Source organism: Colwellia sp. MEBiC06753 (assembly GCF_053470325.1).
In genome coordinates, this window is record NZ_JBQMTM010000001.1 from 346,028 (window position 1) to 403,698 (window position 57,671).

At 41.2% G+C, this 57,671-nt stretch carries 49 protein-coding genes and 1 riboswitch (2 of these 50 running past the window's edge); of the genes, 27 read left to right on the plus strand and 22 right to left on the minus strand.

Annotated features, from left to right (window positions below):
* From ACOB82_RS01585 to pabB, 3 genes are all read right to left on the minus strand, one after another.
* A protein-coding gene (locus tag ACOB82_RS01585) for an L-serine ammonia-lyase (RefSeq protein ID WP_448211156.1) crosses the window boundary here: on the minus strand, nt 1-1,082 show its 5' portion. 295 nt of this gene lie to the left of the window's left edge; only the first 1,082 of its 1,377 coding nucleotides appear in the window; it begins with the start codon at nt 1,080-1,082; its stop codon lies off the left edge, out of view.
* A gap of 145 nt (nt 1,083-1,227) precedes the next feature.
* Nucleotides 1,228-1,797 (minus strand): CoA pyrophosphatase, encoded by a 570-nt coding sequence (locus tag ACOB82_RS01590; RefSeq protein ID WP_448211158.1) that lies wholly within the window; start codon nt 1,795-1,797, stop codon nt 1,228-1,230.
* 3 nt (nt 1,798-1,800) lie between these two features.
* Complete coding sequence (gene pabB / locus ACOB82_RS01595; protein ID WP_448211243.1) at nt 1,801-3,174, minus strand: aminodeoxychorismate synthase component I; 1,374 nt, start codon at nt 3,172-3,174, stop codon at nt 1,801-1,803.
* A gap of 220 nt (nt 3,175-3,394) precedes the next feature.
* Here pabB and ACOB82_RS01600 point away from each other — a divergent pair, with 220 nt between their 5' ends.
* Entirely contained in the window at nt 3,395-4,918 is a 1,524-nt protein-coding gene (locus tag ACOB82_RS01600) for a fumarate hydratase (protein ID WP_448211159.1), read from the plus strand.
* 106 nt (nt 4,919-5,024) lie between these two features.
* A complete protein-coding gene (locus ACOB82_RS01605; protein WP_448211160.1) occupies nt 5,025-6,395 on the plus strand; it encodes a DNA recombination protein RmuC in 1,371 nt (456 codons plus the stop codon).
* A 65-nt stretch (nt 6,396-6,460) separates the two neighbouring features.
* On the opposite strand, the gene ACOB82_RS01610 is transcribed toward ACOB82_RS01605, so the two are convergent.
* Nucleotides 6,461-7,549, minus strand: a complete 1,089-nt coding sequence (locus ACOB82_RS01610; RefSeq protein ID WP_448211161.1) for a GGDEF domain-containing protein — start codon at nt 7,547-7,549, stop codon at nt 6,461-6,463.
* 238 nt (nt 7,550-7,787) lie between these two features.
* Between ACOB82_RS01610 and ACOB82_RS01615 the strand changes: the two genes are divergently transcribed.
* Complete coding sequence (locus ACOB82_RS01615) at nt 7,788-8,462, plus strand: substrate-binding periplasmic protein (RefSeq protein ID WP_448211162.1); 675 nt, start codon at nt 7,788-7,790, stop codon at nt 8,460-8,462.
* Here ACOB82_RS01615 and ACOB82_RS01620 read toward each other — a convergent pair.
* On the minus strand, nt 8,430-9,755 hold the full coding sequence (locus tag ACOB82_RS01620; RefSeq protein ID WP_448211163.1) for a sodium-dependent transporter: 1,326 nt from the start codon (nt 9,753-9,755) through the stop codon (nt 8,430-8,432). The two genes, ACOB82_RS01615 and ACOB82_RS01620, sit on opposite strands and share 33 nt — an antisense overlap.
* A 227-nt stretch (nt 9,756-9,982) precedes the next feature.
* On the opposite strand from ACOB82_RS01620, the gene ACOB82_RS01625 reads away from it, so the two are divergent.
* Together ACOB82_RS01625 and ACOB82_RS01630 are read left to right on the plus strand one after the other, a co-directional pair.
* Nucleotides 9,983-10,624, plus strand: a complete 642-nt coding sequence (locus ACOB82_RS01625; RefSeq protein WP_448211244.1) for an MBL fold metallo-hydrolase — start codon at nt 9,983-9,985, stop codon at nt 10,622-10,624.
* Between the two features lie 5 nt (nt 10,625-10,629).
* A complete protein-coding gene (locus ACOB82_RS01630; protein WP_448211164.1) occupies nt 10,630-11,469 on the plus strand; it encodes an ion transporter in 840 nt (279 codons plus the stop codon).
* A gap of 84 nt (nt 11,470-11,553) precedes the next feature.
* Here the strand turns inward: ACOB82_RS01630 and ACOB82_RS01635 are convergent, their stop codons facing one another.
* From ACOB82_RS01635 to ACOB82_RS01645, 3 genes are all read right to left on the minus strand, one after another.
* The gene (locus ACOB82_RS01635) at nt 11,554-12,174 is read right to left on the minus strand and encodes a uracil-DNA glycosylase family protein (RefSeq protein WP_448211165.1); all 621 of its coding nucleotides are present in this window, start codon (nt 12,172-12,174) and stop codon (nt 11,554-11,556) included.
* Between the two features lie 196 nt (nt 12,175-12,370).
* Entirely contained in the window at nt 12,371-12,919 is a 549-nt protein-coding gene (locus tag ACOB82_RS01640) for a PEP-CTERM sorting domain-containing protein (RefSeq protein ID WP_448211167.1), read from the minus strand.
* Between the two features lie 70 nt (nt 12,920-12,989).
* Nucleotides 12,990-16,079 carry a S8 family serine peptidase gene (locus tag ACOB82_RS01645; RefSeq protein ID WP_448211168.1) on the minus strand — a complete coding sequence of 1,030 codons (3,090 nt, stop codon included), beginning with the start codon at nt 16,077-16,079 and terminating at the stop codon, nt 12,990-12,992.
* 418 nt (nt 16,080-16,497) lie between these two features.
* On the opposite strand from ACOB82_RS01645, the gene rsuA reads away from it, so the two are divergent.
* The 4 genes from rsuA to lepB all read left to right on the plus strand — a co-directional run bounded on the left by rsuA (nt 16,498) and on the right by lepB (nt 19,064).
* Nucleotides 16,498-17,187: a 16S rRNA pseudouridine(516) synthase RsuA gene (gene rsuA, locus ACOB82_RS01650; protein WP_448211169.1), complete on the plus strand. Its 690-nt coding sequence runs from the start codon at nt 16,498-16,500 to the stop codon at nt 17,185-17,187.
* A 106-nt stretch (nt 17,188-17,293) separates the two neighbouring features.
* Nucleotides 17,294-17,872: a DUF6265 family protein gene (locus tag ACOB82_RS01655; RefSeq protein ID WP_448211170.1), complete on the plus strand. Its 579-nt coding sequence runs from the start codon at nt 17,294-17,296 to the stop codon at nt 17,870-17,872.
* Between the two features lie 50 nt (nt 17,873-17,922).
* Nucleotides 17,923-18,264, plus strand: a complete 342-nt coding sequence (locus ACOB82_RS01660; protein ID WP_448211171.1) for a 5-carboxymethyl-2-hydroxymuconate Delta-isomerase — start codon at nt 17,923-17,925, stop codon at nt 18,262-18,264.
* Nucleotides 18,265-18,389: 125 nt separating this feature from the next.
* The gene (gene lepB / locus ACOB82_RS01665; RefSeq protein ID WP_448211245.1) at nt 18,390-19,064 is read left to right on the plus strand and encodes a signal peptidase I; all 675 of its coding nucleotides are present in this window, start codon (nt 18,390-18,392) and stop codon (nt 19,062-19,064) included.
* Between the two features lie 590 nt (nt 19,065-19,654).
* Here the strand turns inward: lepB and ACOB82_RS01670 are convergent.
* From ACOB82_RS01670 to mfd, 3 genes are read right to left on the minus strand one after another with little or no spacing between them, the layout of a single operon-like run.
* The gene (locus tag ACOB82_RS01670; protein WP_448211173.1) at nt 19,655-19,942 is read right to left on the minus strand and encodes a DUF1244 domain-containing protein; all 288 of its coding nucleotides are present in this window, start codon (nt 19,940-19,942) and stop codon (nt 19,655-19,657) included.
* A 45-nt stretch (nt 19,943-19,987) separates the two neighbouring features.
* A complete protein-coding gene (locus ACOB82_RS01675; RefSeq protein WP_448211174.1) occupies nt 19,988-21,751 on the minus strand; it encodes a CsiV family protein in 1,764 nt (587 codons plus the stop codon).
* A 16-nt stretch (nt 21,752-21,767) separates the two neighbouring features.
* Entirely contained in the window at nt 21,768-25,280 is a 3,513-nt protein-coding gene (gene mfd / locus ACOB82_RS01680; RefSeq protein WP_448211176.1) for a transcription-repair coupling factor, read from the minus strand.
* Nucleotides 25,281-25,580: 300 nt separating this feature from the next.
* Here mfd and ACOB82_RS01685 point away from each other — a divergent pair, with 300 nt between their 5' ends.
* Together ACOB82_RS01685 and ACOB82_RS01690 are read left to right on the plus strand one after the other, a co-directional pair.
* Nucleotides 25,581-27,089: a DUF4397 domain-containing protein gene (locus tag ACOB82_RS01685; RefSeq protein ID WP_448211177.1), complete on the plus strand. Its 1,509-nt coding sequence runs from the start codon at nt 25,581-25,583 to the stop codon at nt 27,087-27,089.
* Nucleotides 27,090-27,243: 154 nt separating this feature from the next.
* The gene (locus ACOB82_RS01690) at nt 27,244-27,705 is read left to right on the plus strand and encodes a DUF4124 domain-containing protein (RefSeq protein ID WP_448211179.1); all 462 of its coding nucleotides are present in this window, start codon (nt 27,244-27,246) and stop codon (nt 27,703-27,705) included.
* Between the two features lie 87 nt (nt 27,706-27,792).
* On the opposite strand, the gene trpA is transcribed toward ACOB82_RS01690, so the two are convergent.
* The 7 genes from trpA to aroF are packed head-to-tail and all read right to left on the minus strand — an operon-like array spanning nt 27,793 to nt 35,506.
* Nucleotides 27,793-28,611 carry a tryptophan synthase subunit alpha gene (gene trpA / locus ACOB82_RS01695; protein ID WP_448211180.1) on the minus strand — a complete coding sequence of 273 codons (819 nt, stop codon included), beginning with the start codon at nt 28,609-28,611 and terminating at the stop codon, nt 27,793-27,795.
* Nucleotides 28,611-29,816: a tryptophan synthase subunit beta gene (gene trpB / locus ACOB82_RS01700; protein WP_448211181.1), complete on the minus strand. Its 1,206-nt coding sequence runs from the start codon at nt 29,814-29,816 to the stop codon at nt 28,611-28,613. Before trpB ends, trpA begins: the two co-directional genes overlap by 1 nt.
* A 1-nt stretch (nt 29,817) precedes the next feature.
* Nucleotides 29,818-31,194: a bifunctional indole-3-glycerol-phosphate synthase TrpC/phosphoribosylanthranilate isomerase TrpF gene (gene trpCF, locus ACOB82_RS01705; protein ID WP_448211183.1), complete on the minus strand. Its 1,377-nt coding sequence runs from the start codon at nt 31,192-31,194 to the stop codon at nt 29,818-29,820.
* Entirely contained in the window at nt 31,194-32,210 is a 1,017-nt protein-coding gene (gene trpD, locus ACOB82_RS01710; protein WP_448211185.1) for an anthranilate phosphoribosyltransferase, read from the minus strand. The genes trpCF and trpD overlap by 1 nt, the downstream gene beginning before the upstream one ends.
* Nucleotides 32,210-32,863: an aminodeoxychorismate/anthranilate synthase component II gene (locus ACOB82_RS01715; protein ID WP_448211186.1), complete on the minus strand. Its 654-nt coding sequence runs from the start codon at nt 32,861-32,863 to the stop codon at nt 32,210-32,212. The genes trpD and ACOB82_RS01715 overlap by 1 nt, the downstream gene beginning before the upstream one ends.
* Complete coding sequence (locus tag ACOB82_RS01720) at nt 32,853-34,469, minus strand: anthranilate synthase component 1 (protein WP_448211187.1); 1,617 nt, start codon at nt 34,467-34,469, stop codon at nt 32,853-32,855. The genes ACOB82_RS01715 and ACOB82_RS01720 overlap by 11 nt, the downstream gene beginning before the upstream one ends.
* A 20-nt stretch (nt 34,470-34,489) precedes the next feature.
* Nucleotides 34,490-35,506, minus strand: coding sequence for a 3-deoxy-7-phosphoheptulonate synthase (aroF, locus tag ACOB82_RS01725; RefSeq protein ID WP_448211189.1), 1,017 nt, complete (start codon nt 35,504-35,506; stop codon nt 34,490-34,492).
* 414 nt (nt 35,507-35,920) lie between these two features.
* Here aroF and rnm point away from each other — a divergent pair, with 414 nt between their 5' ends.
* The 10 genes from rnm to ACOB82_RS01775 all read left to right on the plus strand — a co-directional run bounded on the left by rnm (nt 35,921) and on the right by ACOB82_RS01775 (nt 44,560).
* Nucleotides 35,921-36,799, plus strand: a complete 879-nt coding sequence (rnm, locus tag ACOB82_RS01730; protein WP_448211190.1) for an RNase RNM — start codon at nt 35,921-35,923, stop codon at nt 36,797-36,799.
* Between the two features lie 124 nt (nt 36,800-36,923).
* On the plus strand, nt 36,924-37,544 hold the full coding sequence (locus ACOB82_RS01735; RefSeq protein WP_448211192.1) for an L-threonylcarbamoyladenylate synthase: 621 nt from the start codon (nt 36,924-36,926) through the stop codon (nt 37,542-37,544).
* 30 nt (nt 37,545-37,574) lie between these two features.
* Nucleotides 37,575-38,345, plus strand: coding sequence for a segregation and condensation protein A (locus ACOB82_RS01740; protein ID WP_448211194.1), 771 nt, complete (start codon nt 37,575-37,577; stop codon nt 38,343-38,345).
* Entirely contained in the window at nt 38,342-38,917 is a 576-nt protein-coding gene (scpB, locus tag ACOB82_RS01745; protein WP_448211196.1) for an SMC-Scp complex subunit ScpB, read from the plus strand. Before ACOB82_RS01740 ends, scpB begins: the two co-directional genes overlap by 4 nt.
* Before the next feature lie 66 nt (nt 38,918-38,983).
* The gene (gene rluB, locus ACOB82_RS01750; protein ID WP_448211198.1) at nt 38,984-39,847 is read left to right on the plus strand and encodes a 23S rRNA pseudouridine(2605) synthase RluB; all 864 of its coding nucleotides are present in this window, start codon (nt 38,984-38,986) and stop codon (nt 39,845-39,847) included.
* 143 nt (nt 39,848-39,990) lie between these two features.
* On the plus strand, nt 39,991-41,136 hold the full coding sequence (gene rnd / locus ACOB82_RS01755; RefSeq protein WP_448211199.1) for a ribonuclease D: 1,146 nt from the start codon (nt 39,991-39,993) through the stop codon (nt 41,134-41,136).
* A gap of 800 nt (nt 41,137-41,936) precedes the next feature.
* Complete coding sequence (locus tag ACOB82_RS01760; protein WP_448211201.1) at nt 41,937-42,224, plus strand: YcgL domain-containing protein; 288 nt, start codon at nt 41,937-41,939, stop codon at nt 42,222-42,224.
* A gap of 3 nt (nt 42,225-42,227) precedes the next feature.
* On the plus strand, nt 42,228-43,301 hold the full coding sequence (locus tag ACOB82_RS01765) for a lytic murein transglycosylase (protein WP_448211203.1): 1,074 nt from the start codon (nt 42,228-42,230) through the stop codon (nt 43,299-43,301).
* 46 nt (nt 43,302-43,347) lie between these two features.
* Nucleotides 43,348-44,010 (plus strand): fumarylacetoacetate hydrolase family protein, encoded by a 663-nt coding sequence (locus tag ACOB82_RS01770; RefSeq protein ID WP_448211205.1) that lies wholly within the window; start codon nt 43,348-43,350, stop codon nt 44,008-44,010.
* Nucleotides 44,003-44,560 (plus strand): YcgN family cysteine cluster protein, encoded by a 558-nt coding sequence (locus ACOB82_RS01775; RefSeq protein ID WP_448211207.1) that lies wholly within the window; start codon nt 44,003-44,005, stop codon nt 44,558-44,560. Before ACOB82_RS01770 ends, ACOB82_RS01775 begins: the two co-directional genes overlap by 8 nt.
* Nucleotides 44,561-44,629: 69 nt before the next feature.
* On the opposite strand, the gene ACOB82_RS01780 is transcribed toward ACOB82_RS01775, so the two are convergent.
* Nucleotides 44,630-45,157, minus strand: a complete 528-nt coding sequence (locus tag ACOB82_RS01780) for a gamma carbonic anhydrase family protein (protein ID WP_448211209.1) — start codon at nt 45,155-45,157, stop codon at nt 44,630-44,632.
* A gap of 439 nt (nt 45,158-45,596) precedes the next feature.
* Here ACOB82_RS01780 and ACOB82_RS01785 point away from each other — a divergent pair, with 439 nt between their 5' ends.
* The 5 genes from ACOB82_RS01785 (at nt 45,597) to ACOB82_RS01805 (ending at nt 52,370) form a co-directional block, all read left to right on the plus strand.
* Nucleotides 45,597-47,150: a Re/Si-specific NAD(P)(+) transhydrogenase subunit alpha gene (locus tag ACOB82_RS01785; RefSeq protein WP_448211211.1), complete on the plus strand. Its 1,554-nt coding sequence runs from the start codon at nt 45,597-45,599 to the stop codon at nt 47,148-47,150.
* Nucleotides 47,151-47,158: 8 nt separating this feature from the next.
* Nucleotides 47,159-48,562, plus strand: coding sequence for a Re/Si-specific NAD(P)(+) transhydrogenase subunit beta (pntB, locus tag ACOB82_RS01790; protein ID WP_448211213.1), 1,404 nt, complete (start codon nt 47,159-47,161; stop codon nt 48,560-48,562).
* Between the two features lie 245 nt (nt 48,563-48,807).
* Complete coding sequence (locus ACOB82_RS01795; protein WP_448211214.1) at nt 48,808-50,214, plus strand: alanine/glycine:cation symporter family protein; 1,407 nt, start codon at nt 48,808-48,810, stop codon at nt 50,212-50,214.
* 145 nt (nt 50,215-50,359) lie between these two features.
* Nucleotides 50,360-51,655: a DEAD/DEAH box helicase gene (locus tag ACOB82_RS01800; RefSeq protein ID WP_448211215.1), complete on the plus strand. Its 1,296-nt coding sequence runs from the start codon at nt 50,360-50,362 to the stop codon at nt 51,653-51,655.
* 61 nt (nt 51,656-51,716) lie between these two features.
* Entirely contained in the window at nt 51,717-52,370 is a 654-nt protein-coding gene (locus ACOB82_RS01805; protein ID WP_448211216.1) for a hypothetical protein, read from the plus strand.
* A gap of 132 nt (nt 52,371-52,502) precedes the next feature.
* Here ACOB82_RS01805 and ACOB82_RS01810 read toward each other — a convergent pair whose 3' ends face one another.
* Nucleotides 52,503-53,393, minus strand: a complete 891-nt coding sequence (locus tag ACOB82_RS01810) for a GGDEF domain-containing protein (protein WP_448211217.1) — start codon at nt 53,391-53,393, stop codon at nt 52,503-52,505.
* A gap of 309 nt (nt 53,394-53,702) precedes the next feature.
* On the opposite strand from ACOB82_RS01810, the gene ACOB82_RS01815 reads away from it, so the two are divergent.
* Complete coding sequence (locus ACOB82_RS01815; protein WP_448211218.1) at nt 53,703-55,673, plus strand: cation:proton antiporter domain-containing protein; 1,971 nt, start codon at nt 53,703-53,705, stop codon at nt 55,671-55,673.
* A 197-nt stretch (nt 55,674-55,870) separates the two neighbouring features.
* Here ACOB82_RS01815 and ACOB82_RS01820 read toward each other — a convergent pair whose 3' ends face one another.
* Nucleotides 55,871-57,022, minus strand: a complete 1,152-nt coding sequence (locus tag ACOB82_RS01820; protein ID WP_448211219.1) for a patatin-like phospholipase family protein — start codon at nt 57,020-57,022, stop codon at nt 55,871-55,873.
* A gap of 175 nt (nt 57,023-57,197) precedes the next feature.
* On the minus strand, nt 57,198-57,557 hold the full coding sequence (locus ACOB82_RS01825) for a DUF3718 domain-containing protein (protein ID WP_448211220.1): 360 nt from the start codon (nt 57,555-57,557) through the stop codon (nt 57,198-57,200).
* A gap of 69 nt (nt 57,558-57,626) precedes the next feature.
* Nucleotides 57,627-57,671: riboswitch (cyclic di-GMP riboswitch) on the minus strand; it runs 48 nt beyond the window's last position.

A 57,671-nucleotide genomic window follows, 5' to 3' on the forward strand; every position in this document is an offset into this window, starting at 1 on the left:
ATTTCTGTTAACGCGCCGGCCGCCATAGAACAAGCAACACCAACTTCGGCCTGACAACCACCTTCAGCACCTGAAATTGTTGCATTGGTTTTATATAAAATACCAATTGCCGCTGCTGTTAATAAATAGCGAATACAGTCATCATCAGTAACCGGTTTGATAAATTTATCATAGTAGCAAAGCACTGCCGGTAAAATGCCGGCAGCGCCATTGGTAGGTGCGGTAACAACACGGCTACCTGCAGCATTTTCTTCATTAACCGCTAATGCGAATAAATTTACCCAGTCCATAGCGCTTAGCGGGTCATTGTTACTTTCTACTGACAATGAACGGTGAAGGGCAGGTGCACGGCGATTTACTTTTAAACCACCCGGCAAAATTCCTTCAGTGCGCATCCCTCGCTCAACACTGGCTTTCATTGCTTGCCAAATATTTACTAGGCCTTGACGAATAGATTGTTCGTCAGCCAAGCATTTTTCGTTATCCATCATGATAGTGCTGATGCTTAGCCCTTTATCATAGGCTTCTTGGATCAGTTCATCAGCGCTTGAAAAGACATGTGGACGTTTAATATTGCTATGTAAGGATAAGGCTTTGTCTTTTTCTTTCTCAAAATCACAATCTTGAACAATAAAGCCGCCGCCAATACTGTAGTAAGTTTCTTGAAAAATCATCGTATCATGCTGATAGGCATAAAGGGTCATGGCATTGGCATGCGCAGGCAGAGTTTTACGGCGATGGTAGATGATAGCGTTTGCTTTGGGAAACGCGACCAGCTTTTTACCAGCTAAATTAATTTGCTGCGATTCAACGGTTGCCTGCAAAATTGATTCAATCGAATCAACGGCAATTTCTTCTGGCGACTCGCCAGTAAAGCCTAAAATAACCGCTTTACCTGTGCCGTGACCAATACCAGTTTGCCCGAGTGAGCCGAACAGTTCACAGCTCACTCGAGTGGTGTCGTCAAATAATCCTTGTTCGGTTAGATGTTCAACAAAGAGTTTTGCCGCACGCATTGGGCCAACCGTATGAGAACTGGACGGACCAATACCAATAGAAAACATATCAAATACACTTATCATGTGATAAACCTGAATAAATAATTGAATAATTGTTTATATGTAAAATTATATTCGGTGATTCTAACCTAAGTTGATAAATTAAAAAATCAGATTAATTCAATTATAGGTGAATATTTTAGCTTGTACTTTAAGGTAACTTTTTAGGTTAACGAAGGTGGGCGACTAAATCTGCCAACATTGCCGCGGTGGCTCCCCAAATATTGTATTTTTGGTACGGAAAAAAGTGAACCTTGTGCTTTTTTCCTTTGTGATACATGGCAACATGAGTATGGCTGTTACCTTGAATAAAATGCTGTAGCGGTACGGTAAACACTTCGGCTACTTCATTTTGATCGATGGCAAAATGCGGCTCAGTATTCAGTAAACCAATAATAGGCGTTATATTAAATCCGGTAATCGTTTGATATGGCTTTAACTGACCGATAATGTCAATGTCTTGGCCTAGTAAGCCAATTTCTTCATTTGATTCACGTAAGGCCGTGTCGATCAGTGACTTATCATTTGGTTCAACTTTTCCGCCTGGAAAACTAATTTGACCACCATGATGTTTTAAGTGAGACGCTCTTCGGGTGAAAATTACTGCAAGCTCACCTTGTTGTTCAATGAGTGGTACCAGCACTGCTGCCTCTTTAAGCTTATCGTGATAGCGAAAGCTGTGCAGTGAGCCGGCTAATTGATTAAGGTTAAACTTTTGCAGAAAAGCACTTTTGTCCATTGGTTACTTATTGGCTAAAATTGGCAGAATCTTATTTACTTTATCAAAAGTTTCCTGATATTCGCTATCAACTTTTGAATCGGCCACTAATCCGCCGCCAGCCCAACAATACATTTGTTGATTTTGGCAAATAAGCGTGCGAATAGTGATACTGGTGTCCATATTGCCACACGCTGATAGATAACCAATTGATCCACAATATAAGTTACGGCGATGTGGCTCAAGCTCTTCAATAATATCCATGGCTCTTATTTTAGGAGCGCCAGTAATAGAGCCACCAGGAAACGACGCTCTAAGTAAGTCAGTACCATCAAATTCCGTTTTTAATTGACCTTCTACTGTGCTGACTAAATGATGCACGGCAGGGAAGCTTTCAATATCAAATAGCTTTGGCACTTTCACTGTTCCTGCTTTACAAACCTTGCTTAGGTCATTGCGAAGCAGATCAACAATCATTAAATTTTCTGCTCGGTCTTTAGTTGAATTTTTGAGGGCGGTGGCATTTTCAATGTCAATAAGCGCATCGTCATGTCGAGGCTTAGTACCTTTGATCGGCTTTGTTTGAACATTACCATTAACCACTTGTAAAAAGCGCTCTGGTGAAATACTTACAATAGCGAATTGGGCAAAACGCATAAATGCTGAAAACGGCGCTTGATTAGCTGCCCTTAAGGTTAAATAAGCACTAAACTCATCTCCTTGATAGGTTGCTTGAAAACGTTGAGCCAAGTTAATTTGGTAGCAGTCACCTTCCAGTAGATAGTGCTGCACTTGGTTAAACTTTTGCTGATATTGCGATTTAGTCATATTTGACTGCCAACTTGAAGTCAGACAAAATTTTTCTTGTGGTGATTTAACGTTTGAACACAAAAGTTCAGCACTGTCTTGCCATTCTAATTCTGGCGCAATTAACGTGTAGCTTTTGGTTTTGCGATCAAAAATTAGCGCCTGAAGGTAAATACCTACCGCCATTAACGGCAAGGAAATATCATCTTGCGCTTGCGCTGGTAGTTTTTCAAAACAACGACCTAAATCATAGCTAAAGTAGCCGATAGCGCCGCTTTTAAAAGGCAGTTCACAATCGGGTAAGGCAAAAGCGCCAAATACTTGTTGTTCAATTGATTTAAGCAGCGCTAAAGGATCTGAGTTAAATTTTCCGGTGAGATGTTCAAATTCTGGTTTAATCGCCGTCACCAGTGAGTGGTGCTCGGTTGTTTCAATCGTAATTGCAGGTTGCCACACCATAATGTCATAACGGCTGTCAACATGGCTGCTTTCATTTGAGTCAAGCCAAAAGCTCCATGGAATATCGGCAAATTGAGAAAAAATATCGCTATGAAGCGTGTTATCACCAAAACTAATGGGTTTGGCAATCAGTTGGTTTTTAACCGGTGATGTTGGCAAATGACACCTACTTAACAATTATATTGATTAGGGGATATTTAGTTTTTTGGAATGTGCTAATCATTATATTGGACTAGCAGCATGGATTTAAGCAGGGTATCATATCGGCAAATTTTTAACTTTCAATACTCAAATAAATTTTAAGTATTGGTGGTTATTTAATAAGTGCTCTCGGGGGTTAAAGAGAAGTTATATGGCTATCATCAAACAACAAGATTTTATCGATAGTATTGCCGATGCATTGCAATACATTTCGTACTACCATCCACTTGATTTTGTTCAGGCATTAGAAAAAGCCTATCACAAAGAAGAAAGTCAGGCGGCTAAAGATGCAATTGCACAAATCCTAATTAATTCTCGTATGTCAGCAACTGGCAAACGTCCTATCTGTCAAGATACGGGGATTGTGACTTGCTTCGTGAAAGTTGGTATGGACGTTAAGTGGGATGATACCAGCATGACTGTTCAGCAAATGGTGGATGAAGGTACACGCCGCGCGTATTTAAACCCAGATAACCCACTACGTGCATCAATTGTTGCCGACCCTGCTGGCACCCGTAAAAACACGAAAGATAATACTCCTTCAGTGGTTCACCTTGACTTAGTCGCCGGTGGTGAAGTTGAAGTAATGATTGCTGCCAAAGGTGGCGGTAGTGAAAACAAAACTAAAATGGTGATGTTAAATCCATCTGATTCTGTAGCAGACTGGGTTGTTGAAACGCTACCTAAAATGGGGGCGGGCTGGTGTCCACCGGGCATGTTAGGTATAGGCATTGGTGGCACTGCTGAAAAAGCGGGGGTGCTTGCAAAAGAAAGCTTAATGGATCCTGTCGATATTCAAGAGTTGATAGAGCGTGGCCCACAAAATGCTGAAGAAGAATTACGTTTAGAAATATACGAGCGTGTCAACAAGCTAGGTATCGGCGCACAAGGCCTTGGCGGTTTAACCACTGTCGTTGATGTGAAAATTAATACCGCTCCAACCCATGCGGCTTCAAAACCTGTAGTGATGATCCCGAACTGTGCAGCAACACGTCATGTTCATTTCCATTTAGATGGTTCAGGCCCAGCCAATTTACAGCCACCTAAATTAGAAGATTGGCCGGAAATTACTTGGGAAGTAGGTGAAAACGTTCGTCGCGTTAACGTTAATGACTTGAAAAAAGCCGACGTTGCCGAGTGGAAAACAGGCGAGACTGTTTTATTAAGCGGCAAAATTTTAACCGGTCGTGATGCTGCTCATAAGCGTATTCAGGAAATGATGGCTAATGGTGAAACCTTACCAGTAGACTTTACTGATAAGTTTATTTACTACGTTGGCCCTGTTGATGCTATTGGTGATGAAGCTGTTGGCCCTGCAGGCCCAACAACGGCAACGCGTATGGACAAATTTACTGATCTGATGTTATCGCAAACAGGTTTGTTAGGTTCAATTGGTAAAGCAGAGCGTGGTCCGGCAACAGTTGAAAGCATTAAGCAGCACAAGTCTGTTTACCTAATGGCCGTAGGTGGCGCAGCATATCTTGTATCAAAAGCGATTAAACATGCGAAAGTGGTGGCGTTTGAAGATTTAGGTATGGAAGCAATTTACGAGTTTGATGTTGAAGATATGCCAGTTACGGTTGCTGTTGATAGTAACGGTGAGTCTGCTCACGTAACAGGTCCGGCAATTTGGCAGGCGAAAATTGAAGAGCTAGATACTAAATTAAAAGCTTAAAGCGCATTGGCAACCAGCCAATAGCTTAGTTTTTGTTAACGTATTGATTAAAAAGGTGCCAGTAGGCACCTTTTTTTATGTGCGATATTTTCATCTAACGATATTCGTGTTACAAATAACTGGTAATTTTTACAGTGGTGTTTTAGGTGTAGGTGTCGATGTGATTAATATTCCAAACAATTTATCGTTAGAGGCGTTGTTAACTATCGGCGTATTATTGTTGGTTGTGATCAATTTATTTGCCGTTTTAGCCTATATGGCGAGGCAAAATAAAACGCTGACTCGCCAAGATGATCAACAAGCAACGCTTGCACGTGTTGAGCTAACTCTCAATCAAATAGCTGGTTTAGTGCAGCAAAACCAGCTAACGCAACAGCATCAAGTTAAGCAACTGTTCAGTGAATTTAGACTTGAACTGCTGCAACAACAACAAACGAGTGATGCTAAATCGCAACGTTTATTGTTTGAAAAATTTCAGTCGCTTAATCAGTTGCTCAATAGCAACCACCAACAAACCGCTGAACAATTAACCTTAATGGCAAAAGTCAGTCGTGACGAACAAGCCGCTAGTATAGAAAAGTTAACCCAATCAACCGATAAGCGCTTAATGGAGATCAGTGGTCAGGTGGATAAACGACTGGCTGATGGCTTTGAAAAAACCACTCAAACTTTTAATGATATTTTAAAACGTTTAGCGTTAATTGATGATGCTCAGAAGAAAATTACCGAACTTTCAACCAATGTCGTTAGTTTACAAGAGGTGCTAGCAGATAAGCGCTCGCGCGGTGCTTTTGGTGAAGTGCAGTTAAATTCACTGGTACGTAATGTGCTGCCAGAAAACCAGTTTGCCTTACAACACCCGTTATCAAATGGCAAAGTCGCAGACTGTGTGTTGTTTCTGCCAAAACCAACTGGCAATGTGGTTGTTGATGCTAAATTTCCACTTGAAAGCTACAAAACCATGTCGAATCCTGCTGCAGAGGTAGTTGTTCGAAAAGCCGCGGAAAAACAGTTTAAACAAGACATTAAAAAGCATATTAATGATATTGCTGGTAAATATTTGATTGAGAATGAAACTGCCGATGGTGCCGTAATGTTTATTCCTGCAGAAGCGGTCTTTGCCGAAATTCATGCCCATCATGCTGACTTGGTGGAATATGCCAATAAACAACGAGTATGGCTGGCGTCACCAACCACTTTAATGGCAATTTTAACTACCGCACGTGCGGTGATAAAAGATGAAGCTACTAAGCAACAGGTCCACTTAATACAAGAGCATTTAGCCTGTTTATCGGTAGACTTTGATCGCTTTAAAGGGCGCTTTAGTAACTTAGCTCGCCATATTGATCAGGCGGCAAATGATGTCAAACAGATTAATACCTCGGCTGATAAAATTAGCCGACGCTTTGAGAAAATAGAGCAAGTTGAGCTGCAGGAAGACAAAGTGGGTGCAAAGTTAGATAAAGCGTTAAATTAAAGCGCTCTGCATCGCATGTGCTGAAATCTCATATTGAGATATTGGTACATTATCTGAAGCGCTGATTAAGCACTGATCTGATAACGTTGCACTCTATTTCTACCAAGTGATTTTGCTTGATACAGCGCTTTATCGGCATGAACTAGTATGGCTTTCATTTCATCGCTTTCATCTTGTTTACTAGCGATACCGATACTTACTGTACAATTGAGCGGTTGTTTACCAATAACAGGAATGGTGTGTTGCTCAATGGTAATACGCATTTGTTCGGCAAGGTTATTTGCTTCAGATATTGTTGTATCAGGCAGAGCAATAGCAAATTCTTCACCGCCAATGCGGGCAAAAATATCTTGCTCACGACAATGGCTCCTTATTAGTTTGGTAATTTCTGTTAAGCATAAGTCGCCAATAAAGTGACCATAAAGATCATTGATCCGTTTAAAATAGTCAAAATCCAACAGTATTAAGCTAAATGGCCGTTGGTTGGTTTTTGCTAAATTAAAAGCTGATTCCCCTTGTTCAAAAAATGCATGACGATTAGCGATTCCGGTTAAGGCATCGGTTTTCGCTTGTTTGGTGAGTTTTAATTCATTAGCTTCTATTTCATTAGCAAATAAGGTCAAAACTAATATGACTTCTAGCATATTAATTAAAATAACTGACTGATAGATTAACTGGTTCATACTGTCAGTTAACACGATTAGCGGAGCTGGGTTGACGGTATTTTCACAATAAAGATATAGCATTACGGCGAGTAGACTCAGACTCACTTTTTCAACTTTTTCAGTTAATTCAAACAATAAAAATGCACCTGTTGGCACAAGAAAGTAGTAAAGATGAAACCCTGATTCTTTAGTAACGTATAAATTAGTACATACCAATAGATGTACCATTAACACACTAAAAAACCATATTTTACCGCCACGAAATGCCTGATAACGGCTAAATAGCAAAGTAATCGTATAAGCTAGTGTAAACACCGCATTGATTAGGGCAACGGTATAGTGGTTTAAAATCAGCAGGTAGGTAAGCGTATATAAGCCAGAAATTATCGTAGTAATTAGTGCGATAATATTGATTAATTTAGCTTTATTGGCTTTTGAAAAGGGCTGATTATCTAACCCTAAATAAATTAATTGGCTTAAAAACTTCATTTAACTGACATAATAACAACTTACCTTGCACAGTAGTTTAGCTTAATGAATTTAGGATGTATGTCTCTATCTTGATGTCGGTCAAAAATTCGATTCTGCTTTATCAATATAATTAGGGCTTTACGGATACATTTAACTTGTTAAATGTGAGCTAAACTAGTAGTTATGTATTTATACTTACTCCCTATCTTACTTTTTTTATTGGCACCGATTTGGCAATGCTACCACTCAACTGTCTTTGGCCGTAGAAGACAGCTGGCCGCCTTATGCCGATAAACAGGGTAATGGCATTTCTAAACAGCGTATTTTGGCAGCATTAAGTGGTAGTGGTATTAGTGTATCCTTTGTTGTTGTACCTTATGCCAGAGCTTTAAAAATGGCAGAAACAGGTAAAGTTGATGGCTGTTTTAATGTTACACGTCAACATGACACCGAAGTAAAGTACCGATTTGGTCAACAGCCGTTATTACAGGCACAGGCATCACATTTTTATCCGGAACATTCAAGTGTAAAATATCGCAATATTGCTGATATTCCAAACGGTACCAGAATTGGTTTAATTTTAGGTTATGAGTATGGCGAGGAATATGAAGCACATCGTCATCGATTCAAAGAGATCAGAGTGTCAGAGCAATCACAAATCGTTAAGCTTTTACAAAAACACCGAATAGATTTGGCGATTATGTTCGATGAAGTGGCGAAGTTTACTTTACATTCAATGTCACTCCCACCGAATGCCATTAGCAAAGGTGCGATAAACCATATCAGTGATATTTACGTCGCTTTTAATAAAGACGCCCCAAGCTTAGATAAAGTTATTGAGGCGCTCGATGAAGGGTTACGTAGATTGAATCAAGTAAAACCACCAATAGCCACGCCATTAGAAAGCGACGTTAATAAAAACAATAGTTAATAGCATTGGGCAAACATAGGCTAAATATTTCCCCCAAATCTCTAACCATTTATTTTGAGCTATTTTGGCCTTGTCTTTTAATTTATTACCACGATTCCACAACCAACCAACAACAATAAAGTAGAACAAACAGCTTAATGGTTGCATGATGGTGGTTAATACTTGGATAACTAAACCAAATAACACATCAAAAAACGCAATTAGTGTCATACTTGCCGCAAGTACAACACCAGAAACTAACCAGGTTGCTTTACGACGTGACATCGACTTTTCCTCGACTAAATAAGATACAGGCACTTCGGTCGACGAAATAGTCGAGGTTAGCGCAGCTATCGACAGTAATGAGAAAAAGCCGGTGGCAACAATCAAACCTACCGTGCCCATAGATTCAAAAAGCGTTGGTAGAATTTGAAAAATTAATTTTCCTTCGCCGATTAATTGCTCGTCAGCGAATACTTGTTGGCCTGCGTGCTGAGCAACAAATAGTGCAGGAATAATCAATAAGCCAGCAAGGAATGCAATAAAGGTATCTAGCACACCAATGGATAAAACCAACTTGCCTAAATCTTTATCTTTTTGCATGTAAGATCCATAAACCATCATGCCGCCAACACCAATCGATAATGAGAAAAATGCTTGCCCCATCGCCGAAATCACCAAGGTAGGGTTGGTTACTTGACTAAAGTCTGGGATCAAATACTGTTTAAGACCTGCCATCGCGCCTTCTTGCTGCAAAATATACGCAATTAAGCCAAATAGCATGAGTAGTAAAATAGGCATTAAACGTGCCGACCATTTTTCAATGCCTGCATGCACGCCTTGGTGAATAATGGCAGCACCGAGCAATATAAAAATTGGTGTGAAAATAATGTTACGTAAAGTGCTATCAGCAGACAGCCAGTGAGAAAGCTCGGTTATGCCCAATAAGCCGGTAAGTGCTGATAAGGCATGAGACAACATCCAACCAGCAACTATAGTGTAAAAACTTAGCATCATAATGGCGCCACATAGGCCAATTTTACCTACGGTACGACCAATTGTAGGCATGCGTTCGCTACAGGCTTCACCCAATGCGCTCACCGGATTTTTCTGAGCTTGATTACCAATATAAATTTCAGCATAAAGCGCCGGTAAGGCAAGTAATAATGTCACGATTAAATAAACGAACAAGAATGCGCCACCGCCATTATTGGCTGCATTTGTAGGAAAACCCCAAATATTGCCTAAACCAATTGCTGAGCCTGCTGCTGCTAATACAAAACCGATGCGGGAATGGAAGGAATCTCTAATCAAAGTCTACTCGTGGCATATTATTATTGTTTTTGCCGAGCTTACCGACTTCAAAAGCGTTAGTGAAGCAGTTTTTCAATTATAACTGGTTATTGTGACAAATTTTACTGGCTTTACTATTGGTTTTACCTGACTTTGACCCTATGATCTTTTATCTTGTGCGCCCGACATTTTGCCAGCGTAACGTTTACCACTGTTTTTATAAGTTATTACCCAAAGAGAGAGCTATGTTGCAGTATAAAATTATTCCAGTAACACCATTTCAGCAAAATTGCACAGTATTTTGGTGTGACGAGACCAAACAAGCGGCGGTGGTTGATCCTGGTGGCGATGTCGAATTAATTACTGCATTTATCGATAGCCAAGGTCTTACACTCGACAAGGTGCTATTGACCCATGCTCATATTGATCATGCCGGCGCGACCAAAGCATTATCTAGCCATTACGGTGTTAAAGTGGAAGGCCCTCAAAAGGAAGACCAATTCTGGATTGACTTAATTCCTATGCAAAAAGAGCGTTTTGGCTTTAGTCATGCTGAAGCCTTTAGCACTGATCGTTGGTTAGAGCAGGGTGATACAGTGCACTTTGGTAATGTTGAATTGGAAGTGTATTTTTGCCCCGGTCACACCCCAGGCCATGTGGTGTTCTTTCATCGCGAGTCTAAGCTTGCGCAAGTGGGTGATGTGCTATTTAAAGGCTCTATTGGTCGTACTGATTTTCCACGTGGCGATCACGCTACATTGATTGACTCAATTCGTAATAATCTATTTCCTTTAGGGGATGACGTGCGCTTTATTCCAGGACATGGCCCTATGGGAACATTCGGTGAAGAGCGCCGGACCAATCCGTTTGTAGGGGAAGGAGTGCGTTAATATTTATGGCTGGAACTTTTGTTTATAAAGCGCAACGTCGCCTGAAAAAAATTGACTCAAGTAACCTTTTTCAAGGTATTGTCATTGCGGTAATTATTTTATCTGCGTTATTAGTTGGTGCTAAAACTCATCAGTTACCTGACAATGCCATCATTGTTCTTGCGGTACTTGATGTCGCGGTTACTATATTTTTCGTGGTAGAAATTACCATTCGCTTTTTGGCTTTTCGCCATAAACGTGAATTTTTTAAAAATGGCTGGAATATTTTTGACACCTTAATTGTTATCGGATCATTGATTCCAGCTGGTGGCTCAGGGGTGTTGATCGCGCGATTGCTGCGAGTGTTCCGCGTGTTGCGTTTAGTTTCTATGGTGCCGGAGCTTAGGTTATTGATTAATGCGTTAATCACAGCTCTACCACGCATGGGATACATTGCCTTGCTGATGTTTGTCATTTTTTATATTTATGCAGCAGTCGGAAGCATTATGTTCCATGAAATAAATCGCGTGTTATGGGGCGATGTTTCCATTTCAATGCTGACCTTATTTCGTGTTGCAACTTTTGAAGACTGGACCGATGTTATGTATGAAACCATGGCGGTTTACCCACTAAGTTGGATTTATTACCTGACCTTTATTTTCCTTACTGCCTTTATCTTCTTAAATATGATGGTAGGTACGGTATTGGAAGTGATGAGTGATGAACATGCTAAGTTTCGCGCTGAGTCTCATGGTGAAACCGAAGAAGGTGGCGAGCCAGCCAGTCGCGCGCAAATTGAAACGCTGCAGCAAGAAATTGCTGAGCTTAAAGCGCTAATTCAAAACAACACCAACCAAGATACATAACTAACAACTCGTTATAGTCCTTTATCGAAAAACCAAGCATCTAACGCTAAAAGCCAAGTGCTTGGTTTTTTATTGGTGGCTACTTTACCTCAGTTTATTAATGCTCAGGTTATTTAGGCTCAGCGCTTGTTGAAGCTTGGCCTGTAACAGCGGGAGCACTTGTTGTTCAAACCATGGATGTTTCTTTAACCACAAGTTATTTCTTGGGCTTGGGTGTGGCAGTACAAAAATATTATAGTTTGCCAAGCGTTGATAGTCGGCGACCGACTCGGTTAGTGAGCTAAACGTTAACCCCAAGCGTTTTAAATGCCACTGAGCTGCATACTGGCCAACAACAATCGTCAACGAAAGTTGTGTTAACTCGGCAAGCAATTGATTGCGCCATAATTCGGCACAGGCTTTTAATGGTGGTAAGTCGCCACTTTTCCCTTTGCCCGGATAACAAAAGCCCATCGGCACTATGGCAAAATGCTCAGGTTTATAAAAACTGGCGTTATCAACATTGAGCCATTGCCGCAAGCGCTCACCACTTTTATCGTCAAAAGGGCGGCCTTTCTCATGGGTGATCTTGCCGGGCGCTTGGCCGGCAATTAGCACTTTGCTGTGTTGACTGTATTGTAAAATGGGCCGAGGTGCTAATGGCAGCTGGCTAACACAATGCTGGCACCGATGAATTTGGTCAAGTAAGCGTTGAAAGTTAGTCATTAATTATTTTTATGTACTCGTAATTAGGCTTGTAGCGGTTAATAGCAGGTTTGAACTAAAAACTTATTACGATTTAAGTGCTGCAGCTTGGTTTAACAGAGACTTGTATTATTAAACTTATCATAAAAAAAAGGAGCCTATGGCTCCTTTTACACATTTTTAGTCACTATTAGTTAGGTATAAACTAGATATAAGGCTAGCTACGTTGTTTGCGCGTACGTAACAACACAAAAGCCGCTAAGAATAACGCAGCCATTGAAGGCTCTGGTACGGCGGTGCCAAAACGAATGTCACCTTCAACCAGATTGCCAAACATATCTTCTGCAGCAAAAAAGCTAAAACCAAAGCTAGCATCAGCAAAAATTTCAAACAGGTTATCACCGTCAGTTAAGTAGGCATCTAATGCCGAAACACCAGAAAATTTCTGATCAGGATTAACCAAGTGTGCTAATGGGAAGAATGGGAAATCTTCATCATCAAATAAATTTAATGTAACAGAACCTAAGGTAATTTCGAAAAAGAAGTCTTCGTCGCTTTCATAAGTAATATTACCAAAGGCATCAACATTTTCAGGGTTATAGCTAATAGTGCCGACAACGCCAGAAAAGCCATCGCTGATGCCAAATTCATTACCTGGATCAGCAATAACATTTTCTAAAATGATGTCTTGCATAATAGCGGCATTTGCAACGCTAGTCGTCAACATTAAAACGGTAGCTGCAAAAATTTGCATAAGTTTTTTCATTATATACTCCTAAAAATGCGCCACTTATCAACTGTTGACTCAACAGCAATACAATAAGTGGCGCTAATTATTATTGTTGACCGGTTAATTCCACTAAGGTAAAGCCAATGGTTTCACCTAAGTCATCGGTCATGGTCACACCACCTAAATAGTTCTCGCCAACAAGTAAGTCTTTGAAGTCTAGATACATGTTGGAAGTTCTACCGGTTTTCGCTGAGCGACGGGTGTGAACGCTCATATTATCCATTTGGTTTTCAACCACATGAACGTTTAAGTGGTATGGCATACTTTCAGCACCGGCCAGTGACCAACCATGAACAAATGCTAGATAGAAATCGCTGGCACCGTTTAGTGGTTTAGGGTCGATAAGGGTAACAGATTCATCTGAGCTACCTTGGGCTGATACACCAATGTTGCTACACTCTGTTTCTTCTGTTTCAGGATTAAACTCACAAGCGTAAACGAATAAGTCTAAATCAGCATCGGCAATTGGTAATTCACTGGTTTTAAGGCTAAAGCGTAGCGCTTTTGTGCCTTCATATACATCAACGTAGTGCCAGCCTAAACCATCTTCTTCATACGAAAATGAGCTATCGGGATCTTGCTCGACAACGTTATGTTGCTTGATAGCTGCTGCCATACCGTGAGCTTGAGCATAAAACTTACCGTCATAGTTAAATGTCACTGGTAAAATAATGCGGTGTCTGTCATCTGATTGTGTGGCAATGACTGACTTAACATAATCGATTTTTGGTGGCTTAACCGGCTCAATTGCAATTGGGCTACGCACGGTATGTGTGCCATTTGTCCAAGTAATTGAACCAAATACCCATTCATTCCATACTGCACTTTCTGTTTGATCAACTTCTAACAAGTAAGCGCCAATGCCGTTGGCAGGTACAAACATAGCGTTACCCGCAACAAAACCTTCGCCATTAAATACTTTCAATGAACCGCTAATGCCTGCTGGTAGTTCAAGTGTTGCGGTGTAAGTAGAATCAAGGCCTGAAACATCAGTTGCTACACGAATGATGCTTTCAGCATGACCTAAGCCACTTACGGCAATAGAAGGGTGGTTGAAATTAGTACCAGATAAGTAACCCGCATCAGCTAATGCTCCGCAAATGCCAGAGCCAAAGATGCTTTCGACTACTGCAACTTCATCTTCTTTACCACAGATAAAACCAACATAATCAGCAAGGCCTGCGTCATAGACAAAACCAGGATTTACTGCAGCATTTGGCACAACATGACCGGCGCCAAAATCAAATGGATCAGCTGGTGTTACCCCATCTTCTTTCACCACATTTTGGCGAGCTGTGGTCATAATGGCAGAACGGATAGCTGCAGGAGACCAATCAGGGTGTTGTTCTTTAATTAATGCGGCAATACCTGCAATGTGCGGACTTGCCATTGACGTACCTTGCAAATACGCATAGTCAGCGCCAGTAGGTGCTGCAGCTAAAATTTGTAAGCCCGGCGCAGTAATATCTGGCACCATTAAATCAGCCACAGCAAGGCTTGGACCACGTGAGCTAAAGTCACCCATAATATTACCGGTAACCGTTGCTTGTGCGGTAATTGATGAAGACATGGTAATGTTAACGTCTACTTCGCTATCAACCTCAGCGGCTAGTGCTAAGCCGTTGCTGTTGCCTACCATCATTGCAGGAATAGTGATTGGCGTTTCAGCCGTACCACCCATAACAAATGGACCTGAATCAACTTGATTGTTATATACCACCGTAGCGGCAGCACCAGCAGCTTGTGCATTCTCCACTTTAATCGTAAATGCACAACCGCCACGGCTGATCAGTGCTATTTTACCGGCAACCTCTTCAGCATTGGTAAGAGGCTTACAAGCATCAATGGGAGTCGTCGTAGCAAGACTACCGGTGATATCGCCAGATTCAGCTAACGGCAATGAAAAAGCCGCTTCATTGGCTAATACAATTTGTTCAGCTAGGCTGCCTGAGTTCACTTCAATACCTTGTGAAGGCACAACGCCGTCATAAGTTGAAGCGGCAACATTAGTTACCCAAGGCACAGGCATCCCAACAGTTCCAGCACCTGGACCACTGTTACCCGCAGAAGTAGCAACAAATACACCAGCGTCTGTTGCATTTAAAAATGCAAATGAAGGACCGGTTAATAAGCTGGTTAAGCTACCACCAATTGAATAGTTAATCACATCAACACCATCGACAACCGCTTGCTCGATAGCAGCCATGGTATCTGTGCCAAAACAGCCCGGGTCTCGATCTGAGAAATCCCAACAAGCTTTATACGCTGCAATACGAGCACGAGGGGCCATACCGCGAACATCGCCAGCAAGTTGGCCGTTAATCATGGCATCTTCCACAACATTACCTGCAGCGGTGCCAGCAACGTGAGAGCCGTGACCGTCAACATCACGTGGTGATTCATATTCATACTCTGCTAATGTGCCAGCGGCTTTAGCGCCAGCATTAAAGTAGCGAGCACCAATGATTTTATTATTACAGTTAAACTCAACGTCTGTATCAACAGCACACTCACCATTCCAGCCTTCAGCTTCAGTGAACGGAGCAAAATCATCCCCGGAAAAGCTTGGATGGTTAGGGTTAATACCGGTATCAACTACACCAACCACAACACCTTCACCTAAGGTATTGTTTGTGTGTAAACCACTTGGTGCGGTTAATTCCATAAATTGCGGAGTATTAGCCGTTTCTAACGGCATAAATTCATCTTGCCATACATGTAAAACATCAGGGTGACTTCTTAATAATGCCGCTTGTTTATCAGAAATTTTAACGGTAAATCCATTAAACGTATGGCCGTAGAAGTAAAGCGGCTCAGGCAAACCAGTTGCTGCAACTACCTTACGTTGATTAGCTTTCAAGCCAGCAACGTAACTTACATTTTCTTGGCTTTTAGGGTTGTACTTTTTGGCTGCTTTAGCAGCTTTTTTCTCAGTAATATTGTTCAAATTAAGCGACTGCTGAACGCCAGAAGCACCTTTTAATTGAACAATGTATACACCCTTATTAATGTGTGACTCTGCAGAGTTTTTGGCTAGCGTTACATTTCTTTCTGGTTGCGGCATTGCGCTTACATTTGTAGCGGCTAAACCGGCGGCCATTAGAAAACTGGCGCAAGTAAATTTGCTATATCTCATCTTGTTTCCTTTATTATTTTAATGGGGCAAAAATAAAGTTTTGGTCAAACAAAGGGGGACTGTTAGACCTACTTCATTTTGCTGATTGGCTAAATGCAAGAATTAATCCAAATGTTAAATAATTGTAAATAGAATGTAATTATTGTGTGGTTTTGCAGGTGAGGCCAAAAAATCGTATAAAAAATGAATAACTTACTAATGTAAAACTGGCGAGTTGTAATAGAATGTAAATTTAATTGACGTATACAAGTTGTTGCTTAATTGGCTGATTTGATAGTTGTTATTCCAATTAAATTTAACATAAACAATATGTTGCTTCCTGTTTGTGTTAATTGAAATTTATAGAGTCAAAAGTAAAGTTTGTAAAATAAATGTTAATTTAATGTAAATAAAATTGACAGTTAACTGAGTTTAAACCATGCGGTTAGATAAATATATTTGTAAAAGTACTGAGCTTACGCGAAATGAAGCAAAAACCTTGCTAAAGCGAGGTTTAATTACTGTGGACGATGAAGTCGTTAAAAATGGCGCGTTTAAGGTACCAGAAGGCGCTATGGTCTGCAATGGTGAGCAACCGCTGCAGTTATTAGGTAAGCGCTATATTATGATGAACAAGCCACAAGATATGATTTGTTCAAATGTCGATGAGGTGCATCCTTCACTTTTACATTTGTTAGATATAGATAGAGCATTTGAACTTCATATTGCTGGTCGATTAGATGCTGATACTACAGGTCTTGTACTCATTACTGATGATGGTGCTTGGTCACACAATATTATTTCACCAAAAAAACAATGCCAAAAAACTTACCGCGTATGGCTACGTGATCCGATAAACGATGAGGTAATTCAGCAATTTGCCGAAGGCGTGCAGCTGCATGGTGAAAAACACTTAACCTTGCCGGCAATCGTTGAAATTATTGAAGATGATGAAGTGTTATTAACTATAACTGAAGGTAAGTATCATCAAGTAAAACGGATGTTTGCGGCGGTTGGCAATTTTGTTGAAGCACTTCACCGTGAAAGTATTGGTGCAATAATATTAGATGATGAACTAATGCTAGGTGAATGGCGTTATTTAACCGATGAGGAAATCTCAGCCTTTTAATTAGCTCGTCAGCTTACTCGTCAGTTTACCAAGAAAAAACGTTATTTCGAAAGCCTATTAAGAACTATATACAGGGCTATACAGGGCGTTACATAAGGAATTTGCTATGTACACAAACATGACTAGTCGCTATTTAGCGCTTTCCATTATTTGCCTGACATTTGTATTGCCAACCACTGTAAACGCGAACGAAGTTTCAGCGCCAGCGCTAACTCCCCAAGCGTTAGCTTCTCATGTGTTAAGTCACCATGCCTGTAATGATTTAACGCAATTGTCTTGGTTAGTTGGGGCTTGGCAACATCAAGCAAATAATCAACGGGTAACCGAACATTGGCAGCAAACGGCTAATGGTGAATATCAAGGTGTTGGGCAATTTATTAATCTCAAAAGCGCAAATGCCAGCGATACAATTGATATTGAGCAGCTGCGAATTGTGCTAATGGATAATCAAATTTTTTACTTGGCTAAGCCAGCAAGCAGCGAACTGCCTGTGCCGTTTAAACTGGTAAATTGTACTGACAACCATTGGGAATTTATCAACGCAAACCATGACTTTCCACAACGCCTGCACTACCAGTTAGTGAGCGATAACCAGTTAACGGTTGAGGTAACGGATTTATCAGGTAAAGGCTTTACCTTGCAATTTTTTAAACAACCATTATCAACACGACATGAATTTCGCTAAAGCTTAACCAAAAGACTTAACCAACACTTCTGATTATCAAAGGTAAGTAAATGCCACATATTACTATTGAATATTCCTCAGACATAACTCAGCAAATCTCGCCACAAACGATGCTCGAGAGTGTTAAAGCCGGCGCAATTGCCTCTGATCTTTTTGATGTTGATACCATTAAACTTAGGGCTATTGCTTTTGATCACGCCATTGTCGGCAACAGTGATAAATGCTTTATCCATATTACTACCAGAATTTTATCCGGTCGCACACTTGAACAGCGGCAAATGCTCAGTGATAAAATCATTGCTATGTTTCAAAATATGTCATTGCAGGAACTTTCAATTACCGTAGAAGTCGTAGAAATGGAGCGGGAAAGTTACGGTAAATATGTTTGTTAGCATGGTAGAGGCTAATTAATGCCTAGCCAACTTGCTCTCTAAAAACATTTCATAGAGCTTTTAATCGAAGGAATTGGGAGAGTAATGTGACGCACAATAAGATAAATAGTCAGGTAAAAACTCAAATAAATAACCAGGCAAATAGAACGCTAAGTAAGTTATTAACGTTATTACAAGAAAATCGCAGCTTTATCTTATTTATTTTATTGATGAGTGTGTTTAGAAGTGCGGTCGCCGATTGGAATGATGTGCCAACCGGTTCGATGAAACCAACAATTGTTGAAGGCGATCGTATTTTCATTAATAAAATGGCTTACGATCTGCGTGTGCCATTTACCCATATTTCTTTAATGCAAACAGGTGAACCGGCTTATGGTGATGTTGTTATCTTTGACTCGAAAGCTGCAGATAAGCGTTTAGTTAAGCGTGTTATTGGTGTACCAGGTTATACGGTAGCGATGGCAAATAATGTCTTAACCATTAATGGCAAGGCACTAGCCTATCAGCAACAAACTAATAGCGATAATGTTAACCTTGATTATATTGAAGTGAACGGTGAGCATCAGCACTTTATTCGGATAAATGACAACCAAGCTGCCAGCAGCTTTCAACCGGTCATTGTGCCAGCAGGTCATTATTTAGTGCTTGGTGATAACCGCAATAACAGCGCAGATTCTCGTTATATCGGTTTTGTACCGCGCACTGAAATTGTTGGTAAAAGTGAAAGTGTCGCGTTTTCATTAAATTACGATAATTACTTTTTGCCAAGAGTAGAGCGGTTTTTTAGTTCATTAGATTGATGAAAATAACATTGTGGTGGTTGCCGCAGCACCTAAGAGAATGGTTATAAAATACATCCCTGTATTTTACCTTTCAGGCCATCTTCGATGTTCAAATTCGCTCCTGACGAATTTGAGCGCCGCTACCCCCACATGAAACCTCATGGCGCTGCAGCAATTTGTTTCTCCGGATTTTAATAAATTTTTCGAGCTAAGCGTTTAGATAGCATCTTCATGTGCTAACTAACGTTGCTGGCTTTCCCTGCCAGCACTTGCTGAAAATTATTTATCATTCAGACATTTTACTAAGCAGATTAATGCTTCGTTCGAGTTTCGTGATGAATATCGTCATTCCAGCGAAGGCTGGAATCTTTATGAGTTTTTAAAGTAAATTGAAACGAAGTAGATTCCGCATCAAGTGCGGAATGACGGTAATCTTGAAGGAGCCTGGAATTCCGCGTCGCTGTGTGCATAGAGATGAAAGAGGGCAGCAAAGGTTTTCCCTCTTTTGTGCTGTCGCCACCGCGACAATATAACTTAAACAATGATCAACACTCGAAAGTATTTATTGTTTTAAAAAGATAATATGCGCTGAGCGATGAAAGTGTTAACTACTTCTTATTCAACTCATTAAACTTCGCCAATTGCTCTTCCGTTGCAGGCAATTGATACTTATCTTTCCACTCTTCATACGGCATACCGTAAACACTTTCGCGCGCGGTATCGATATCAACCGTTACCCCAAGCTTCTCTGCTTCTGCAACTGTCCATTTAGAAAAGCAGTTACGGCAAAAACCTGCGAGGTTCATTAGCTCAATATTTTGCACATCTTTGCGGCTGTCTAAGTGCGCTAATAAGCGACGAAATACTGCGGCTTGAATTTCAATTTCTTTATCCATGTTCTTTCCTAACTTTTTCAATAACTTAACCTGTTGTTCGAATGGCTATTCTTGGTTTTCTGCTTGTTCTGGCTCTGGTTTTTCATAACGCCTAATTTGCACAATCATGCCGATATACGGGTGATCAAAATAATGAATTTCAGTGCTAATCACCCGCTTGTTTTGGCTAAATGGGACCAGTTTAAACTGAAACTGTTCAGCAGTTTGCTGGGCTGTAGAAACAGGCTTACCATTATTTTTCTCTAACTGCTTATCGGCTGAATAAGGCACAGCCACATTAAAATCTGCAGTAATAAATAAGTAATGGCTTAAATGTAAACGAAATAAGCCTTCAACAAACCAGTTTTGGTTAGGCGCTTGTGGCGCAATTAGCACAGTATCACCGTGTGTCACTGCCTGACTGCTTTGTAAAACACTGCTTGTTGGTGTTTCTTTTAGTTCTGCGATTGTTGATTCGACAGTAAAGCTTTGCTGATCATATGCTTGGTAAAGCTCGTTAAGTTTTTGCTGAATTAGCTGGTTTTTAGTGTGCTCTAACTTAGCTAACTTAGCTAACTCGCTATCAGTATCGGCGATTATTTCATTGGCCGCAGTACTTTCTATGGTGCCAGTTGAATCAGGTGAATCAAGGGTTAAACTGTTTTCATTGCCCAAAGTAGGGTTCTGCAGTTGCCATTCGGCATATTCTGCGGCTGCTTTTGCTTCTTGATAGGTACTTAGCGCCTGCTGGTATTGCTGGCCATAATGTTCGCCGGCAAATAGGCGAATGGCGGGCTCTCTGGCTGGGTTGCGACGATTAATTAATGATTGGCGCCACCCTAAATGTAATAGCGGTTTAAAGTCGCGACTACGACGTAATTGCGTGGTGATATCGATTAGTTTAAGCGAGTCAGCACTGATTAAATAAGGCTTGTCGGTGTCGACAAACTCTGGGTTATCAATAATGCCGCTAAGCTCATCAATTGGGTATGACGGCAGAGCATTGATTTGTTCAATACCTTTTTGCCAAGTAAGATAATCAGCGATTGTACTACGTTCATTAATAACGGTGGTTTGACAAAGCACTTGGTTATTAGCATGGTTGCTGGCATCAGTGGTTAGGGCATGATAGCTAAATTGCTGATTTATGTTATCAAAATGGCTAGCAAAATAACTTTCGGCATCAATCACTAATTGACGCTGTTGTTCGGTTAATTCAACAATTACTTCAAATGGATCTTCTTGCTGTAATTGACTGCTCTGTTCGCCTAGAACCCTCTGCTCGCTTAGCTTATTCTGTTCGCTAAGTTCAGACACTTGGTTTAGCTCGCTTTGAGCGCCTTGTAGTGCCGAGTTTGCTCCACTGTTAATGGTTAGATTGTTCTCGGTAGAATCGTTAACTGCGGTATTAAGTGCTGAAAATTCATTGGCTTGCGCCTTATCTTGTTCGATATCTTCTAGCGACTTTTCACTATGTAAAGGTGGCAACGAGACATTTGCAAGGTAATTTGCTGGGTATTGGCGAGTTTCACAGCTAGGCAATTGTAGGCGCAGTGTATCGGTATCTGGGTAAAGATATGGCGTTAATAAATCCACGACTTTCCGATAGTTAGGCAAACTGGCTTTACCGTCGAAAATTTCCGGATCATTTGATTTATCGCCTAATTGGCTAAATAAAATTACTTCAACTTCAAACCAACGCTTATCAATGGCGGCAGCTGACTGTGAGCAATAGCTTAATAATATAGCGCCTGCCAGTGCAGAAAAGGTTGTCGTTGGCTTTTTGAAAATTGCCGTCATAGGTTTACAGGTTCTAAGCATTTTGTTCATAGCATACCAGAGTCGATTAACGCTTTGTAAGTTCGGCTAAAATTGCATTGATGATGCTAAAGCGCTGAGCGGCATCTTCGGTGGCTTTGATAAATTTCAGCTTGTTTGCTCCTTCCATTTTATAAACGTTTGGTTGCTGTTGAATCAAGCCAATTATCTTCATTGGGTCTACTTGAGTATTGTCGGAAAATTCAATTGAGCCATGTGCAGGTCCCATTTCAATGCGGGCAATGCCGATTTTTTGCGCCTTTAATTTTAATTTAGCAATGTGCACTAAGTTTTTGGTGGCTTGCGGCAGTAGACCAAAACGATCAATTAATTCCACCTGAATTTCATCCAATGCTTCTTTGTCAGTACAGCTGGCGATACGTTTATAAATACTTAAGCGCAGGCTGACATCAAAAATATAGTCTTCTGGCAATAGTGCCGGAATACGTAAATCAATATCGGTTTGATTGGCCGTTAAGTTCTCTAACGTCGGTTCTTTACCTGCTTTTAGGGCTGCAACTGCTTGGTCAAGCATTTCCATGTATAAACTAAAGCCGACCTGACTCATTTGGCCACTTTGATCTTCGCCCAGTAGTTCACCGGCGCCACGAATTTCTAAATCGTGAGTGGCAAGCGTAAAGCCAGCACCCAAATCTTCTAATGAGGCAATGGCTTCAAGACGCTTTTTCGCATCTTTGGTCATACGTTTTTCGTGTGGCGTTAGCAGATAAGCATAGGCTTGGTGATGTGAACGACCAACACGACCACGAAGCTGATGGAGCTGTGCTAAACCAAGGTTATCGGCTCTATCCATAATAATGGTGTTGGCGCTTGGCACATCAATACCGGTTTCAATAATGGTAGTACACACCAGTACGTTAAAACGCTGGTGATAAAAATCACTCATGATTTTTTCTAGGTCACGCTCGCGCATTTGACCGTGGGCGGTCACCACTTTTGCCTCTGGCACTAATTCGGCAATATCGCGGGCGGTTTTATCTATTGTTTCAACATTGTTATGCAGAAAATAGACCTGACCACCACGTAAGATTTCCCGCAAAATTGACTCACGAATAAGCGCATCTTCGCGCTGACGGACAAAGGTTTTCACTGCTAAACGTTTTGCTGGCGGGGTGGCAATAATCGATAAGTCGCGCATGCCGCCCATTGCCATATTCAGCGTTCTTGGAATAGGCGTTGCAGTTAGTGTTAAAATATCAATATCGCTACGCAGCTGTTTGATTTTTTCTTTTTGTTTAACGCCGAACCTGTGCTCTTCATCAACAATCAGTAGCCCTAAGTCTTTATATTTAATGCTGTTTTGCAATAGTTTATGAGTGCCGATCAGAATGTCGATTTGACCATTTTCAACTTTTTCAATTACCGCATTTTGTTCTTTAGCGGACTTAAAGCGCGACAGCACTTCAATAGTCACTGGCCAGTTGGCAAAACGATCGCGGAAGTTTTCATAATGCTGTTGGGCAAGTAGGGTAGTCGGCACTAAAATCGCCACTTGTTTGCCATCGTTTACCGCAACAAAGGCAGCGCGCATGGCCACTTCGGTTTTACCAAAGCCAACATCACCACACACTAAGCGATCCATTGGCTTGTTATCGAGCATATCGCTGATCACTGCGTGAATGGCCTGTTCTTGATCAAGAGTTTCTTCAAAGCCAAAGCTGGCAGCAAACGCTTGGTAATCTTCTTTATTGCGCTTGAACTGATAACCTTTTTTACTGGCGCGATTAGCGTAAACATCAAGTAATTCAGCGGCCACATCTTTAATTTTTTCAGCGGCTTTACGCTTGGCTTTTGACCAAGTATCGTTACCAAGTTTATGTAATGGTGCATGCTCAGGATCATTGCCCGAATAACGGCTGATTAAATGTAGTGATGCCACCGGTACATATAACTTAGCGTCGTTGGCGTAACTTAAGGTCAGAAATTCTGTGGCTATACCGCCAGTTTCTATGGTTTGTAAGCCTAAGTAGCGGCCGATACCGTGGTCAATATGCACCACTGGCTGGCCAGCACTTAATTCTGCTAAGTTTTTAAAGATGGCATCGGCTTGCACATCTTGTTGTTTAGCGCGGCGACGGGTTTGTTTAACCGTATCACCCAGTAATTCGGTTTCGGTGATAACGGCAATTTTTTGTTCGCCACTATTCTTGCCGTCGCTACCGCCTAAACTGCAGCTAAAACTAAAACCTTGGCTTAAGGCATTAACGGTAATGGCAATTTGTTCATCGCTGTGAATAAAATCATCAATGCTTGGCGCAATAGTGGGTTTTATGTCATTACGTTTAAGTAGCTCTAATACGCTTTCACGGCGACCTTGAGATTCAGCAACAAATAACAAACGATGCTTTTTATGAGTCCTGATAAAACCATTTAACGCGGCAAAAGGTTGTTTTTGCTGATGTTCAACCGCAAGCATTGGCAGCGCTTCGCTGGCAAATAAAATTTGAGATGGCTTTTTACGTGGTGGCTTTGCTGGCGATACGGTAATGCGATCAAATGGCTTAAGCGCGGAAAATAATTGCTCTTTTGATAAATATAACTGCTCAGGTGGCAGCAGCGGACGTGTTGGATCGTATCGTCTGTCTTCATAGCGATAGGTAATATCGTGCCAGTAATGATCGATTGCCTGCTCTATATCACCGATAATTACCGGCAGGGTGTTGGCTGGTAAATAGTCAAATAAGTGATTGGTTTGCTCGAAAAATAGCGGCAAATAATATTCAATACCGGCTGGCATAATGCCATTGCTAACTTGATGATAAACCGATTCTTTATCTATGGTGCTGGTAAATTGTTCGCGGTATTGAGCACGGAAGAGGTTAATACCGGCTTCGTCCGTGGGAAATTCTCTGGCTGGCAGTAAGTTGATTTCAGCAATTTTATCGCTTGAACGTTGCGAGTCTGGATCAAATAACCGTATTTCTTCGATTTCATCATCAAAAAAGTCTAATCGAAACGGGGCATTACTGCCCATTGGGAATAGATCGAGAATTGCGCCGCGTGCTGAAAACTCACCATGTTCCATTACTTGGTCAACATTTCGGTAGCCGCTGGCTTCAAGTTCTTGGCGCAGTTGATGAAGATCTTTTTTGTCGCCACGTTTGATCATTAACGCGTTTGCTTCAAGGTACGACTTCGGTGATAAGCGCTGTGCCAAGGTGGTAATAGGTACAATAATCAAACCTTGCTGCATTCTTGATAGTGCATAAAGCGTGGCTAACCGCTGCGAAATAATATCTTGATGCGGCGAAAAGCTATCATAGGGTAGCGTTTCCCAATCAGGGAATAAACACACAGTTAATGACTGTTTGGTTTTTAAACTTTCTAACTCTTGCTCTAGACGTAATGCTGTCGGGGTGTCATGAGTGATCACTAAGAGTGGTTTATTTGCCTGAAGCGCAGCATGGTAAAGCGCTAAACTGGTACTGGAACCTGCAAGGTTGACCCATTCTTTTTTATCAACTTTATCAGCGTGTGCTAATGGCAATTCAGGTGCTAAAAGGCTTGTAAAATTACTCATGAATGACGATTAAATCTTGTTGAAAATTCGTTAATTTTTTTCGGAGCGCTAGTGTAACACGCTAGCCCTGATTCTCAACTTTTGTCCTTGCTTTATCTCAGCTAAAACTAGGCTATAGCACTTGTTTTAGCCCAATTATTCAGCGCAAACGTAAAGAAGCGTAAAGCTATGTAAAGTTTGAATCTAGCGCTGAACTTAATAAGTTCCACCCGCTCTATTAGCCAACTTTTGCAAAAATCGATAGCTATTCAACAGCGATGCAAAAGATAAAAAAATACTAAATAATTAAAGGGTGAAACCATGTTTAAGTTGTTAAGCAAACCAAGTGTTAGCACAAGCTTAGTTGTGCCAATTGCTGCCAGTTTATTGTTACTAAGTGCTTGTGACTCTGGCGGCTCAAGTGATGACAGTACCAAAGTCGGTTATGTACAGTTTTATAACGCTTCTGCCAATGCGCCGGAAGTTTATTTAACCATTGATGAAGATTTAGATGAAGACGATGATGATGAAATAGAGCGCACCTATAGCGCGGTATCCTATGGCAGTGCATCAAGTCGTAATGAATTAGAAAAAGGCGATTATTACGCAGAGCTTGGCTGGCAAAGCGATGATAGCAGTGCACGTGAAGATTTAACCCAGCTGTTTCAAGAGCAAATTGAGGTAACTAAGGAAAATATTAATTTTTTAGTATTGGCGGAAGATATTACTGCGCCAGCTGTTTTTCAGTACAGCATTCCTGTTATTGACGATGATAATGATGCCAGCGAAGACTTATTTAATATTCGCTTTTTAAACTTGAATAAAGACTTTGGTGATGTCGATATTTACATTTCACAAAGTGATGAAACCTTTAATGAAGCCGAGCTGATTGATAGTGCTGGTTACAGCGAATTAACGGTTAACCATAAATTTGGTCAAGACGAATATACGTTTTATATTACTGCAGCAGGTAGTGAAGAGGTGGTGTTTGTTTCTGAACATATTAATTTTCAATACACCTCGCAATATGTTTTAGCGTTGCGGGAAAACGTAGGAATTGATACCACGCCATTTACCGTCGATTTAATTACTAGTAGCAGCACTTATCAATATCAACGTCAAGGCTCTGCAGCACAGTTTCGTGCATATAATGGTATTTTGCTTAACGACTTACTACCAGATTACCAGGGAAATTTAGATATTTATTCGCAGCCAAATAATGCTCAGGCCGATATTAGTCAGCTAGCGATTGGCCAATTTAGCTCAAGTATTAATACTGCGCAGGGCGATTATAGCTTTGTGGTTAAAGCCAGTGAAAGCGAGGTAAATTTACTGAAAAATCATTTAGTAACGCTAACCGGTAATATAGATAAAACCGTGTTTTTCTACGCATCGGAAGAATATGTCGATGAAGATGGTGATGGCAATGTCGATGAAGATAATGATGGTATTGTTGACGAAATCGAAATTACTGTTAATTCACTGGTGGTGAAAAACAGCACTAGCCAAGCTATTTATCAACATAATGTTAGCATTGTTAATTTGGTCGACGACCCTGATTTTAGTTCGATTAATGTTTACTTTGTTCGTAGTGATGAGCTAATTGAAAGTGCTGAATATAAGAAAGCCGTACCATTTGCCGGCAATGACAGTTTAACCTTGTTAAATAATACCTATCAGGTTTTTGTTGTTGCGAAAGTAAACAGTAGTGACATGATTTTAGCGCAGCAAATTTTAACCTTAGATGAAGACAGCGATAATCAATTTGTCATTGTTCAGCAAGATCCGAATTCGGCAAGTGGTTATAGCGTGTTAATTGCGGCGCAATAAACATAGGTAGTTAGTCATAAATAGCAGGTTGTTGCTAAAAATTGTTTTCTTCTATCGTATAAGCGCCCAGTATTTCGTAGCTTATTGGCATATTGATAGCTTCGGTCTATACTGGGCGTAAGTACCGAATGACACTCATTGACAAGGATAAGCTGTGCCTAAGTGCTTATTACTAATATTAATTTTATCGTTTACTGGTATTGGCCATGCTGCTCAAGATAACATGGTTTATTACTGGGTGGATGAAAACGGTAATGTTCACTATTCCGATATGCCCAGTGCGGTAAATGCTAAATTAATTTTGGTTAAACCAGGGCTTACTGCTACAGCGGATCAAGCCAAATTTCCTGAGCCTACTTTTTCAGAATCTAGCCCTTCTGAACAGAGCATAGCTGAAATAGCTGTTGAACATAAATTAGGTGGCGATAATTCAGGTAATAGTAATGATGTTAATGCGCTGCAAGTGCCTGATAGTGCTGAAGACTGTCGTGATTTGCGAGTTGAAATGAATAAGCGTATGCGTGAGCTAAATGGTGTCGGCAATGAGCAAGCAAGGTTGGCTCGGATCTTTTTAACCGAAGCTGATAAGGCGTTAAAGCAGGGGAATTGCCAATAGCTTTTTTCGTACTAAAAACTTGAGGTTAGCAACAAAAAACGAGCTAAAAAGCTCGTTTTTTTATTGCTAACCATCACTATTTTTCTTCTAGCTTCTAGTTGCCGCTTTCATTTCACTAACAAATGCCGTTAGCGCAGATAACATTTCATCGTAATTATCTAAATGCTGTTCAATAATTTTTACTGTAGCAGAGCCACTAATAGCGCCAGCAGCACCAGAGGCTATTGCTTCACTCACTTGCTGAGGCGTTGAAATACCAAAGCCTAAAACAGGAGGTGGCGCATTATATTCGGCTAAGCTGGCAATAAGATGATTAGCTGGCATTGCCGCTTTGGTTTCAGTGCCAGTAACACCTGCTCGGCTTAATACATAAGTGTAGCCCTGACTATATGCTGCAACTTGCTTTAAGGTATCGTTCGAGGCATTAGGCGGCGCTATAAAAATAGGCGCAATGCCGCTTTCTAAAGCTGCTTTTCTAAATGGTGCGCTTTCCCTTATAGGCACATCGGCAATTAAAATTGAATCAACGCCAGCATTGCTCATATCGTGATAGAACGTATCGATACCGCGGGCAAACACCAAATTGCCATAAAGTAATAAACCAATTGGCGTATTCGGCGAATAGGCTCGGATTTCGGTTAAAATCTCAATACAGACATCGGTGGTAATTCCTGCATCTAACGCGCGAATGCCGGCCATTTGAATGGTTACGCCATCAGCACTTGGATCTGAAAATGGAATACCTAATTCTAAGGCATCAGCCCCAGCGTCAATTAATGCTTTAATGATGGCAATTGACTGAGCTTTGGTCGGGTCGCCTAAGGTGACAAACGGAATAAAAGCTCCTTCATTTTTAGCTTTTAACGCGGCAAAACATTGTTGATAACGAGCGCCTAGTTGTGTCATTATTCCGCTCCTTCCTGAGTTGATGCTAATATACTGTGGACATGGGCCAGATCTTTATCACCGCGCCCTGATAAATTTACTAAAATCACCGTTTCTTCGGTGACATCTTTGGCCATTTTTAATGCTTGTGCCAGCGCGTGAGATGACTCAAGCGCAGGAATAATACCTTCACATTTTGCCAATAACTGAAACGCAGCTAGCGCTTCATCATCATTAATCGCCACATAATGTGCACGACCGGTTTCTTTTAAAAACGCATGCTGAGGACCTACACCTGGATAATCTAAGCCAGCAGAAACTGAATAAGACTCTTCAATTTGGCCAAATTCATTTTGCATAATGTAAGTGTAATTACCATGAAGCATACCTTTAGTGCCCGCAGTTAAGGTGGCGCCATGCTCGTCAGTGTTTATGCCTTTTCCGCCAGCCTCAACACCGATTAGTTTCACGCCAGTTTCTTTAATAAAATCGCTGAACATGCCAATAGCGTTAGAGCCACCGCCAACACAGGCAATGACATAATCGGGTAACCTGCCTTCTTGTTCCAATAATTGTGCTTTAGCCTCTTCGCCGATCATCTTTTGAAATTCGCGGACAATCGTTGGAAACGGGTGCGGGCCTGCAGCAGTACCTAATAAGTAATGGGCATTATCATAATTGGCTGACCAGTCGCGCAGTGCTTCATTAACCGCATCTTTTAATGTGCCGCTACCTGCGGTAACCGGAATTACTTCTGCGCCCATTAAGCGCATGCGAAAAACATTAGGTTGCTGGCGCTCACAGTCTTTAGCTCCCATATAAACCCGACATTTTAAGCCCAAAAGCGAACAGGCAATAGCTGAGGCCACACCATGTTGACCAGCGCCAGTTTCGGCAATAATTTCAGTTTTACCCATGCGTTTGGCAAGTAGCGCTTGGCCTAACACTTGATTGGTTTTATGAGCTCCACCGTGGAGTAAATCTTCACGTTTTAAGTAAATTTTTGCCAATGGGTTCGGCGAAATATTGCTGCATAAGGTTAGTGGAGTCGGTCGACCAGCATAGTCTTTTAATAAGCGATTAAACTCCTTGATAAAGCTTTGATCTTGCTGTGAATCAATAAACGCTTGTTCTAGTTGCTCAAGAGCTGGCACCAATAATTCGCTGACAAACATGCCGCCGAAATCGCCGAAATAAGGTGAAAGTTGCGTGGTATTTTCTGACATTTTAATAATTCCTAATTTGGGCAAAAAGTTGCTGTAGTTTCGCCGCAGACTTAATACCCGGTGCATCTTCTGCCCCTGAGTTAATATCAAGTCCGAAAAGTTCTTGTTGTTGCATGCTGTTAATCGCTTTGCTGATATTATCTTGCTGTAAACCGCCAGCCAGTAGGCAAGTTGATAAATCTTGTTCGCTGTCCATTAGCAGTTGCCAATTAAACGGCTGACCACTGCCGGGGGATTTACCATCTAACACATAATGATCAATGCTTAAGTTTAAGCTAGGGACTTCGTCGCGTACCGCCAGTGCTTTCCAAATTTGGCAATTTGCCGGCAGTATCTGACGCAATTGGTCGATATAAGCTTGATCTTCATTGCTGTGTAATTGCACTGCATGAAGCTGCAATTGCTTGGCAGTAGCTGCAACCTGATTAGGCTCGGCATCAACAAATACCCCAACATAATTAAGGCTAGTAACTTGTTTGAGAATCACTTGCGCTTGCTCAAGGCTAATACAGCGCGGCGATTTTTCCGCAAAAATAAAACCACCATAGACAGCACCAGTATTTTTCGCGGCGTCGGCGTCTTGCGCACGCGTTAAGCCACAAACCTTATTAGGGCCATAAATTAATGTTCGGCAGGCAAGGTCAACATCGGTTTGCGCCATAATTGAGCTGCCCACTAAAAAACCATTAACTGCTGGCGCTAATTCTCGCACTTGATCATGGGTGTAAATGCCAGATTCTGAGATGATTAATCTATCTGCCGGAATATGTGGTGCAAATTCAAATGTGCGGGCGATATCGGTGGATAAATCGCGTAAGTTGCGGTTATTAATGCCAATTAATTTAGCATCAAGAGCAATCGCGCGTTTAAGTTCTTCAGCCGTTGATACTTCAGTTAATATCGCCAAATTGTACTGTTTTGCAACATTGGCAAGCTCGGTATATTCGCTATCATTAAGCACACTTAACATCAGTAAAATCGCATCTGCGCCGTAATATCTAGCAAGATAAACCTGATAAACATCAACAAAAAAATCTTTATTTAGCACCGGCGCTTGAACTGTACTGGTAACTTGTTTTAGATAATCAAAGTTTCCTTGAAAATATTTTTCATCGGTAAGCACTGAAATACCTGCGGCGTATTTGTCATAAATTTGTGCAATTGCTACTACGTCAAAATTAGGCCGAATCAGGCCTTTAGAAGGAGAAGCTTTTTTACACTCTAAAATAAAACCAGCATTTTCTTGGGCTAAGTTACCATATAAATCTTTGGTGGTTGGCGCTAAGGTATCGATAAAAGTAGCCAGCGGCAGAGCTTGTTTACGCGCTGCTATTTCAATGCGTTTATCGGCGACAATTTTTGCTAAAACGTTTGCCATTAGCTGATTTCCTCATTTGAAAGCGCCACTAAGCTATTGAGCGTGGTAAGACCCTTGCCTGACTTTAACGTTTGCTCGGCAATAGCTTTAGCCTCCATTAGTGAGCTCGCTTTATCATGCAAGTAAAGTAGCGCAGCGCAGTTGATAATGACTGCTGCGTTATGAGCATCGATACCGTGACCGGCTAAAATTTGCTTAATGGTTTCGGCATTTTCTTGTGGCGTGCCACCTTTAATCTCGTCTAATTCGTAGTGCTCAAGACCAAAGTCACTTGGGGATATTACGCGTTCGGTAATTTCGCCGTGATTAATTTCTAGCACTTGCGTTGCGCCGTGTAAGGCAATTTCATCTAGGCCAGCGCCATGAACGACCCATGCGCGTGTAACGTCAGTTAATACCAGAACGTTCGCCATTATTTTCAGTAGTTCTGGCGTATAAACCCCGAGTAACATAGTGCTAGGCGCTGCTGGGTTAACCAATGGCCCTAAAATATTAAATAGCGTGCGCACCCCCATGGCCTTTCTTACCGGTGCGGCATGTTTAAAACCTAAGTGATAAGCCGGGGCAAAAAGGAAACAGATGTTCGCTTGAGTTAAACAATTAGCCGCAACGTCAGGCGACATCATTAAATTAACGCCAAACGCTTCGAGTAAATCAGCAGAGCCCGACATGGATGACACACTGCGATTACCGTGCTTGGCCATTTTTAAACCACAAGCTGCAGCAAGAATGGCGGCGGTGGTTGAAATATTGATGGTGTTAGCACCATCGCCACCAGTGCCTACGCAATCAGCAGTTGTAAAATCAAGGACTGGAAATGATGTGGCATTGGTTCGAACGGCGAGTGCGGCACCAGCAATTTCTTCAGGGGTTTCGCCTTTAATTTTTAGTGCGGTTAATACTGACGCTAGAAGCTCTGGCGCAATCTCGCCGTTAATCATTTGCTCAAAAAATTGCTGAGACTCTGTTTGGCTTAATGATTGTTGCTGAATTAATTTTTCTAAAATATTTGTCATTAACTTGCTCCTGATCCTTGTTGTTCTTGGTGAGCATGAAATAAATCAAACACATGGTTAATCGCTTGCGCCAGCAAATTGCTGCCATAAGTGGTTAATATTGATTCTGGGTGAAATTGAAAGCCAACCACTGCATCTTGGCTATGCTCAATGGCCATCACTAAATCATTGACACTGCCGGTAACTGTTAAATTATCAGGCATTTTTATCGCAACTAGCGAGTGATAGCGAGCAACGGGGAGTGGTGATTCAATGCCGGCAAATGCACCAGTTTGACTGTGGCTAATTGCCGATGACTTACCATGAACAATTTCAGGGGCGCGATCGACTTTTCCGCCGTAATGTTCAATTAATGCTTGGTGACCTAAGCAAATACCAAGAATTGGATATTTACCGGCGGCATGTTCAATTAATGCCATTAAACAGCCGGCACTAGCTGGGTTTCCAGGGCCTGGTGACAGCACAATTAACACTTCACCATCAAGTTTATTCAGTTCATCAATGATAAAGCTTAATGGCAGGGTATTACGATAAACTTTGGGGCTAAAGCCAAGCTGGTAAAATTCATCCACTAAGTTATATGTAAATGAGTCTAAGTTATCGAGCATCACGATATGACGCACAGCCTTGGCGTTTTGACTGTTAGTTGCCATCACTTACTCCTTGTAGTCCTTGCTGCTCAGCTAAATAAATTGCATTAATTACCGCTTGGGCTTTTTGTTTGGTTTCATTGGCTTCTGCCTGCGGGTTTGAGTCAAACACGACACCGGCTCCTGCTTGCACATAAGCGGTATTATTGGCGACAAAGGCAGAGCGAATCACAATACACGTATCCATATCGCCATTGCCGGTCATGTAACCCACTGCGCCGCCGTAGCTGCCGCGTCGTTTGCTTTCGACTTTTCGAATCAGTTCAGTGGCTTTAACTTTCGGCGCACCAGAAAGTGTGCCCATATTCATACAAGCTTGATAAGCGTGCAGGGCATCTAGCTCAGGTTTTAATTGACCACACACTCGTGAAACTAAATGCATAACATGCGAGTAGCGATCGACTTTTAATAGGTCGGCAACATGGCGGGTGCCAGGTACTGCGACGCGGGCAATATCATTGCGGGCTAAATCAACCAACATAATATGCTCGGCTAATTCTTTTTGATCTTGGCGCAGCGCTAGTTCGATACGGCTATCTAAATCCGGTGATAATTTGCCATTAACTTTGCCGCGCGGCCTAGTACCCGCAATTGGGTAAAGCTCTACTTGATTGGTGGACGCTTGATACTTTAACGCAGACTCTGGTGAAGCGCCGAATATGCAAAATTCTTCATCTTGCATAAAAAACATATAAGGGCTGGGATTAGTCAACTTTAACGCTTGATAGCTGTTTAATGGCGAGCTACACGGTAACGAGAACGTCCGTGATGGTACGACTTGAAAAATATCTCCAGCGCGAATGTGCTCTTTTAATGCCTCAACATGTTGGCAAAAAGCTTGGTCGCTAATATCAGGTGTTGCTGATGCTGTTGAAGCGCTATTCGCCGCAGTAGTGCTGATATCAATTATTGTTTCGTTAACAATAGCATTGGTCAGTAACGATTTTATTTCCGATAACCGACGGCTAATTTCAAAATAACACTTTTGCTGATGTTCGCCAGAAAAAACGTTGCCAATAATTTCACTGGTGCGTTTCTCATGGTCAATTACCACAATAGTTTCAGCTAAATAAAATACATAATCTGGGCAAGTATTTTCTTTGGTCGCAACTTCTGGCAATTGCTCGGCCACTTCCATTAAGTCAAAGGCAAAACAGCCGGCTAGAAATACGGCAAAGTCGTGATGATCGCTATTGATAATCTGTTTCACTAAGCGCAGTGCATCAAACACATTGTGGGCTTGTAATCTTGCCAGTTCATCCAGGTTGATATTGGTTGGGCTAAATGTTGCAATAACCTGGTTACCATCTTCGGTAATCTCGGCAATTTCCGCTAATGGCTGACGAATAAAGCTAAGTGCGGCTTCACCATTAAGTGATAGTGGCGTGAATGTTACTGTGTTGCCTAAGCAAGCAATTTTTAGCGCAGCATCAGTCACTAATAAACTTTTCAGCTTATGTTTCTTATCGATTTCTGCTGATTCTAGCAACACCGTATGCGGCTTTTGCTGACAAAGCGCTTTATATACCGCGAGCGGATCCGCTTGGTAATTAGCCGTGCCGGAAAGGGTATTTACAGCACCTGCTTGGGTATTTACTTCAGTTCTCATTTGGCGTCCTTTCTAAGCGCTTATCTTAAAACCTTACCTGCAGCATTAACAAATGGTTTGATATCTGCCATTAGCTTAGCAAAATCATCCGCGGTTAACGCTTGATGTCCGTCAGATAATGCTTGTTTAGGGTTTAAATGAGTTTCAACAATGATACCGTCTGCGCCAACGGCAGCTGCTGCTCGCGATAAAGGATTAATTAATGAGCGCACACCGGTGCCATGTGATGGATCAACCAGCACTGGCAAATGGGTTTTTTCTTTTAAATAGGCGACTGCGTTTAAATCTAAGGTATTACGGGTGGCTGTTTCAAAAGTGCGAATACCGCGCTCGCATAAAATGACATTAGGGTTACCCGCATTAATGATGTACTCGGCAGCCAGCAATAATTCTTCAATGGTTGCACTCATGCCACGTTTCAACAGTACAGGTAATTGCTGTTTACCGACAGCTTCAAGCAAGCGGAAATTTTGCATATTGCGGGCACCAATTTGATAGCAGTCAATATACTGTGCCATTAATTCAGCATCACTTGGGTCGATAATTTCAGAAACAGTCGGTAATTGATATTGTGCTTTCGCCGCTTTAAGTAAGGCTAAACCTTCTTCACCTAAACCTTGGAAACTGTATGGGCTGGTACGCGGTTTAAACGCGCCGCCACGCAAAAGTGGAACGTGATGAGATTTAATCATCTCAGCTACACCAAATAGTTGTTCTTTAGATTCGACCGAGCAAGGACCCGAGATGACGGTAAAGTTATTGCCGCCAACTTTGACACCACCGATAGAAACAATCGAATCATGAGCCTGAAGCTCTCGGCTTACTAGTTTATAAGGGCTTAATACTGGCTTGATTTCATCTACCATAGGGTAGCTATCAAGGTGGAGTTGGCGAAGAATACGTTCATCACCTAAGGCGCCTAATACGGTGCGTTCAACACCTGGCATGTATAAAGGTTTTAAACCAAGCGAGGCAATTTTATCTAAAATTTCGTTGGCATCAGCTTCTGTGGCTTGTGATTTAAGTACAATAATCATTTTTTAATCCTAATGTTTGTTTATTTATATGTTCAGTCAACCGGCGTAAATAGGCTGAAGCCACCAAATAAACCAACTTTTAACTTTTGTTTTTAACATGTTGATAATCCAAAATGTTTTTATCGCTAAAACGAAAAAACCCGCCTAAAGGCGGGTTTTCATGAAATCTTTTCTTGGTATAACAAATACGCAAAAGCTCACAACCCACCTAAGTAGAGTTATGCCACCACCAAATCAGCTGTTGTGTTTGAATTAAATGTAATGCGTTTTTCATTTGTTTACGTTTACTTACGTTGTGTTTTAACTTTAACAATGCGCTAAAAATAAAAAAGCGATTTGTTAATCGTTCTGTCAATCTATCGCTGTTCGACGTAGAATGACCTTTCCCCTATAGAAGACCTGAATTCCGTTTTTATGTCAATAGCTGATTTTGACTTTAATTTAACCACGCGATGTGATTTTCATAGTCATACATCTTGCTCTGATGGTCGTCTTAGCCCGCAACAGTTGATAGACCGTGCAACGAACTTTCAAATTGATGTTTTGGCGATCACCGATCACGACACTGTTGCTGCGCTAGATAGTGCAAAACGTTATATTCTAGAACAAAATTTAACAATTAAATTGCTGCCGGGCATCGAAATTTCGACACTTTGGCAAAATTTTGAAATTCATATTGTCGGCTTAAATATCGACGCTTCTCACCCGGCAATTACTGAGCTTATCACTCGTCAGCAGCAAGCAAGGGAAAACCGAGCGCAAACTATATCTGACAAACTGGCAAAATGCGGTTTTGCTAATATGCTAGAACAGGCAAAAGCGCTAGTAGGGAATGGCACAGCGGGTGACGGTACTATCACACGTGCACACTTTGCTCGCGTATTACATGAACAAGGCCATGTGAGTACTATGCAAGCGGCATTCGATAAATATATTGGTAAGGGCAAACGCGCGTTTGTTAAACCATTGTGGTGCGATATTGCTGAGGCGGTAAATGTTGTTCATCAAGCAGGCGGGACAGCAGTGATTGCGCACCCTATGCGTTATGATATGACCGCGAAATGGTTGCGCAGGTTAATTATTGATTTTAAACAAGCGGGTGGCGATGCCATGGAAATTGTCTTGCCGCAAATGAATCCAGATCAAAGACGACTTATGCTAACATATTGTCTAGAATATGATTTATATGCTTCATTAGGTTCTGACTTTCATTACCCAAGCAAATGGAGTGATTTGGGACGAAACTTAAAACTGCCTGAGCAAGTAAAGCCTGTTTGGCAGCTTTGGCGTTAGCTTTAAGCAATACTAATATTAAGCGAAATTAATATTTTAAACGGAATTTATTTAATGGAACTTTCTTAACGGAAAAGTATTTACGCGCTCAGCTAACAATGAGTGCGACACAAGGTTGTAAATTATGAGTCAATTTTTCTATGTCCACCCAGAAAACCCACAAGCTCGCTTAATGAAGCAAGCCGCCGCTATGATTCACGAAGGTGCGGTCGTGGTATACCCAACCGACTCTGGCTATGCGCTTGGTTGCCAAATTGGTGATAAAAAAGCATTAGAACGTATTTGCCAAATTCGTAATATTGAAATGGATCATGACTTCGCCTTGGTATGTCGTGACTTATCGGAACTTTCTGAATACGCAAAAGTGGATAACACCGCGTTTCGATTAATGAAGAACAATACGCCGGGCGCTTATACGTTTATTTTCAAGGCCACCAAAGAAGTGCCGCGCCGGCTGATGAACCCGAAGAAAAAAACTATCGGTATTCGTATTCCCGACAATGCAATTGCTCAAGCACTATTGGCTGAGCTTGAACAACCTTTAATGTCGACCACGTTAATTATGCCGGGTCAGGATATGGCGGAATATGATCCGGAGCATATTCGCGACATTCTGGAAAAACGTGTCGATTTAATTCTTAATGGTGGCTATTTAGGTGAGCACCCAACCACAGTCATTGATTTTTCTGAAGGAGAAGTTGATATTGTTCGCGTTGGTGAAGGCGATGCAGAGCCATTTAAGTAACAGTTAAAGTAAACATAGTAAACTATTGAGATGGAACAACAGGAATTACCGTTTGCCACAATAAGAGGTCAGGCGTTTATTGAAAAGCCTAAAGATCTCTTTATTCCTGATATTCCGTTAGAAGTACATTTAGAAACTTTTGAAGGTCCATTAGATTTATTACTTTATCTAATTAAAAAGCAAAAGTTTGATATTGCTGATCTACCTATAGCGCCTATCTCTAAGCAATACTTTCAGTATATAGAACAACTTGAACGCCAAGATATTGATTTATCATCTGAATATTTAGTGATGGCGGCAACCTTGGCGCAAATAAAATCTCGATTGTTATTGCCTAAAGTTGAAGTAGAAGCGGAAGAAGACGATCCACGAGCGGAATTAGTCAGGCGTTTACAGGAATATCAATCAATTAAACAAGCCGCAGAACTGCTGGAAGAATTACCTCGCCAAGACCGAGATTTTTTTATCAAAGATCACGACTGGTCCTCACCGGCTGATCGTAAATTTGATGATATGGCATTAACCGATTTAATTGCTGCCTTTAGTAAAGTGTTACAAAAACAGGCGGCATTTGAACATCACCATATTCAGCGAGAATCGGTGTCGATGCATGATAAAATCAATGAACTGTTATTAACATTGAATAAAGCATCAAGGGCATTTAACTTAATTGAATTAATTGATGTAAATGAAGGGCGGCAAGGGGTTGTTGTGACCTTTCTAGCCATTTTAGAATTACTGAAAATGCAAAAAATAGCCTGTGAGTATCAGGAAAGTCAGTTAGTGGTATCGGCGATATGAATGAGAGTGCGCAAGTAACAGCTTTGATTGAAGCGATTATTTTCGCTGAAACTAAGCCTGTTCCACTTAAAGTGATTAAACAATTGGTTAATCAGCAATTTTCAGGCAAATATACCAGCCAAAAACTGCTGACAATACTCGATACCTTAATTAACGACTATGCCAACAAAGGCATGCAGTTAGTAAATGTTGCTGGCGGCTATCGCTTTCAAACCAATGAGCTTTATAAAAGCGTTATTGCACAAATGCACATAGATAAAGTGACTAAAATCTCACCGGCGATGATGGAAACAATTGCAATTATTGCCTATAAACAGCCAATTACTCGCTCAGAGATAGAAGAAATTCGCGGAGTAGCAGTAAGTAGTTATATAATAAAGACACTTTCTGAGCGCCAGTGGATTAAAATAGCAGGCCATAAAGAAGTACCTGGTCGACCTGCGTTATTTGTAACTACTAAACAATTTTTAGCGTATTTTGGTTTAAAGTCATTAAGCCAATTACCGCAGGTTATACCAACGAGTCATTCAAGCGAAAGCCGGAGTGACACTATGATAGAGACAGAAACGTAGCGTAGTGCTTTAGCTTTTAAAGTGATAGAGCCGCGTAAAGTTACTGACGTATGAGAATTAAGACCTATGTCTGAAAAGTTACAAAAAGTACTTGCAAGAGCAGGTAAAGGATCTCGCCGCGAAATGGAAGCGGTGATCAGTGCTGGCCGTGTTAGCGTTGATGGTAAAACCGCCTATTTAGGCGATCGCGTTGAAGGCACTGAGCAAATTCGAGTTGATGGTCATTTAGTTAAGCTACAAGCACCCAAAGAGCAAATTTGTCGCGTGCTAATGTACAACAAGCCTGAAGGTGAAATGTGTACTCGCAAAGATCCGGAAGGACGTCCTACGGTTTTTGACCGCCTGCCGCCGTTAGATGGTGGTCGCTGGATTGCGGTTGGTCGTTTGGATATCAATACCTCAGGCATGTTGTTATTCACCACTGATGGTGAGCTGGCGAATCGCTTAATGCACCCGTCACACAAAATCGAACGCGAATATGCAGTACGTGTTTTTGGTGAAGTTGATGAAGCTATGCTGCAACGTTTGCGTCACGGCGTAAAACTAGAAGATGGTCCTGCGAAATTTCAAAAAATTACCTATCGTGGTGGTGAAGGGCGAAATCACTGGTTCCATGTGGTGCTATCAGAAGGGCGTAATCGAGAAGTTCGAAGACTTTGGGAAAGTCAGGATGTGCAAGTTAGCCGCCTAATTCGCGTGCGCTATGGTGATCTTGAACTGCAACGGCAGCTACCTGTTGGTGGCTGGGCCGAACTACCATTGACGGATGTTAACTATTACCGTAAAGCGGTGAAACTGCCGTTAGAGGTTGAGTCTAAAGTTAAAGTTAATGAAAAGATGATTGATAATGCCAAGAACCGACGTATTCGTCGCAGCGTTAAAAAACATCAGCAGCGTCATCAGCAATCGGTACGCCGTAATCGAAAGTAATCGCAAATAACTTTCTAAGCAATAAACCGGCGTTTTCCGCTTGGTTTAGTCAACAAAATAAGTTAACGTGCCTGCTGCAAGTGATTGCTTGCAGGCATTTTTTTCGTGTAGTTTACGTAAATTGCGTATAAGGGCATTCATTCGTGCAAAGACATTATATTCATGATCAAGCAACTTTAAATTCGTTGTGCCAAGCGCTAGCGCAATCTGCGGTACTAGCCATTGATACTGAATTTGTTCGCACCCGCACTTTATACCCAAAGCTTGGCCTGTTACAGGTTAGTAATGGCGAACACCTTGCGCTAATTGACCCGTTAACTATTGAAGATTTATCACCATTTTGGCAACTAGTGGCTGACAAAAATATCGTTAAAGTGCTGCATGCCTGCTCAGAAGATCTAGAAGTGTTTTTAACTGCAGGTCAATGTCGTCCAAAAAATTTAATTGATAGCCAAATAATGATGATGTTTTTAGGCCATGGTTTATCCCTTGGTTATGCGGCAACCGTTAAGCATTATTTAGATATTGATTTAGATAAATCAGAATCGCGTACTGATTGGACTAAACGGCCACTAACTGAAAAACAATTAACTTATGCTGAGGCTGATGTAGAGTATCTATATCAGTTGTATCCCAGGCTATTAGCGGATATTGAGGCAAAAGGTTGGTTGAGCGCTTGCCAGCAAGAAACGGAAATGATGGTTGCCAAGAAATTTACACCAATTGATGAAGATAGCTTGTATCAAAATATCAAAATGGCGTGGAAGCTATCACCGAAGCAACTTAACAACCTCAAATATTTGGCCACTTGGCGTTATCAAAAAGCCAAAACCAAAGATCAACCGCTGAGTTTTATTGTCAAAGATCACAGCTTATTGCTGATTGCTCAACATCAACCTAAAAGTGTTGGCGCAATGGCGGGCATTGAAGGGGTCGAAACTTTAGATGTGCGTTATCAAGGTAAGGCGATGCTTCAGGTGTTAAAGCAAGCAGAAAGCGAGCCTGCGGAAAATTATCCGGCTAAGTTACGCCGTTTAGATGAATATCCAGGCTATAAGCAAACGTTTAAAAAAGTGAAGCAGTTAGTGGCTTCTATTGCCGAGCAGCATGGCTTGAGTCAAGAAAACTTGGCCTCTAAAAAGCAGCTCAATCAGTTTTTATCGTACTTCTATAAATTAAATGGCGTTGATCAGCAGTTAGCAAGTGTTGATGTATTGCAAAATTGGCGATTGCCTTTAGTTGGTGAGCCGTTGATGGAGTTTGCTGAAAAGGGGTTTAAAGGGAATTGATAACCTCCTAATTCTTCAAAAAATGTCCGGAGTGATCAAATTCTCTGTCGTTGGCTTTACTTCGTCATTCCAGCGAAAGCTGAAATCTCCTTAATTTTAATCGGCTCAACCTATTGGCAGAAGATTCCGAAACAAGTTCGGAATGACGTTAGAACTCGAGTCTGGCAACTTTAACCAATCCCATTGAAGCGGTTATATCATGTTCAGTGTTTTTGCCAAGCAGATTGATGCTCCGTTTGAGGGAGTGATTAAATTCTTGTCTTTGTCTTTGTCTTTACTACGTCATTCCAGTGAATGCTGGAATCTCCTTAATTTCAATTGGCTCAAGCTATAGGTAGAAGATTCCTAATCAAGTTCGGAATGACGTTAGAACACGAGCCTGGCAACTTTAACCAATCCCATTGAAGCGGTTTGATTTTGAGCCAGAAAAGCGTTTTGCGATGCGAGGCAGGATGGCGAGCACTGATGTTGGTACATGGAAGTAACATCATCAGGAATAGCAATTAAGCGCTGGTGAATAATCAAAGATTTCCGCTTCGTTGGGCGTCGGTGGGTTTCCAAAGGGCGGCACGGCGATGCGCCGCCCTTTAGGTGCTGCGGCCACCGCCGCAATATGATTAAAAATCACCTCAAATAATAAAGAATTTTTCCTACTTGGTTCGCGATAAATAGAAAGCTACTTTTAAAATCCTGTAATCCGCTCAACATAATAATTTTTAAGATTAACGGATGAACTTAGCTGATAACGCGTGTTATATTGGCTGTTCACAAGTTTTTCCATCAATTCATAGGTCTCCGTTATGCTATGTACGATTTATAAAAGTCCTAAAAAAGATCAAACTTATCTTTATATCAATAAACGAGATGATTTCTCACAGGTGCCAGAGGCGTTAATGACAACCTTTGGCAAGCCAATTTTAGTGACTGTGCTGAATTTAGCTAATCAGCAAAAATTAGCACTGGCTGATATTGATAAAGTTAAAGAAAACCTTGAAAGCAACGGCTTTTACTTACAATTACCACCACCAACCGAAAACTTGTTGGATGAACATAAAGCACAACAAAAACAGCAACAAGATAAGGAATAATTCATGAAACGTTTTTCTCGCCAATCTCTCTTTGCTTTAGTTGTTAGCCTAAGCTGTTCCGCATCGGTATTTACCGTTTCAGCTGCTTTTGCTGAACAAGTTGCTACTGAAGCAACTGATGTAAAACCGAGTTTTGAACAATATGTTGAAACATTAAAAACTGAAGCGCTTAACAAAGGTTTTTCACCAGCGTTAATTAATGCTAGTTTTGCTAAGGTAAAATTTTATCAACGCGCAGTAAAAGCCGATAGAAATCAGCCAGAAACGGTGGAAACGCTAGATACTTATTTACCGAAACGTGTTCCACAATGGAAAGTTGATCGCGCTCGTGCCATGTATAAAGAACATCAACAGCTATTAACCAAAATAGGTGAACAGTATGGCGTTCAACCGCGCTTTATCGTTGCCTTATGGGGGCTTGAAACTAACTTTGGTAAAATTATGGGCAACTTTAATGTGGTTTCTGCCTTATCAACCTTGGCGTATGAAGGTCGTCGTGAAGCGTTTTTCAAAAAGCAGCTTTGGGCAGCACTTACCATATTAGATGAAGGTCATATTAGTGTTGATGATATGAAAGGTTCGTGGGCTGGCGCTATGGGGCAAAACCAGTTTATGCCAACCTCATTTATTAATTATGCCGTTGACGGTGATGGCGATGGTAAAAAAGATATTTGGGGTAATCAGGCTGATGTTTTTGCTTCAATGGCAAATTACTTAAAAACCGAAGGTTGGAATGATGAACTCACTTGGGGGCGTCAGGTCAAATTACCAGAAGGTTTTGATACGAGCTTAGCCATTCCTAAAAATACCGGTAGTCGTAAAAACTGGTTAAAAGCTTGGGGTGAAACCGAAAAGTCATTGAAGCAATGGCAAGAGTTAGGCATTCGTAGAACTGATGGTACGGCGCTACCTAATGTTGATATTAATGCGGCGTTAATTTTCCCTGATGATGCAAACGGTAGAGCCTATTTGGCCTATGACAACTATAAGAGCTTAATGCACTGGAACCTGTCTTATTACTTTGTTAGCTCTGTTGGTCATTTATCTGATCGCATTAAGTTTCCACCTATTAACTAACCCATCAAGCGTTAGTATTAATTAGCATAAACGATAAAGGTTAATGATGTATCAGCATAAAGATATTCACGGAAATGGCATCGACTTACCCGTTGGTAAAGTAGTATGTGTTGGGCAGAACTATTTAGATCATGTCCATGAAATGAACAGCATAGTTAATGATGAAGCAGTTTTATTTATGAAGCCTAATACTGCTATTTGTGACTTACTATCGCCACTGGTTATTCCTCAAGGTAAAGGCGAGTGTCACAATGAAGCAGAAATTGCTATTTTGATTGGCAAACCGTTAAAAAATGCCGATGAAGGCACCATTTTATCGGCTATTTGGGGCTATGGTATCGGCTTGGATTTAACGCTTAGAGCGGTACAAAAATCCTTGAAAGAATTAGGGCGGCCTTGGGAGCGCGCTAAGTCGTTTGATTTTTCTGCGCCGCTATCACCTTTTGTTCCTGCTAATGAAATAGCTGATTCAAATAATATGGCGTTTAGTTTAACGGTTAATCACGAGTTACGTCAGCAAGGGCAGTCAGAGTTGATGATGCGACCTATTGTTCAACTATTAAAAATTATTAGTCAGGAATTTAGCTTATTACCTGGCGATGTTATTTTAACCGGAACCCCTAAAGGGGTAGGGCCATTAAATGCGGGCGACCAGCTTAACTTAACGTTTGAGCAATATCAGTTTGAAACGGTTGTTGCGAATGGCTAAATTTAATCCTAAAGCGAAACCTAAAACGATAAACAAGCAAGAGCCAGGAGCCGCGCCGTTTTGGGAAACTAAATCGTTAAAAGAAATGACGCGTCAAGAGTGGGAGTCGTTATGTGACGGCTGCGCTAAGTGTTGTTTGCATAAATTTATTGAAAGTGATGACGTTAGTGACGAAGACGAGTTTAAGCCTACTGACTTTATAGCCGAACACGAGCAAATGGAATACACCAACATTGCGTGTTATTTGCTAAACGATAAATCGTGTCAATGCACTAAATACAGCGAACGTACTAAGCTAGTACCGGATTGTGTGCAGCTTACCCAAGACAACTTAGATGATGTATTTTTTATGCCGCCAAGTTGTACCTATCGTCGTTTACAAGAAGGTCGCGGTATTCCAAGTTGGCACCCTCTGCTTCATAAGGGGAAGAAAAGCGCTATGCATAAAGCGGGGATGTCAGTGCGTGGCAAAATAGTCAAAGACGATGATGTTTATATGGAAGATTACCCTGACCATATTGTCGTTTGGCCATTAGACGATTTGGATTGATCGTCTAATGGTAATTATTTGCAAAGGGCAGAGAAACTAACACTCTGCTCTTTTTTATTTAACCTGAGGTTATTTCTCTTCAAGCGCGATTAACGAATTATTGTAGCGCTTGCCATTATCGACATAATGCGCCGCTGAAAGCTCAAGTAAAGTTCTAGTTTTATCATCTATTGGCTTAATCACTTTCGCTGGCGAGCCAAGCACTAAATGACCATCAGGCACTTCCATTCCTTCGGTAACTAAGCTATTTGCACCAATAACACAATGCTTACCAATCTTAGCGCCATTAAGTACTACTGCATTCATTCCAACTAATGAGTAATCACCAATTGTACAACCATGCAGCATTACTTTATGGCCAATAGTAACATGCTGACCAACGGTTAACGGCATGCCTTTATCAACATGTAGGATACTGCCATCTTGCACATTGCTATTAGCACCTATGGTAATGTTGTCCATATCACCGCGCATCACGACATTAAACCAAACGCTGGCATTTTCTTGAATCACAACATTACCAATGATGCTGCTATTGGGCGCAATAAAGCAGCCATCAGCAACCTTGGGTTTTAATTCATCCAATTGATAAAGCATTGTTAAACCTCTTAACTTTTATTTTTAACTTATCTTAGGGTCTGTTGATCTTTCATTTTAGTCTTTGCTATCGGCTAATTTTTAAGATGACAAGGCGAACAGAGTGTAATGTAATAATTCTACATTAACGATTTTCAACGCAGTTAGGTTGAAAATTAGCCATAGCCCTTCGGGTTGTTTTGAAAAAAGAGTCACTCTTTGTTGCTTAATATGCATTTGGAACAACCAAACTTTATATAAAGCGCCGCGATTGACCACTTTTTCAAAAACAACAGAGTTTTAAACTGAAAGATCAACAGACCCTAGTGTACGTAATTTCCTTAGTGCTGTTAATTATTTAATATTTTTAATTATTCGTACAAAAAGCAAGCTAAAAATGGTAAAACATTAATCACTAGAAAAATAAAACAGTTGTTTAATAATAAAAAAGTGGTGATTTATGCACATAGGGATCCCCAAGGAATCAGTCAAAGGTGAAAACCGCGTTGCGGCAACACCGAATTCCGTTAAAGCACTTATAGAACGTGGTTTTGATGTAGCGGTTGAGAAGCTTGCTGGAAAAAAAGCAAGTTTCAATGACAGCGATTACATTGATGTTGGCGCCACAACCAATAAAAAAGAAGAAGTCTGGCAAAGCGATATTATCTTTAAGGTTAATCCGCCGTCAGACGAAGAAGTCGCACTTATGAAAGACGGTGCGACGCTGGTGAGCTTTATTCAGCCAGCGCAAAACTCCAAATTAGTTACCCAACTGAAGAAAAAAAATATTACGACCATTGCGATGGATATGGTGCCTAGAATGACGCGTTCGCAGTCATTAGATGCACTAAGTTCGATGGCAAATATTGCGGGTTATCGCGCAGTGGTTGAAGCATCACACCAGTTTGGACGATTCTTTACCGGACAAATTACCGCTGCTGGTAATTTACCACCAGCGAAAGTAATGGTCATTGGCGCGGGGGTCGCAGGGCTTGCAGCTATTGGCGCTGCAGGAAGTTTGGGCGCTGTCGTACGTGCCTTTGATACTCGCCCAGAAGTAAAAGAGCAAATTGAAAGTATGGGCGCTGAGTTTTTAGAGCTTGATTATCAAGAAGATGAACAATCAGGCTCAGGTGATGGCTACGCGAAAGAAATGAGTAAAGCCTTTATTGAAGCGGAAATGGCGTTATTTGCTCAGCAAGCCAAAGAAGTGGATATTATTATCACCACTGCGATGATCCCAGGCAAACCAGCGCCTAAATTAATTACCGCTGAAATGGTTGAATCTATGAAGCCGGGTAGCGTAATTGTTGATTTAGCCGCTGCTGGTGGTGGTAACTGTGAATTAACTAAGCCGGAAAAACTAACCACAGTAAAAGGCGTTAAAATCATTGGTTACACCGATTTAGTCTCTCGCTTACCTAATCAGTCATCGTCACTTTATGCCAATAACTTAGTGAACTTAATGAAGTTATTATGCCCAGCAAAAGATGGGCAGTTAGACATTGATTTTGACGATCAAGTGATCCGCAACATGATGGTGGTGCATCAAGGTGAAATTACCTTCCCACCACCACCTATCCAAGTTAGTGCGGCACCGGCCCAGCCTAAACCTACTTTAGCAAGTAAATTGGAAGTCGATGAAACTCAAGTAGTGTCTGCGAAAAAAGCACCAAGTCATAAAAAATATTGGGCAATGGCGGGAGCAGGTTTGTTGTTTGCTTGGGTAGCTAATATTGCCCCTGCTGATTTCCTATCGCATTTTACCGTGTTTATTTTGGCCTGCGTTGTTGGCTATCACGTGGTATGGAACGTATCCCATTCATTGCATACGCCACTGATGAGCGTTACTAATGCCATCTCAGGCATTATTGTGGTTGGCGCATTATTGCAAGTGGGCAGTGACACCTTAATTGTTCAGGTGCTGGCGGGTATTGCCATATTAATTGCCACAATTAATATTGTTGGTGGCTTTTTTGTCACCAAACGTATGTTAAAGATGTTTAGGAAGTAGAGGATATTATGGCTTTATCTCAAGGAATTATTACCGCAGCATATATTGTTGCTGCGCTGCTATTCATCTTTAGTTTGGCAGGATTAAGCAAACAAGAAACAGCAAAAGAGGGCAATAACTTTGGTATTGCTGGGATGGCGATTGCGTTGATCGCCACCATTTTAGACCCCAGAGTAAGCAACGTTGCGGTTATTATTGTTGCTATGGTCATTGGCTCAGCCATTGGCTTTCGATTGGCCAAAAAGGTTGAAATGACCCAAATGCCAGAACTAGTGGCTATCTTACATAGCTTTGTTGGCCTTGCTGCGGTGTTTGTTGGTTTTAATAGCTATTTTGAAGCGCATCAAACCATGAACTTGGTTTTAACCCCTGAGCAAAATGTTCAGCAAAATATTCATTTGGTTGAAGTGTTTTTAGGCGTATTTATTGGCGCGGTAACGTTTACTGGCTCAATTGTCGCTTTTGGTAAATTACGAGGGGTTATTAACTCTGCCGCCTTGATGCTACCACACCGTCATAAAATGAATTTAGTCGCCGGTATTGCCTCATTTTTATTGATGATCATGTTTGTTAAACAAGGTGGCAATGATGCAGCCTTATATATTATGACCATTATTGCCTTAGTATTTGGTTGGCACTTAGTGGCGTCAATTGGTGGGGCTGATATGCCGGTGGTGGTGTCGATGCTTAATAGTTACTCCGGTTGGGCGGCAGCGGCGGCAGGCTTTATGTTAAGCAATGACTTATTAATTGTTACCGGTGCCTTAGTTGGCTCGTCTGGTGCGATTCTGTCATACATTATGTGTAAAGCAATGAATCGTTCGTTTATTAGTGTTATTGCGGGTGGCTTTGGCACTGAAGTGCATATTGATGCTGATAAAGATTATGGTGAGCATCAAGAAATTCAGGCTGAGCAAGTGGCACAAATGCTGTCGCAAGCTAAGTCGGTTATTATCACCCCTGGTTACGGTATGGCAGTAGCGCAAGCACAATACCCAGTATATGACTTAACTAAAAAGTTAAAAGCGAAAGGGGTTGATGTTCGCTTCGGTATTCACCCTGTAGCTGGTCGATTGCCGGGACATATGAATGTGCTGCTGGCAGAAGCTAAAGTGCCGTATGATATTGTATTGGGTATGGAAGAAATTAATGATGACTTCGCTAAAACGGATGTCGTATTAGTCATTGGTGCTAATGACACGGTAAACCCTGCGGCTAGCGAAGATCCGGGCAGCCCTATTGCTGGTATGCCGGTGTTGGAAGTATGGCATGCTAAAAACGTCATTGTCTTTAAGCGCTCAATGAATACAGGGTATGCGGGGGTACAAAATCCGCTGTTCTTCAAAGAAAACAGCCAAATGTTATTTGGTGATGCTAAAGAGTCGGTTGATAAAATTGCTCAAGCATTATAACGTATAGCCTGAAGCTTTCGATAAAACCCTGCTGGCTGGTTCATGCAGGGTTTTTTATTTATAGCGAAAAGTAAAGTGTTGGCTTTGAATGTGTAAACTCACACTAATTCAGGTATCACTCTTAAGTGAGTTTAATTCTCGGTATTTTTTAGTCGTTGCGTTTGTGTTTATTTCGCAAGTTATTGCACAGTTTATTGTGATTAGGTTCGCTCGCTGTGGCGATGTTTATTAATTTGGATAATTTTATGATTGAACAATGGGTCGGTTTTATCAACGGCTACCTGTGGGGCAGCGTGTTAATTTATTTACTAACAGGCTGCGGAATTTGGTTTAGCTGGCGTTTAAAGTTGATTCAAATTAGACACTTTGCCCATATGTTTAGTTTGTTAAAAAACAGCCGTCAATCATCAATACATGGCATATCTTCTTTTCAAGCGTTATGTACTTCATTAGCTGCCAGAGTTGGCACGGGTAACTTAATGGGGGTTGCCGTGGCAATCACCTTAGGTGGTGCTGGCGCGATATTTTGGATGTGGCTAATTGCGCTAGTTGGTATGGCAACGGCTTATGCGGAAAGTGCGCTAGGTCAGCTTTATAAAGAAACCGATGAAAATAATAATTTTCGTGGTGGACCTGCCTATTACATGCGTAAAGGCTTAAATAGCCCGAAACTGGCGATTACCTTCTCATTATGTTTATTCTTTGGTTATGGCTTTGTTTTTAGTTCGGTTCAAGCCAACTCCATTACCGATGCTTTCCAAGGATCGTTTGGTATCGACCCATTAGTTTCTGGCATAGTAATTACGCTACTCGCAGGTTACATCATTCTAGGTGGCTTAAAAAATATCGCCCGCTTTGCCGAGCTTGTTGTGCCGTTTATGGGCGCTGCTTATGTGCTTATATCCTTGGTGGTTATTGCCATGAATATTGAGCATATTCCAGGTATTGTTGTTGATATAGTCACCAGCGCGTTTGGCTTGCAAGAAGCAGCTGGTGGTGTTGTAGGTACGGCGATAGTGCAAGGTGTGCAGCGCGGGCTGTACTCTAATGAAGCAGGGATGGGTAGTTCACCCAATGCTGCTGCAGCCGCTGAGCCAAATCCACCCCATCCTGCATCACAAGGTTATATTCAATCGCTAGCGGTATTTTTTGATACTATGGTGATTTGCTCATGTACCGCCTTCATTATTTTACTGGCTGATGGTAATAGCGAACAACTCATGGGTATTCAATTGACTCAGCAAGCATTAGCGCAACAAGTCGGCGGTTGGGGCGCAGAGTTTATTACCTTAGCGATTTTGTTTTTCGGTTTTACTTCTATAGTTGCTAACTACGCGTACGCTGATAACAACCTAAAATATTTGAATTTAGACAATATGCTTGGGCGCTGGTTTTTACGCATAGGCTTTTTATTAATGCTAGTGTTTGGCTCGTTAGCCTCTTTGCCGCAAGTGATTGCTTTGGCTGATTTATCTACCGGTTTAATGACGGTATTCAATGTTACTGCGCTATTTCTATTATCTAAAGTGGTGGTAAATATCACCAAAGATTATCAAGCACAGCGTCAACAAGGCAAAACTCCATGTTATGAAGTGGATGAACAACAAGAGCAACAACTAGGGTTAACCAAAGGTATTTGGCGGGCAAAATAGTTTAATAACAGCGGTTTCAAACGAGCAGGCTATTTGTTGTCGTTGATAGCCTGTTCACTATACCTATTCGCCATTTGGATTAATTTTGACGAATTGCCCACAAATACTGATATAATCGCGCCAAAATTGAAGATAGGTGAAGATTATGAGTGTTGATGCAATTGGGTTGTCGGAAGGTTTATTAAAGGCCGTAAAACTGTGTGGCTATAAACAACTGACGCCAATTCAGCAGCAAGCCATTCCGTTGATCCGCACTGGTGTCGACTTATTAGCTAGTGCCCAAACGGGTACTGGAAAAACTGCCGCCTTTACCTTACCGCTTCTTGATAAATTAGCGCATCAAACTAATGATGAAGCACCTATTCTCAAAGCAATTATTTTAACGCCAACTCGTGAATTGGCTATTCAAGTTGCTGAAAATATTAAAGACTACAGCCAATTTTTACCTATCAGCTCTGGCGTGATTTATGGTGGCGCTGGCATGGCGGCACAAGAGAAAATGCTTAAAGCTGGCATTGATATCTTAGTAGCTACCCCTGGTCGATTATTGGAACATCTGCATTTAAGAAACTTATCTCTAGGCCAAGTAAAATACTTGGTGTTAGATGAAGCTGATCGCATGCTGGATATGGGCTTTCTAACCGATATTGAGAAAATCACCGCACATATTAAGCATAAACATCAAACTTTAATGTTTAGTGCGACTTTTTCAAATAAAGTAAAAACCTTAGCTAAGCAAGTATTACACACGCCGAAAACCATTGAGGTTGCCAAGCAAAATTCAACCTCAGGCAAAGTTAAACAGTCGGTATATTGGGTGTCGGAAGCGCGTAAGCGTGAACTTTTATCTGAAATTATTGGCGTAAACAACTGGCATCAGGTGATGGTATTTGCAGGCACCCGTGAAAGTGCCAATCAGTTAGCTAAAGAGCTTAAGCTTGACGGCATTAAAACTGCGCTTTGTCATGGTGAAAAATCCCAAGGCTCACGTAATAAAGCACTGGAGCAATTTGTTGCTAGTGAAGTGCGTGTGTTAGTTGCAACGGATGTTGCCGCACGTGGATTAGATATTCCTAACTTGCCTTATGTAGTGAATTTCCATCTGCCATTTTTAGCCGAAGATTATGTCCATCGCGTTGGCCGTACTGGTCGAGCAGGAAAGTCAGGCACAGCAATTTCTTTAGTCAGCCCGAAAGATGAAAAATTCTTAGGCAATATAGAAAGTTTAATTGGCCGGAAATTTGAAAAAATCATCTTACCAGGTTACGAAATGTCGGAAGACGAATATCGTAGCAGTAAAAAAACGCTGGTTGATGCTGCTAAGAAAAACCGTTATCAAACTACTTTAGAAAAGAATAGAACGATTGCCAATAAACAAACACAAAAAGCTAAGGCCAAAAAGGCGGTTAAGCAGAGTAAACCAGCTAAAAAACGTAAGTAGTGTCGTATAGATGTTATTAGCATCAGTAAATAAATAAATCTGACAAGATAGTTACCTTCGCATGTTTGATGAAACGCTATTTGATGAAACGTTAATTGATATTCCTTTTGAATGTCGCCACATGTGCTGGTTTTGCGGAGAGCCGAGCCATTTATATTTTCGTTTTCCTCATCAGCACCATATTGTGCTGGCGTGCCCACACCCTACATTAACCGTTCCGAGTTGCGCTGAGTGCCAGAAAATCGCTTTATCAATTAAGGCCAATTCTATTGTTCAGGTTGCTGATGCGGTTAAAACAAGCCTAATCAAAATTTATCGCAAACATTTGGCGATTGGCCTTAACTGGACACCAGAAACATTAGCAGCGAGCGGGTTTGAAGGTGGAAATTTTGAGGGTTTTCAAAAAAGCGCATGGTTTATGTATGAAGTGGCAAAAGCTCGGGTAAATTATGCCGGCTGGCCTTTATCGTTGGGCGGAATATTTATTGATATTGATAATGAATCAACTAGCTTTGACTTTGACGGCGTAAAGTATCCATCGATAGAGTTAGCGATTGCACATTATGTCCAAGTGTTTGGCTTGAATAAGCAATTGCTGATCAGAGTATTGGACAAAATCGGCCTTGCACGATTTAGTGAGGCGGTAAGGTTTTGCCGCTTGCAGGTCAGCGCAACGCCAAATGAAGCAAATTTGGCGTTGGCAGTGTTAGATTAAATTTTTTCTAACTGATATCAGCAGTGTTAAATTGGTTTTCTATGTGAAACTAAGCATCTAAACGAAGCTCAACTAAACCAAGCTCAACTAGACCAAGCTCAACTAAACCAAACTCAGCTAAACCAAACTCAGCTAAACTAAACTCAATTTGGCCTGCATATTCATTTTTCGGCGGTACAAGTCTTGGTCCGCACGTTCAAAGAAACTTTTTGCGTTATCGGCTTTATTCATAAAAGTAGCGCCTAAGCTGCAAGTTACTTGATATTCAACCAATAAGTCATCACTAGCAACAGCTTGATGAATGCGATGATAGATAACTTCTAACGATTCTTTACCCGCTGATTCAATAAGGACCGCAAACTCATCACCACCAAAGCGGAAGATGCTGTCTGAGTCGCGCATACTTGCACGAAGTGCATTGGCAAAATGGATCAGCACTGAATCACCAATGGCGTGGCCAAACGTATCATTAATCGCTTTAAACTTATTAAGGTCCGCAACAATTAACCCGACTTTGTCATGGTTTCTTAATGACTGATGCATCGCGCGTTTTAATTGCTCATCAAAATGACGACGATTACCCAAGCCAGTTAAACCGTCTTGCATAGCAAGCATTAAAGCTCTGCGATAGGTTAGCGCATTGTTAAGCGGGTGAATTAGGTAATGATGTAACTCTTCTAAAATTTTAGCATTGCTGCTGGAAATTTTTTTATTTAACTCATAGGTAAGTGTACCTAGAATTTCACCTGCTAACAGCAAATTGAATTGGCGATTAAATTTGCCTTTTCGACTGCCTCGCATTGTCGATTGAGCGTCCAATGCTTGAAACTTTAATCCGGTAAAGTCTATGTATTTGCTGGCTTCCATGGCAAACTTTGCAATTATTCTGTCAAGCTCTAGTGTGGTTTGAAGTTGCTCTAATAAAGCTAAACCACGCTTATTGCTTGATAAATGGTTCGACTCAAACAGTCTAAACGCATTAAATTCAGAAAATTGGTGATCAAGTAAATTTAATGTTTGCATGATACTACCTATGTAAATGGGCCAAAAATCCGTCGCTAGCTCAGGATTTACCTTAGTTACAGAAGTGTAAGCAATTAACGTGCCTACAGGCATATCATGAAATGTTTGCTTTTAATTTATTGAATAGTAAGGTATAAAAATTGTTCAGCTTGATTATGTTTTTCTGACGACAAGTCAACATCTGCCAATTTTTGCCGAGCACTATGTCAAGCACTATGCCGGATACTATGTCAAGCAAAATGCCAGCGTTATGTCGAGCACTGTACCGAACCAACATGCAGTACCACCACGCCGAACAATGGAGTTTATGTGATAGCGCATTTAGAAATTTTAGCCATTCTTGCTTTTGCCGTTGCTATTGTTTTCTTATTTAGAAAGCTTAATTTACCTGCGATCCTTGCTTATTTGGTGGCAGGCGCCCTAGTTGGCGAGCATGGCTTAGCGCTGGTAAATGAAGATGTTGATTATGAGCATTTTGCCGAACTAGGCATTGTCTTTTTACTGTTTACCTTAGGGCTTGAATTTTCATTACCAAAATTAATGGCTATGCGTCATTTAGTGGTTGCCGTAGGTAGCTTACAGGTGGCAATTTCCATGGCTGTTTTTATGGCAATATCCATGCTGTTTGAGCAATCGTTTGCTAGTGCCTTTGTTATTGGTGGCATTTTGGCATTATCTTCTACCGCTATCGTTATTCGTCAGTTGAGTGAGACAGGGGCGATGAAGCGCAAATCTGGACAAATTGCCGTTGCAGTTTTGTTATTTCAAGATGTTGCCGTTGTCCCTTTGCTGATTATCATTCCAATGTTAGCGCCAAATACCGAAGGCTCGATGCTAATTGCATTGTCTTGGGCGTTAATTAAGGGCGTATTTGTTGTAGGTATTTTATTACTTTCAGGTAAATGGCTACTACCGAAATTATTCGATTTAATTGCTCAAGTGCGAACCGATGAACTATTTGTATTATCGACGTTATTGGTGACATTGCTCGCTGCCGCATTAACCCAATGGTTTGGCTTGTCGATGGCTTTAGGGGCATTTCTTGCGGGCATGATGCTTGGCGAAAGTGAATACAAATATCAATTAGAAGCTGATATTCGGCCATATCGTGACATTCTGTTAGGTTTGTTTTTCGTCACTATTGGTATGAAGCTAGATGTCGGGCTATTACTGTCCTCTCCTTTGACCCTGTTTATTTCAATGGTCGGCTTTATGTTACTAAAAATTCTAGTTATCAAGTTCTTAGCAGTTAAGGCCGGTGAAGCCAGTAAGGACAGTTGGGCGACCGGTATTATGTTGGCGCAAATGGGGGAGTTTAGTTTTGTATTGGTGGCATTAGCAACTCAAGTGAATATTTTACCAAACAATGTCTCATCGATGTTACTTGGTGCTGGTGTTATCAGCATGGCAATTACACCATATATGGTTAACAATGCGCGACGTTGGGGACGATGGTTAGCGAATGAAGAACCCGTTGATACTTCCGGTTTAGAGGTTTTGCCCGAAGCGACAAAGACTTTAAAAGATCACGTCATTATTTGTGGTTTTGGCCGCATTGGCCAAACGGTCAGCCGTTTCTTAAAACAAGAGCACATTGAGTTCGTAGCGATTGATATCGATCCATTAAGGACGAGAAAAGCTCGAGAAGCAGGCGAAAATGTTTTGTTTGGCTCGTCTCGACAGGCAGAGCTACTGCATGCTGCGCACTTATCTGAGGCTAAATTAGTGGTTATTGCCTTTGGCGAAGATAAACAATCGGCAGAAGTGATTCAAAAAGTGCGTTCATTATCACCGTCAGTACCGATATTAGTGCGCACTAGAAACGATGATCAGCTTGAAATGTTGCAAAATGCTGGCGCTAATGAGGTTGTTCCAGAAAGCTTGGAAGGAGCGTTAATGTTGGTGTCGCAAGTATTATCACTATCAGGCGTACCTTTCTCACGAATTATTCGTCGTGTACAAAAAGAGCGTAAAAACCATTACAACCATTTACATGGATTCTTCCAAGGTGAGCATACCGATATGAGCCCTGATGCGATGGATCGAATTGAATTTGCTCATGCTATCCTGTTAACGCCAAACTCTTTTGCAACAGGTCGCTCTATATCTGCATTGGATTTACCCGCTAGGCGGGTCAATGTCATCGCATTAAAACGCAATAATGTCGAGTTAGAAGAGCCTGATGAAAATATGATTCTGATGGCTGACGATACTTTGATTGTGCGTGGAAAACCGCGCAGAGTTGAGCGTACAGAACGCTTTTTACATGAAGGCAGCTAAATAACCTCAGCTTCACGTAAGCCATGCGTTTCTAGCGGCTATTTTTACTGCCTTCTACGTTACTTTGTAGCGAAATAGCCGGCTATTCCTGCTCCCAAAAGCCTTAAATTCAGATAAAAATATCAAGCTAGAAATATAAACTATGACTAAGTTATTGTTTTATTTTATCTTGCACTATTTCTTATGCAAACCAGAGGTTAAATAAATAAAAATTCTTTTATCTGTTGCTCTTTTTCAAGCGCATCTTCAATGCCAATGGAAATAAGCTTTTTGCAGTAGTGCTTATCAAACAATAAGTAACTAAACAAACTGGACTCTGGATCATTTTTTATCCCTAGTGTTCTAAATAGCATTCGAACACCTATCGGCAGACAATGGTAATACTCTGTAGCTATGGTATTAAAATCTTCACTTGGGTTAACCATTAAACTGTCGATATGTTTTAATCCGTCATGCTGTAATCGATCTTTCTCGCTAATTAACGACAGCGTGTTATTAATTCGGTGCATTCGCTCTAAATCACTTTGCAAAGTATCGGCAAATACCGAGTCCAGCATATGACCGGCGATAGTCGAAATGGTTGGCGGGTGAGGGTTATTTTCCATCGCATATATTTCTGCTTTTGGCTGCTCAACCCCGATAACAAAAATTCGCTCTGCCCCTAAATGAATAGGTGGGCTAAGGGGAGATAATTGATGGATAGAGCCGTCACCATAATGTTGCTTTCTTATTTTCACGGAAGGAAAAACCAAAGGGATAGCTGATGAGGCTAATAAATGATCACTACTAATCTGGCATGGCTCGCCAATACGCTTAGCGCGGATCCAAGGCTTGATATGGCTGGCCGATTGAAAAAACGTAATTGAATCGCCAGAGCTATAGTTTGATGCGGTTACTGATAATGAAGACAAATAATTATTGAGAATGTTGACATCTATTCTTCTAAAATCAATGACTTCATCTAACAAACGCCTAAGAGGGGCATTATTTAACAAACTACGCGCTGTTTTATTGGCATAATCGGCTTGAAAGCTTGCCAAGAAACCAGAAAAAAGGTTACCAAACACCTGTGGCGTGCTGCTTTGATAAATTTTATTGCAGCTTAGATTTTTCCATAGAGATTCCAGTTTTCTAACGCCCAGGTGATAACATGATGCGTAGCAGGCAAGGGCTGTAGCATTTAATGCGCCGGCTGATGTTCCTGATAATATCGGGAAAGGAATACCGTGATTGCGCGGGATAAATTTTGCAATACCAGCAAGCACGCCAACTTGATACGCTGCACGAGCACCGCCACCAGTTAACAGTAATGCATTTTTGCTGCCTTTATAGGTTTTTTTAGTTGTCATTCAGCTGGTTTAAAACGAATTTAGTACAATTAAATTGTAATGTATCTTAAGGTTAACAACCACTTTATCCTTAAAAATCAAGTAATAAAAAAGCCAGCGTGAGCTGGCTTTTTATAAGCGACATAAGAATTATTAACCAGTAAACAATTATAAACTAACGTCTACCAGAAAATAATTAGCTGCTGACGCGAGCGTTAGCAGCGTCAGCTAAAGGTTGCGACCCTGTTTGAAGTGAAGCTAAATTTGCAGAAACAACACTTTTAGATAATTTTTTAATCATCAATTCGCCAGTTTCTACAGAATTTTGTGCAGCTGCGAACTCCAACAAGTTTTTACCATTACATTGAATACTGTCAAAAATACCGCGTATTTTTAATTTGTTCGACTTTAAAAATGAACGCATGCGTTTTTTGTCATCAGCGGCAACGTACTCACATACACTTTGTGCAATGTTGTTAGCGTGTGCCTGAGGTACTGTGACTACAGACGTTAAAGTTAAAGCTGTGATGGTAGAAGCTAGTAATAATTTTTTCATTTTAATAACCTTAAATCAAAATTCGTTTTAGTTAAAAAAAGAAAAAACCACTGGAACGTACCCTTTTAACGAGGTAACTCCGCTGTCATAGGCAACAATATTATTGCCCTTAGA

Bases quoted from the DNA above. Each gene is read 5' to 3' on its own strand.
- ACOB82_RS01675 (WP_448211174.1), bottom strand. From the start codon at position 21,751: ATGAACAAAATGCTTAGAACCTGTAAACCTATGACGGCAATTTTCAAA.
- ACOB82_RS01610 (WP_448211161.1), bottom strand. From the start codon at position 7,549: ATGAAGTTTTTAAGCCAATTAATTTATTTAGGGTTAGATAATCAGCCC.
- ACOB82_RS01775 (WP_448211207.1), top strand. From the start codon at position 44,003: ATGGCTAAATTTAATCCTAAAGCGAAACCTAAAACGATAAACAAGCAA.
- ACOB82_RS01740 (WP_448211194.1), top strand. From the start codon at position 37,575: ATGGAACAACAGGAATTACCGTTTGCCACAATAAGAGGTCAGGCGTTT.
- ACOB82_RS01760 (WP_448211201.1), top strand. From the start codon at position 41,937: ATGCTATGTACGATTTATAAAAGTCCTAAAAAAGATCAAACTTATCTT.
- ACOB82_RS01785 (WP_448211211.1), top strand. From the start codon at position 45,597: ATGCACATAGGGATCCCCAAGGAATCAGTCAAAGGTGAAAACCGCGTT.
- ACOB82_RS01630 (WP_448211164.1), top strand. From the start codon at position 10,630: ATGGCTGGAACTTTTGTTTATAAAGCGCAACGTCGCCTGAAAAAAATT.
- ACOB82_RS01765 (WP_448211203.1), top strand. From the start codon at position 42,228: ATGAAACGTTTTTCTCGCCAATCTCTCTTTGCTTTAGTTGTTAGCCTA.
- ACOB82_RS01825 (WP_448211220.1), bottom strand. From the start codon at position 57,557: ATGAAAAAATTATTACTAGCTTCTACCATCACAGCTTTAACTTTAACG.
- ACOB82_RS01655 (WP_448211170.1), top strand. From the start codon at position 17,294: ATGTACACAAACATGACTAGTCGCTATTTAGCGCTTTCCATTATTTGC.
- ACOB82_RS01670 (WP_448211173.1), bottom strand. From the start codon at position 19,942: ATGGATAAAGAAATTGAAATTCAAGCCGCAGTATTTCGTCGCTTATTA.
- rnm (WP_448211190.1), top strand. From the start codon at position 35,921: ATGTCAATAGCTGATTTTGACTTTAATTTAACCACGCGATGTGATTTT.
- ACOB82_RS01795 (WP_448211214.1), top strand. From the start codon at position 48,808: ATGATTGAACAATGGGTCGGTTTTATCAACGGCTACCTGTGGGGCAGC.
- ACOB82_RS01735 (WP_448211192.1), top strand. From the start codon at position 36,924: ATGAGTCAATTTTTCTATGTCCACCCAGAAAACCCACAAGCTCGCTTA.
- pntB (WP_448211213.1), top strand. From the start codon at position 47,159: ATGGCTTTATCTCAAGGAATTATTACCGCAGCATATATTGTTGCTGCG.
- ACOB82_RS01720 (WP_448211187.1), bottom strand. From the start codon at position 34,469: ATGAGAACTGAAGTAAATACCCAAGCAGGTGCTGTAAATACCCTTTCC.
- trpD (WP_448211185.1), bottom strand. From the start codon at position 32,210: ATGACAAATATTTTAGAAAAATTAATTCAGCAACAATCATTAAGCCAA.
- mfd (WP_448211176.1), bottom strand. From the start codon at position 25,280: ATGAGTAATTTTACAAGCCTTTTAGCACCTGAATTGCCATTAGCACAC.
- ACOB82_RS01660 (WP_448211171.1), top strand. From the start codon at position 17,923: ATGCCACATATTACTATTGAATATTCCTCAGACATAACTCAGCAAATC.
- trpB (WP_448211181.1), bottom strand. From the start codon at position 29,816: ATGTCAGAAAATACCACGCAACTTTCACCTTATTTCGGCGATTTCGGC.
- ACOB82_RS01810 (WP_448211217.1), bottom strand. From the start codon at position 53,393: ATGCAAACATTAAATTTACTTGATCACCAATTTTCTGAATTTAATGCG.
- ACOB82_RS01770 (WP_448211205.1), top strand. From the start codon at position 43,348: ATGTATCAGCATAAAGATATTCACGGAAATGGCATCGACTTACCCGTT.
- ACOB82_RS01645 (WP_448211168.1), bottom strand. From the start codon at position 16,079: ATGAGATATAGCAAATTTACTTGCGCCAGTTTTCTAATGGCCGCCGGT.
- rluB (WP_448211198.1), top strand. From the start codon at position 38,984: ATGTCTGAAAAGTTACAAAAAGTACTTGCAAGAGCAGGTAAAGGATCT.
- ACOB82_RS01685 (WP_448211177.1), top strand. From the start codon at position 25,581: ATGTTTAAGTTGTTAAGCAAACCAAGTGTTAGCACAAGCTTAGTTGTG.
- ACOB82_RS01715 (WP_448211186.1), bottom strand. From the start codon at position 32,863: ATGGCAACTAACAGTCAAAACGCCAAGGCTGTGCGTCATATCGTGATG.
- trpCF (WP_448211183.1), bottom strand. From the start codon at position 31,194: ATGGCAAACGTTTTAGCAAAAATTGTCGCCGATAAACGCATTGAAATA.
- rsuA (WP_448211169.1), top strand. From the start codon at position 16,498: ATGCGGTTAGATAAATATATTTGTAAAAGTACTGAGCTTACGCGAAAT.
- ACOB82_RS01800 (WP_448211215.1), top strand. From the start codon at position 50,360: ATGAGTGTTGATGCAATTGGGTTGTCGGAAGGTTTATTAAAGGCCGTA.
- ACOB82_RS01635 (WP_448211165.1), bottom strand. From the start codon at position 12,174: ATGACTAACTTTCAACGCTTACTTGACCAAATTCATCGGTGCCAGCAT.
- trpA (WP_448211180.1), bottom strand. From the start codon at position 28,611: ATGACACAACTAGGCGCTCGTTATCAACAATGTTTTGCCGCGTTAAAA.
- ACOB82_RS01590 (WP_448211158.1), bottom strand. From the start codon at position 1,797: ATGGACAAAAGTGCTTTTCTGCAAAAGTTTAACCTTAATCAATTAGCC.
- ACOB82_RS01805 (WP_448211216.1), top strand. From the start codon at position 51,717: ATGTTTGATGAAACGCTATTTGATGAAACGTTAATTGATATTCCTTTT.
- scpB (WP_448211196.1), top strand. From the start codon at position 38,342: ATGAATGAGAGTGCGCAAGTAACAGCTTTGATTGAAGCGATTATTTTC.
- ACOB82_RS01820 (WP_448211219.1), bottom strand. From the start codon at position 57,022: ATGACAACTAAAAAAACCTATAAAGGCAGCAAAAATGCATTACTGTTA.
- ACOB82_RS01600 (WP_448211159.1), top strand. From the start codon at position 3,395: ATGGCTATCATCAAACAACAAGATTTTATCGATAGTATTGCCGATGCA.
- aroF (WP_448211189.1), bottom strand. From the start codon at position 35,506: ATGATTATTGTACTTAAATCACAAGCCACAGAAGCTGATGCCAACGAA.
- ACOB82_RS01640 (WP_448211167.1), bottom strand. From the start codon at position 12,919: ATGAAAAAACTTATGCAAATTTTTGCAGCTACCGTTTTAATGTTGACG.
- ACOB82_RS01780 (WP_448211209.1), bottom strand. From the start codon at position 45,157: ATGCTTTATCAATTGGATGAATTAAAACCCAAGGTTGCTGATGGCTGC.